Annotated in this window: 43 protein-coding genes (1 of these 43 running past the window's edge); 28 read left to right on the forward strand and 15 right to left on the reverse strand. The window is 71.1% G+C overall.

Features of this window, described 5'->3' with window-relative positions; genetic code table 11:
• Positions 1–62: 62 nt before the first annotated feature.
• Positions 63–1,469, reverse strand: a complete 1,407-nt coding sequence (locus tag IE257_RS11160; RefSeq protein ID WP_229920277.1) for an aminopeptidase P family protein — start codon at positions 1,467–1,469, stop codon at positions 63–65.
• 175 nt (positions 1,470–1,644) lie between these two features.
• Between IE257_RS11160 and IE257_RS11165 the strand changes: the two genes are divergently transcribed.
• The 9 genes from IE257_RS11165 to IE257_RS11205 all read left to right on the forward strand — a co-directional run bounded on the left by IE257_RS11165 (position 1,645) and on the right by IE257_RS11205 (position 11,973).
• Positions 1,645–4,035 carry a collagenase gene (locus tag IE257_RS11165; RefSeq protein ID WP_189967399.1) on the forward strand — a complete coding sequence of 797 codons (2,391 nt, stop codon included), beginning with the start codon at positions 1,645–1,647 and terminating at the stop codon, positions 4,033–4,035.
• A 117-nt stretch (positions 4,036–4,152) separates the two neighbouring features.
• Positions 4,153–5,328 (forward strand): NAD(P)/FAD-dependent oxidoreductase, encoded by a 1,176-nt coding sequence (locus IE257_RS11170; protein ID WP_189967401.1) that lies wholly within the window; start codon positions 4,153–4,155, stop codon positions 5,326–5,328.
• Positions 5,328–5,639, forward strand: coding sequence for a (2Fe-2S)-binding protein (locus IE257_RS11175; RefSeq protein WP_189967403.1), 312 nt, complete (start codon positions 5,328–5,330; stop codon positions 5,637–5,639). The genes IE257_RS11170 and IE257_RS11175 overlap by 1 nt, the downstream gene beginning before the upstream one ends.
• 136 nt (positions 5,640–5,775) lie before the next feature.
• Positions 5,776–7,221, forward strand: a complete 1,446-nt coding sequence (locus IE257_RS11180) for an FAD/NAD(P)-dependent oxidoreductase (RefSeq protein WP_189967405.1) — start codon at positions 5,776–5,778, stop codon at positions 7,219–7,221.
• A gap of 75 nt (positions 7,222–7,296) precedes the next feature.
• Complete coding sequence (locus tag IE257_RS11185; protein WP_189967407.1) at positions 7,297–8,211, forward strand: dihydrodipicolinate synthase family protein; 915 nt, start codon at positions 7,297–7,299, stop codon at positions 8,209–8,211.
• 18 nt (positions 8,212–8,229) lie between these two features.
• Positions 8,230–9,234: a proline racemase family protein gene (locus IE257_RS11190; RefSeq protein WP_189967409.1), complete on the forward strand. Its 1,005-nt coding sequence runs from the start codon at positions 8,230–8,232 to the stop codon at positions 9,232–9,234.
• Entirely contained in the window at positions 9,231–10,250 is a 1,020-nt protein-coding gene (locus IE257_RS11195; RefSeq protein WP_229920278.1) for a proline racemase family protein, read from the forward strand. Before IE257_RS11190 ends, IE257_RS11195 begins: the two co-directional genes overlap by 4 nt.
• Positions 10,251–10,279: 29 nt before the next feature.
• Positions 10,280–11,188, forward strand: coding sequence for an ornithine cyclodeaminase family protein (locus IE257_RS11200; RefSeq protein WP_189968278.1), 909 nt, complete (start codon positions 10,280–10,282; stop codon positions 11,186–11,188).
• A 71-nt stretch (positions 11,189–11,259) separates the two neighbouring features.
• On the forward strand, positions 11,260–11,973 hold the full coding sequence (locus IE257_RS11205; protein ID WP_030386117.1) for a GntR family transcriptional regulator: 714 nt from the start codon (positions 11,260–11,262) through the stop codon (positions 11,971–11,973).
• Positions 11,974–11,982: 9 nt separating this feature from the next.
• Here the strand turns inward: IE257_RS11205 and IE257_RS11210 are convergent, their stop codons facing one another.
• Positions 11,983–13,899, reverse strand: coding sequence for a bifunctional metallophosphatase/5'-nucleotidase (locus IE257_RS11210; RefSeq protein WP_189967411.1), 1,917 nt, complete (start codon positions 13,897–13,899; stop codon positions 11,983–11,985).
• Positions 13,900–14,248: 349 nt separating this feature from the next.
• Here IE257_RS11210 and IE257_RS11215 point away from each other — a divergent pair, with 349 nt between their 5' ends.
• The 6 genes from IE257_RS11215 (at position 14,249) to IE257_RS11240 (ending at position 20,978) form a co-directional block, all read left to right on the forward strand.
• The gene (locus IE257_RS11215) at positions 14,249–15,991 is read left to right on the forward strand and encodes an ABC transporter substrate-binding protein (RefSeq protein ID WP_189967413.1); all 1,743 of its coding nucleotides are present in this window, start codon (positions 14,249–14,251) and stop codon (positions 15,989–15,991) included.
• Between the two features lie 23 nt (positions 15,992–16,014).
• Positions 16,015–17,118 (forward strand): ABC transporter permease, encoded by a 1,104-nt coding sequence (locus tag IE257_RS11220; protein ID WP_189967415.1) that lies wholly within the window; start codon positions 16,015–16,017, stop codon positions 17,116–17,118.
• Entirely contained in the window at positions 17,115–18,101 is a 987-nt protein-coding gene (locus IE257_RS11225) for an ABC transporter permease (RefSeq protein ID WP_189967416.1), read from the forward strand. The genes IE257_RS11220 and IE257_RS11225 overlap by 4 nt, the downstream gene beginning before the upstream one ends.
• On the forward strand, positions 18,101–19,159 hold the full coding sequence (locus IE257_RS11230) for an ABC transporter ATP-binding protein (protein WP_189967418.1): 1,059 nt from the start codon (positions 18,101–18,103) through the stop codon (positions 19,157–19,159). Before IE257_RS11225 ends, IE257_RS11230 begins: the two co-directional genes overlap by 1 nt.
• Positions 19,156–20,187: an ABC transporter ATP-binding protein gene (locus IE257_RS11235; protein ID WP_189967420.1), complete on the forward strand. Its 1,032-nt coding sequence runs from the start codon at positions 19,156–19,158 to the stop codon at positions 20,185–20,187. Before IE257_RS11230 ends, IE257_RS11235 begins: the two co-directional genes overlap by 4 nt.
• Before the next feature lie 143 nt (positions 20,188–20,330).
• Positions 20,331–20,978 (forward strand): HAD family hydrolase, encoded by a 648-nt coding sequence (locus IE257_RS11240; RefSeq protein ID WP_229920279.1) that lies wholly within the window; start codon positions 20,331–20,333, stop codon positions 20,976–20,978.
• Positions 20,979–21,047: 69 nt separating this feature from the next.
• On the opposite strand, the gene IE257_RS11245 is transcribed toward IE257_RS11240, so the two are convergent.
• Positions 21,048–23,117, reverse strand: a complete 2,070-nt coding sequence (locus IE257_RS11245; protein ID WP_189967424.1) for a S9 family peptidase — start codon at positions 23,115–23,117, stop codon at positions 21,048–21,050.
• Between the two features lie 83 nt (positions 23,118–23,200).
• Here IE257_RS11245 and IE257_RS11250 point away from each other — a divergent pair, with 83 nt between their 5' ends.
• A complete protein-coding gene (locus IE257_RS11250) occupies positions 23,201–24,754 on the forward strand; it encodes an MFS transporter (RefSeq protein ID WP_189967426.1) in 1,554 nt (517 codons plus the stop codon).
• A gap of 35 nt (positions 24,755–24,789) precedes the next feature.
• On the opposite strand, the gene IE257_RS11255 is transcribed toward IE257_RS11250, so the two are convergent.
• Positions 24,790–25,293, reverse strand: coding sequence for an FBP domain-containing protein (locus IE257_RS11255; protein ID WP_189967428.1), 504 nt, complete (start codon positions 25,291–25,293; stop codon positions 24,790–24,792).
• 39 nt (positions 25,294–25,332) lie between these two features.
• Entirely contained in the window at positions 25,333–26,769 is a 1,437-nt protein-coding gene (locus IE257_RS11260) for a cytochrome P450 (protein WP_189967430.1), read from the reverse strand.
• Positions 26,770–26,956: 187 nt separating this feature from the next.
• Between IE257_RS11260 and IE257_RS11265 the strand changes: the two genes are divergently transcribed.
• A complete protein-coding gene (locus IE257_RS11265; protein WP_189967432.1) occupies positions 26,957–27,793 on the forward strand; it encodes a class II glutamine amidotransferase in 837 nt (278 codons plus the stop codon).
• A gap of 38 nt (positions 27,794–27,831) precedes the next feature.
• Here the strand turns inward: IE257_RS11265 and IE257_RS11270 are convergent, their stop codons facing one another.
• The 7 genes from IE257_RS11270 to IE257_RS11300 all read right to left on the reverse strand — a co-directional run bounded on the left by IE257_RS11270 (position 27,832) and on the right by IE257_RS11300 (position 37,378).
• Complete coding sequence (locus IE257_RS11270) at positions 27,832–28,638, reverse strand: hypothetical protein (protein ID WP_189967434.1); 807 nt, start codon at positions 28,636–28,638, stop codon at positions 27,832–27,834.
• 66 nt (positions 28,639–28,704) lie between these two features.
• Entirely contained in the window at positions 28,705–29,211 is a 507-nt protein-coding gene (locus IE257_RS11275; protein ID WP_189967436.1) for a SigE family RNA polymerase sigma factor, read from the reverse strand.
• Positions 29,212–29,791: 580 nt separating this feature from the next.
• Positions 29,792–30,049, reverse strand: a complete 258-nt coding sequence (locus tag IE257_RS11280; protein ID WP_189967437.1) for a hypothetical protein — start codon at positions 30,047–30,049, stop codon at positions 29,792–29,794.
• A 365-nt stretch (positions 30,050–30,414) separates the two neighbouring features.
• A complete protein-coding gene (locus IE257_RS11285; RefSeq protein WP_189967439.1) occupies positions 30,415–30,969 on the reverse strand; it encodes a hypothetical protein in 555 nt (184 codons plus the stop codon).
• A 2,332-nt stretch (positions 30,970–33,301) separates the two neighbouring features.
• Positions 33,302–34,831, reverse strand: coding sequence for a helix-turn-helix domain-containing protein (locus IE257_RS11290; RefSeq protein WP_189967441.1), 1,530 nt, complete (start codon positions 34,829–34,831; stop codon positions 33,302–33,304).
• A 9-nt stretch (positions 34,832–34,840) separates the two neighbouring features.
• Entirely contained in the window at positions 34,841–35,290 is a 450-nt protein-coding gene (locus IE257_RS11295; RefSeq protein ID WP_209468464.1) for a MarR family winged helix-turn-helix transcriptional regulator, read from the reverse strand.
• 147 nt (positions 35,291–35,437) lie between these two features.
• Positions 35,438–37,378, reverse strand: coding sequence for an amidohydrolase (locus IE257_RS11300; RefSeq protein ID WP_189967443.1), 1,941 nt, complete (start codon positions 37,376–37,378; stop codon positions 35,438–35,440).
• 92 nt (positions 37,379–37,470) lie between these two features.
• Between IE257_RS11300 and IE257_RS11305 the strand changes: the two genes are divergently transcribed.
• The 5 genes from IE257_RS11305 to IE257_RS11325 all read left to right on the forward strand — a co-directional run bounded on the left by IE257_RS11305 (position 37,471) and on the right by IE257_RS11325 (position 45,103).
• Positions 37,471–38,577: a LacI family DNA-binding transcriptional regulator gene (locus IE257_RS11305; protein WP_268251396.1), complete on the forward strand. Its 1,107-nt coding sequence runs from the start codon at positions 37,471–37,473 to the stop codon at positions 38,575–38,577.
• Positions 38,578–38,732: 155 nt separating this feature from the next.
• Positions 38,733–41,447 (forward strand): aconitate hydratase AcnA, encoded by a 2,715-nt coding sequence (acnA, locus tag IE257_RS11310; protein ID WP_308279509.1) that lies wholly within the window; start codon positions 38,733–38,735, stop codon positions 41,445–41,447.
• Positions 41,448–41,743: 296 nt separating this feature from the next.
• Entirely contained in the window at positions 41,744–43,168 is a 1,425-nt protein-coding gene (ngcE, locus tag IE257_RS11315) for an N-acetylglucosamine/diacetylchitobiose ABC transporter substrate-binding protein (protein ID WP_189967447.1), read from the forward strand.
• 50 nt (positions 43,169–43,218) lie between these two features.
• On the forward strand, positions 43,219–44,163 hold the full coding sequence (locus IE257_RS11320; RefSeq protein ID WP_030386097.1) for a carbohydrate ABC transporter permease: 945 nt from the start codon (positions 43,219–43,221) through the stop codon (positions 44,161–44,163).
• A gap of 13 nt (positions 44,164–44,176) precedes the next feature.
• On the forward strand, positions 44,177–45,103 hold the full coding sequence (locus tag IE257_RS11325; protein ID WP_189967449.1) for a carbohydrate ABC transporter permease: 927 nt from the start codon (positions 44,177–44,179) through the stop codon (positions 45,101–45,103).
• Between the two features lie 16 nt (positions 45,104–45,119).
• Here IE257_RS11325 and IE257_RS11330 read toward each other — a convergent pair whose 3' ends face one another.
• Together IE257_RS11330 and mgtA are read right to left on the reverse strand one after the other, a co-directional pair.
• The gene (locus IE257_RS11330) at positions 45,120–45,545 is read right to left on the reverse strand and encodes a hypothetical protein (protein ID WP_189967451.1); all 426 of its coding nucleotides are present in this window, start codon (positions 45,543–45,545) and stop codon (positions 45,120–45,122) included.
• 28 nt (positions 45,546–45,573) lie between these two features.
• Positions 45,574–48,294 (reverse strand): magnesium-translocating P-type ATPase, encoded by a 2,721-nt coding sequence (gene mgtA, locus IE257_RS11335; RefSeq protein WP_189967453.1) that lies wholly within the window; start codon positions 48,292–48,294, stop codon positions 45,574–45,576.
• Between the two features lie 592 nt (positions 48,295–48,886).
• Here mgtA and IE257_RS11340 point away from each other — a divergent pair.
• From IE257_RS11340 to IE257_RS11365, 6 genes are all read left to right on the forward strand, one after another.
• Positions 48,887–50,101 (forward strand): ROK family transcriptional regulator, encoded by a 1,215-nt coding sequence (locus tag IE257_RS11340; RefSeq protein WP_189967455.1) that lies wholly within the window; start codon positions 48,887–48,889, stop codon positions 50,099–50,101.
• A 117-nt stretch (positions 50,102–50,218) separates the two neighbouring features.
• Positions 50,219–51,334, forward strand: coding sequence for a substrate-binding domain-containing protein (locus tag IE257_RS11345; protein ID WP_189967457.1), 1,116 nt, complete (start codon positions 50,219–50,221; stop codon positions 51,332–51,334).
• A gap of 162 nt (positions 51,335–51,496) precedes the next feature.
• On the forward strand, positions 51,497–52,285 hold the full coding sequence (locus IE257_RS11350; RefSeq protein ID WP_052876943.1) for an ATP-binding cassette domain-containing protein: 789 nt from the start codon (positions 51,497–51,499) through the stop codon (positions 52,283–52,285).
• A gap of 59 nt (positions 52,286–52,344) precedes the next feature.
• On the forward strand, positions 52,345–53,601 hold the full coding sequence (locus IE257_RS11355; protein ID WP_229920332.1) for a sugar ABC transporter permease: 1,257 nt from the start codon (positions 52,345–52,347) through the stop codon (positions 53,599–53,601).
• Positions 53,602–53,864: 263 nt separating this feature from the next.
• Entirely contained in the window at positions 53,865–55,814 is a 1,950-nt protein-coding gene (dxs, locus tag IE257_RS11360; protein WP_189967460.1) for a 1-deoxy-D-xylulose-5-phosphate synthase, read from the forward strand.
• A 124-nt stretch (positions 55,815–55,938) separates the two neighbouring features.
• Positions 55,939–57,438, forward strand: a complete 1,500-nt coding sequence (locus IE257_RS11365) for an amino acid permease (RefSeq protein WP_189967462.1) — start codon at positions 55,939–55,941, stop codon at positions 57,436–57,438.
• Between the two features lie 94 nt (positions 57,439–57,532).
• Here the strand turns inward: IE257_RS11365 and IE257_RS11370 are convergent, their stop codons facing one another.
• On the reverse strand, positions 57,533–57,671 hold the 3' portion of the coding sequence (locus tag IE257_RS11370) for an LCP family protein (RefSeq protein WP_189967464.1). The gene runs 899 nt beyond the window's last position; 139 of the gene's 1,038 nt are visible here — the last part of the coding sequence; its start codon lies beyond the right edge, outside the window; it ends in the stop codon at positions 57,533–57,535.

The raw sequence follows: 57,671 nt of genomic DNA on the forward strand, positions 1-57,671 counted from the left end.
CACACCGCACTCGACGGCCAGCCACCGATCAGCCGTGTCAACAACGCTGCAGGTCAATACACCTAGCCCTCCAGCAGGTGCCCCATCCACTCCTCGATGCCGGTGACCGTGCGCGGCAGCGCGCCCGACATCAGGCGCGCACCGTCCGAGGTGATGACCAGGTCGTCCTCGATGCGCACGCCGATGCCCCGCAGTTCCACCGGGAGCGTCTCGTCGTCGGGCTGGAGGTACAGGCCCGGTTCCACCGTCAGGACCTGGCCCTCCTCCAGGACACCGTCCAGGTAGGTCTCCGCCCGCGCCTTCGCACAGTCGTGCACGTCCAGCCCCAGCATGTGGCCGCTGCTGCACAGCGTGTACCGCCGGTGCAGGTCGCCCTCCGCGTCCTTCAGGACGCCCCACTCGGCCAGGCCCTCCGCGATCACCCGCATGCCGGCCCGGTGGAAGTCCCCGAAGCTCGCCCCCGGGCGGAGCGCCGCGATGCCCGCCTCCTGGGCGGCCAGGACCAGCTCGTACACCTGGCGCTGGACGGGGGAGAAGCGGCCCGACAGCGGCAGGGTGCGGGTGATGTCCGCCGTGTAGAGGGTGTCCGTCTCCACGCCCGCGTCCAGGAGTAGCAGTTCGGCCCCGTTCAGCCGGCCGTCGTTGCGGATCCAGTGCAGGGTGCAGGCGTGGGCGCCGGACGCGGCGATCGTCTCGTACCCGGTGCCGTTGCCCTCGGCCCGGGCGCGCAGGCCGAAGACCCCCTCGATCCACCGCTCCCCCCGCGGATGCGCCAGCGCGCGCGGCAGGGCCCGTACGACGTCCTCGAAGCCCGCCGTCGTGTGGTCGACGGCCAGCTGGAGCTGCTCGACCTCCCACGCGTCCTTCACCAGGCGCAGCTCCGAGAGCGCGGAGGCGAGTTCGGGGTCGGTGGCCGCGTTGCGGCCGGCCGGTGAGCCGAGTCCGTCCAGGTGGGCGCAGCGGATGCCGGTGAGGCGTTCGGCCTCCGCCAGGTCCGGCCGGCGGCCCACCCAGAACTCGCCGTACCGCCGGTCCCGGTAGAACTCCCCGTCCCCGTCCGCCCGCGGCGAGCGCGGCCGCAGGTACAGCACGGCCTCGTGGGCGTGCGGGCCCGAGGGCTCCAGGACGAGGACGTGGCCCGCCTGGTCCTCGCCGGTGAGGCCGGTCAGCCAGGCGTACGCGCTGTGCGGGCGGAACCGGTGGTCGCAGTCGTTCGAGCGGACCTTCAGCTCGCCGGCGGGGACGATCAGCCGCTCGCCCGGGAAGCGGGCCGAGAGCCGGGCCCGGCGGGCCGGGGTGACGGCGTGGCCGGGGACGCGGGCGGAATCGGGCAGCGGGCTCGCAGCCCAGTTACCCGCCATGAAACGGGACAACTCGAAGGATACAGGGCGGTCGTGGCTGCCCGTGTTGAGCCGGGCGGGGGTGCCGGGAACGGGGTCGGAGGAGGCGTCGGCGGGGGCGTCGGTCACGAGGACTCCCTCAAGAAGATGCGAACTGGTGGGCGCACAGGTCTTGTCAGTGCAATTTCACATTACTATGTTACAGCTCACACCGCGGCACGTTAATCCCCGTCAAACGCCGTGTGACGCAGGGCAGTTCACGCACCACCCCCCACCTCACCTCTCTCCACATCAGGAGTCCTCGGTGCTCAAGCACAGAGCTGTGCGCTCTTCCCTTCTTGCCTCCGCCGTTGCCGTGACCCTCCTCGCCACCGCGGGGCAGGCCACCACGCAGGCCGCCGAATCCGCGGCCCCGGCCCCCTTCACCGGCGCACAGGCCGCCCCGGCCGCCCCCGCCCCCGCCCCCGGCCCGACGGGAAACCCCTTCGACGAGGTCGACCGCCTGGCCAACCCGAAGGACAACACCCCGGCGCCCGCCCCGGCCCCGGGCGGGCAGAACATCACCGGGCAGGTCCCCGGCGCGGCGACGGCCGCCGCCCCCGCCGACGACCTGCAGAAGCGCGGCAAGGCGCCCAAGGCCGCCCCCACCGCGAAGAGCGTCGCCGCGGGCGTCCCCTGCACCCTCGACGGGATCACCGGCCTCACCCCGGAGCAGTTCGCCGACTTCCTCGGAGACCAGGCCGTCCTCGCCGACGGCTGTCTGCGCGGGCTGATCTGGACCTGGGACGCCCGCCTGACCCCGGTCATGTCGGACGCGCACGTCCAGGCCGTCTCCCGCCGGATATCCAGCCTGGCCGCCGCCCACGACGGCCGTAACTCCTCGCACCTGGAGGAGATGTTCACGTACCTGCACGCGGTCGCCTACCACGACTACTCGCGCACCGAGATCGACGTCACCGACGCCCCCACCGTCGACGCCATGCGCCGGGCCATCGCCGACTTCGCGGGCGCCGCGCACACCTTCGACGTGACGCCGAGCAACGCCCGCACCCTGCGCGAGGCCCTCTACGCCGGCAGCGCGCCCGGCCTGCGCCAGCACCAGCTGGGCCTCATCAAGAAGGTCCTGGCCACCATGGACCCGGCCCACCCGGCCACCCACCTCGACGCCGGCTGGGGCGGCGCCGCGCTGGCCGCCCTGTCCGTCTCCTACCTGGGTGTCTACCCGGGCAACCAGGACACCGCCTTCCACGCCGCCGTGGCCGCCGACGCCTCCTACCGCGACACCTTCAAGGCCTTCTCCACCTACACGCACCTCAAGGGCACCGGCAACGCCTGGGTGGTGCGCGACGCGCTGAGCGAGTACGCCCGCTTCGGCCAGGTCGAGGGCCTGCGCGACCGGGTCGTCGCCGACCTCGGCGCGATGCTCGGGCCCGTCCGCGCCGCCTTCGGCGACGGCAGCGAGCCGTGGGCCAAGATCGTCTCCTGGCTCAACGTCTACGAGGCCTGCAAGCCGTACGGGGTGTGCAAGGAGGACATCGAGAAGCAGCTGTTCCCCTACACCTACACCTACGACAACGGCGCCATCAAGGTCCGCACCGCCCTGGACCGCGCCACGGTCGACCAGCTGTACTACGCGAGCAAGCAGGTGAAGGCCCAGTACCACCGCGTGCTCGGCACCGACCAGCCGCTCGCGGGCGACCCCAACTCCACGCTGAACATCGTGCTGTACGCCTCCCGCGCCGACTACGTCAACTACCACCCGATCCTGACCGGCTACGACACCAACAACGGCGGCATCTACATCGAGAACGGCGCCACCTTCTACACCTACCAGCGCCGCGTCCCGCAGGACTCCTCCCTCACCCTCGAGGAGCTCTTCCGCCACGAGTACACGCACTACCTCAACGGCCGCTTCGCGGTCCCCGGCTTCTTCGGCGAGGGCGAATGGTACGAGGGCGACCGGACGACCGCCATGGACGAGGGCACGGCCGAGTTCTTCGACGGCGCCACCCGCGACAACGGCATCGCCGTCCGCAAGTCCCTGGTCAAGGGCATCATCAGCGACACGGCCGGCGGCGGCCCGCGCATGAGCGTCGAGCAGCTGCTGAACGCCACCTACGACGGCGACGGCTTCCGCTTCTACAGCTACGCCGGCACCTTCTTCGAGTTCCTGTGGACCGAGAAGCCCGCGCTGCTGCGCGAGATGTACACGCACCTGCGGGCCAACGACGTGGTGGCCTACGACGCCTGGCGCCACCGGATGGGCGCCGACACCTACCTCCAGCGCGACTACGACCGCTTCCTGGACGCGCAGATCGCCAAGGTCGACCAGCTCTTCGTGCCGAACACCGCCTTCACCCCGAACGACCGGCTGCGCGACTCGGCGCTCGCCTCGGTGAAGTCCTCCTTCGCGGCGGCCACCTACAACACCCCGGACTGCGTGGAGAACGGTGACCCCGGCAAGCGCCGCTTCACCTGCACCGGCCGGATCACCGCGAACCTGAAGAACTGGCGGAGCGACGACCAGAACTTCAAGGACATGTCGGAGACGGTCGACTACTTCATCCTCGACCGGGCGGGTGCGGCCTCCAACAACCTGGCCGACATGAACTGCTCCTTCGGCCCGGTGGAGATCTGGACGAACAAGGTGGCGGGCACCTCCGGTTACAGCTGTGAGGGTCCGCTCCGCGGCTGACCGGCACCGGTCCGCCGCCGACCCCGGCCCGGCGCCGGACCGGTCCCGCATCCGAGGGGGGTGCGGGACCGGTCCGGGCGTCTGGGCAGGCCCTAGAGAATGTGACATATTACTGCCGTGCTCAAGAGACACTCCCTGGACGTCGTGATCATCGGCGCCGGCGTCGTCGGGGCGGCCTGCGCGTACTACGCGGCCCGCGCCGGACTCTCCGTGGCCGTGGTCGACCGGGGCCCCGTCGCGGGCGGCACCACCGGCGCCGGCGAAGGCAACCTGCTCGTCTCCGACAAGGAGGCCGGCCCCGAACTCGACCTGGCACTGCTGTCCACCCGCCTGTGGACCGAACTCGCCGCGGTCCTCCCGCGGGAGATCGAGTACGAGCCCAAGGGCGGGCTCGTCGTGGCCCCCGACGAGACCACCGTCAAGGCCCTGCGGACCTTCGCCGAGGGCCAGCGCGCGGCCGGGGTCGACGCGGTCGAGGTCGCGGCGGACGTCCTGCACGAGCTGGAGCCGCACCTGGCACCGGGCATGGCGGGCGGGTTCCACTACCCGCAGGACGCCCAGGTCCAGCCCGCGCAGGCGGCGGCCCGGCTGCTGGCCGCGTCGGCCGCCGAGGTGCACCTCGGCGAGGAGGTGACGCAGATCCTGCTGGACCGGGGCGCCGTACGCGGGGTGCGCACGCCCCGCCGTGAACTCCTGGCCCCGGCCGTGGTGAACGCGGCGGGCACCTGGGGCGGGCACATCGCCTCGCTGGCCGGGGTCACCCTGCCCGTCCTCCCGCGCCGCGGCTTCGTCCTGGTGACCGAACCCCTGCCGAGGGTGGTCCGGCACAAGGTCTACGCCGCCGACTACATCGCGGACGTCGCCAGCGGCTCCGCCGCCCTGCAGTCCTCGGCGGTCGTCGAGGGCACCCCGTCGGGCCCGGTCCTGATCGGCGCCACCAGGGAGCGCGTCGGCTTCGACCGCACCCTCTCCACGGAGGCCCTGCGCCGGCTGGCCTCCCAGGCGGCGGCACTCTTCCCCGTCCTGGCCGACGTCCGGGTCATGCGCACCTACCACGGTTTCCGCCCCTACCTGCCCGACCACCTCCCGGCGATCGGCCCCGACCCGCGGCGCCCCGGGCTGCTGCACGCCTGCGGCCACGAGGGCGCCGGCATCGGACTGGCCCCCGCCACCGGGCTGCTGGTCGCCGCCGCTCTGACGGGGGCCGCACCACCGCTCCCCGTGCACCCGTTCCGCCCGGACCGCTTCGCGGCGGACCCGGCCGCCGCCGACAACCCCGAGGAGCAGCACTGATGCACAGCCCCCGCTCGCTGGTCGGCGGTACGCCGGTGGCCGCGCACGAGATCACCTTCGACGGGCGGGAACTGCCCGCCCTGCCCGGCCAGAGCATCGCCGCCGTGCTCTGGGGCGCGGGCATCCTCGCCTGGCGCACCACCCGCGAGGGCGGAGCCCCGCGCGGGGCGTTCTGCGGGATCGGCAGCTGCTTCGACTGCCTGGTCACCGTCAACGGCCGCCCGAACCAGCGGGCCTGCCTGGTCCCCGCCCGACCGGGGGACACCGTCACCACCCAGGAGGGAACCGGCCGTGCCGACCTCGCCGTCTGAACCCGCCGGTCGCGCGGGCCGCGCGGATCCCGCGGGCCCGTCGGGTCCCGCCACCGCGCCGACACCTGCGCCCACCGCCGCGCCCGCTGCCGTGCCCCGGCCTGCCGCCCATCCCGGGCCCGCTGCCGCGCCCGTCGTGGCGTCCGCTCACCGGGCCGCGCCGGCCCGTGCCGATCTCGCCATCGTCGGAGCCGGCCCGGCCGGACTGGCCGCCGCCGTCACCGCCGCCGGGCTCGGGCTGCGGGTCGTCCTCCTCGACGCGGGCGACCGCCCGGGCGGGCAGTTCTACCGCCACCCCGCCCCGGGCCTGGGCGCGGCCCGCCCCGAGGCGCTCCACCACGGCTGGGCCGAGTTCGCGACCCGCGAAGCCGCCCTGCGCGCCCACGAGTCGGCCGGCCGGATCACGTACCTCCCGCTCCACCACGTCTGGACGGTCGTCCCGGTCGGGGCGGCCGGGGCACGCCGCGGGCACGGCGCGCCCGCCACCGAGTGGATCCTGCACGCCGTCGCCGGTCACGCCCCCGAGGAGCGGGCCGTGGCCGTGACGGCCCGGGCGGTGCTCATCGCCACCGGCGCCTACGAGCGGCAACTGCCCTTCCCCGGCTGGACCCTGCCCGGGGTGATCGGCGCCGGCGGGGCGCAGGCCATGCTCAAGAGCGGGCTGGTGCTGCCGGGCAAGCGGGTGGTCGTCGCCGGGAGCGGGCCGCTGCTGCTCGCCGTGGCCGGCTCGCTGGCCGCCGCCGGAGCCACCGTGCCCGCCGTGGTGGAGGCCGCCTCCTACACCGCGTACGCGGGCCGGGTCCCCGCCCTGCTGCGCAACCCCGGCAAGCTCGTCGAGGCCGCCGGCTACGGCGGGGCGCTGGCCCGCCACCACGTCCGGCTCCTCACCCGGCACGCCGTCACCGAGGCGCACGGCACCGAACGGGTCGAGGCCGTCACCGTGGCCCGGCTCGACCGGAACTGGCGTCCGCTGCCGGGCACCGGCCGCCGGATCCCCTGCGACGCCCTGGCCGTCGGCCACGGGCTGGTGCCCCAGCTGGAACTCGCCACCGGCCTCGGCTGCGCCATCCGGCGAAGCCCCGACGGGACCGTCGCCCTGGAACTCGACGCCGAGCAGCGGACCTCCGTCCCCGGGATCTGGTCGGCGGGTGAGACCGGTGGTATCGGGGGAGCCCAACTGGCCATGATCGAGGGCGAACTGGCCGCGCACTCCGTCGCGGGCGCGCTGCCCGCGGCCCGGCTCACCCGCAGCCGCGCGCGGCTGCGCGCCTTCGCCGACGCGATGGCCGCCGCGCACCGCCCCGGTGAGGGCTGGACCGGCTGGCTCCGGGACGACGCGGTCGTCTGCCGCTGCGAGGAGGTGCCGGCCGGGCGGATCCGGGAAGCCGCAGACGACCTCGGCGCGCGGGACGCCCGTACCGTCAAACTCCTCACCCGGGCCGGCATGGGCTGGTGCCAGGGCCGGATGTGCGGTCCCGCGGTCGCGGCCCTGGCCGGGGAGGAAGGCGCGCCCGACCGGCGTCCGCTGTCCTGCCCGGTGCCGCTGCGCCATCTCGCCGAACTTCCGCCCGCCGGGCACTGATCGGGGTGCGCGGGCCCTTGTGGCCGCGCCGCACCCACTAGTAAAATGTCACACACCACTCTAGGGAGCTCTCACATGACCCACGCGCACACCCCCGCGCCCCGCACCCGTCCCTGGCACGGAATCATGGTCGCCACCGCGCTCCCGCTGCGCGAGGACCTCACCGTCGACCACGACGCGTACGCCGAACACGTGGCCTGGCTGATCGCCAACGGCTGCGACGGCGTGGTTCCCAACGGTTCCCTCGGCGAGTACCAGACCCTCACCGACGAGGAGCGGGCGCGCGTCGTGCGTACCGCCGTCGAGGCGGCGGGCGACGGCGCCCGCGTCATGCCCGGCGTCGCCGCCTACGGCAGCGCCGAGGCCCGACGCTGGGCCGACCAGGCCGCCGAGGCGGGCGCCGGCTCCGTCCTCCTGCTGCCCCCCAACGCCTTCCGGGCCGACGAGGACGCCGTACGCGCCCACTACGCCGAGGTCGCCCGCGCCGGGCTGCCCGTCGTCGCGTACAACAACCCCATCGACACCAAGGTGGACCTGACCCCGGCCCTGCTCGCCCGGTTGCACGCCGACGGTTCCATCGTCGCGGTCAAGGAGTTCAGCGGTGACGTGCGCCGCGCGTACGAGATCGCCGAGCTGGCCCCCGGCCTCGACCTGCTCATCGGCGCCGACGACGTCCTCCTCGAACTGGCCCTCGCGGGCGCCGTCGGGTGGATCGCCGGCTACCCCAACGCGCTCCCGAACTCCTGCGCCACCCTCTACCGTGCCGCCGCCGCCGGGGACCTCGACACCGCCCTGCCGCTCTACAAGTCCCTGCACTCCCTGCTGCGCTGGGACTCCAAGACCGAGTTCGTCCAGGCCATCAAGCTCTCCATGGACCTGGCCGGGCGCCCGGGCGGCGCCACCCGCCCGCCCCGCTTCCCGCTCACGGGCGAGACCGAGGCCGCCGTCCGCGCCGCCACCGAGAAGGCCCTCGCCGAGGGCCTCAACTAGTCACCGGGGGAAACAGGAATGCGTACGCGCCACGTCTACCACGCGGTGGACTCGCACACCGAGGGCATGCCGACCCGCGTCATCACCGGGGGAGTCGGGGTGGTCCCCGGCGCCACCATGGCCGAGAAGCGGCTCCACTTCATCGAGCACATGGACCACGTCCGGACGCTGCTCATGTACGAGCCGCGCGGGCACTCCGCGATGAGCGGCGCGATCCTCCAGCCCCCGACCCGCCCGGACGCCGACTACGGCGTCCTCTACATCGAGGTGTCGGGCCTGCTCCCCATGTGCGGGCACGGCACCATCGGGGTCGCCACCGTCCTCGTCGAGACCGGCATGGTGCCGGTCGTCGAGCCGGTCACCACCGTCCGGCTCGACACCCCGGCCGGGCTGGTGAGCGTCGACGTCCGGGTCGAGGACGGTGCGGCCACCGCCGTCACCCTCACCAACGTCCCCTCCTTCGGCGTCGGCCTCGACCTCAAGACCGAGGTCCCCGGCTTCGGCGCGATCACCTACGACCTGGCCTACGGCGGCAACTTCTACGCCTTCGTCGAACTCGACGCCCTGGGCCTGCCCTTCGACCGAGCCCGGGGGGACGACCTGATCGCCGCCGGGCTCGCGGTGATGGACGCGATCAACGCCGGCCCGGACCGGCCCGTCCACCCCGAGAACCCCTCCATCGCAGGCGTCAAGCACGTCTACCTCGCCGCCCCCGGCTCCGACGCCCACCGCTCCCGGCACGCCATGGCCATCCACCCCGGCTGGTTCGACCGCTCGCCCTGCGGCACGGGGACCAGCGCGCGGATGGCCCAGCTGCACGCCCGCGGCCTGCTGGAGCTCGGCGCGGACTTCGTCAACGAGTCCTTCATCGGCACCGAGTTCACCGGCCGGCTGGTCGGGGAGACCACCGTCGGCGGCCTCCCGGCCGTCGTCCCCACGGTCACCGGACGGGCCTGGATCACCGGCACTGCCCAGTACTTCCTCGACCCGACCGACCCCTTCCCCGGAGGGTTCCTGCTGTGATCACCGTCCGCACGGTGGACTACCACACCGCCGGCGAGCCCTTCCGGATCGTCGACTGCGCCCCGAGCGGCATGCCGCCGGTCCCCGGGGACACCGTCGCCGAGCGCTGCGCCACCGTCATCGGCCCGGGAGGCTCCGGCACCGCGCCGCGCCGGGGCGCACTGGACGACGTACGGCGCCTGCTGGTGCAGGAACCGCGCGGACACGCCGGGATGTACGGGGGGTTCGTGGTCCCGGCCGACGACGACGGGGCCCACTTCGGCGTGCTGTTCTGGCACAAGGACGGCTACTCCACGGCCTGCGGCCACGGGGCCATGGCCCTCGGGGTCTGGGCCGTGGACACCGGCCGGGTCGCCGCCCCGGACGACGGGGACGCCCCCGTGCGCATCGACGTACCGTCGGGGCGGGTCACCGCCACCGTCCACCGCGGCGCGGGCCGCACCACCGGGGTCACCTTCCGCAACGTCCCGGCCCTGGTGGGTGCCCGCAAGGTGCCCGTCGCCACCTCGTTCGGGCTCGCCGAGGTGGACATCGCGCACGCCGGGGCCTGTTACGCCGCCGTCCGCGCGCGGGACCTGGGCCTCGACGTCTCCCGGGCGGCGCTGCCCGCCCTGGTGCGGGCCGGGCAGGAGATCCGGGCGGCCCTGGCCACCCACCCGGCCACCTGGCACCCGGGCGGTCCGCTGCTCTCCGGGGTCTACGGGGTGATCCTCCACGAGGAGCTGCCCGACACCCCCTTCGGGCCGCACCAGCGCAACGTCACCGTCTTCGCCGACGGGCAGATAGACCGCTCGCCCTGCGGTTCGGGCACCTCGGCGCGGCTCGCGCTGCTCGCCGAGGACGGGCGGCTCGGCCCGGGCGAGGACCTGCTCCACGAATCGGTCACCGGCACCGTGTTCACCGGCCGGATGCTGGAGGGCGGGGTCACCGAGGTCACCGGCACCGCCCACCGCACCGGCGAACACGCCTTCGTGGTGGACCCGCACGACGCGCTCGGTACCGGGTTCCTGCTGTGACGGGCATCCCTCAGCTCGACGCCGGGCGGATGGCCGCGCTGCTCACCCCTGCCGCGGCCGCCGATGCAGTGGCCTCCGCCCTGCTCGGCGGCCTCGACCCCGAGGTCTGCCCGCCGCGCTCCGCGATCGGGGTGCCCGGCGGGGGTGAACTGCTGCTGATGCCGGCCGCGTCCGGCGCGTACGCCGGGGTGAAGATCGCCGGGGTCGCGCCCGGGAACCCGGCCCGCGGGCTGCCCCGGATCACCGGCTCCTACCTGCTGCTGGACGGGCCCACCCTGCGCCCGCTGGCCCTGCTCGACGGCGCGGCGCTCACCACCCTGCGCACCCCGGCGGTCTCCGCCCTCGCGCTGCGGTACCTGGCCCCGGCCGGGCGCCCGTTGCGGCTGGTGCTCTTCGGCTCCGGGCCGCAGGCGTACGCGCATCTGGAAGCGGTACTCGCCGTACGGGAGTTGGCCGAGGTCGTGGTGGTGGCCCGGCACCCCGGGCGGGCGGAGGGGCTCGCCGCGTACGCGCGTACCCTGGGCCCGGCCGCCCGGACCGGCACTCCGAAGGAAGTGGCCGATGCCGATCTGGTGATCTGCTGCACCACGGCCCGGGAACCCCTCTTCGACGGGCGCCTCGTCGGGCCGGGCGCCACCGTCGTCGCCGTCGGCTCGCACGAGCCGACGGCCCGTGAAACGGACACCGCCCTTGTGCGACGGGCGGCGGTGTACGTGGAGTCCCGGGCGGCGGCCCTGCGCGAGGCCGGGGACCTCCTGGTCCCGGAGGCCGAGGGGGCCATCGGGCCCGGTCATATCACCGGCACCCTCGCCGACCTGGTGGGCGGCCGGATGCCGGCGGGCGGACCGCTGAGTTGTCCACAGCTCTTCAAGAGTGTGGGCATGGCCTGGGAAGATCTCGCTGTGGCGGTCGCGCTGGTCGAGGCCGCCGGAGTGTGAGCAGCGCAACGTGACATTGTACGCTGTTCCTCTCCTCGTCGGTGGTGTACGGGGGTCTCGGAGGAAATGCAATGGGTGACCTGAAGCAGCACAGTCTCATCAAGGCCCAGGAACGCCTCCGCGACCAGGTCGGCCACGCACTCCGAGCCGCGCTGATAGCGGGTGAGCTGCGCCCCGGGAGCGTCTACTCCGCACCCGGCCTCGCGGCCGAACTCGGCGTCTCGGCCACACCGGTGCGCGAGGCCATGCTCGACCTGGCCCGGGAGGGGCTCGTCGAGCCCGTCCGCAACAAGGGCTTCCGGATCACCGAGGTCAGTGAGCGCGACCTGGACCAGTTCACCGAACTGCGCACGATGATCGAGGTGCCGACCATCGGCCGGATCACGAAGATCGCCACGGCCGAGCAGCTGGAGGCGCTGCGCCCCATCGCCGAGGAGATCGTCAGCAGCGCGCGCGAGCACAACCTCATCGGCTACCTGGAGGCCGACCGCCGCTTCCACCTGTCCCTGCTGGCCCTCGCGGGCAACGACCGGCTGGTGGAGACGGTCGGCGACCTGCGCAAGCGGTCCAGGCTGTACGGCCTGACCGGCCTGGACGAGGCCGGCAAGCTGGTCTCCTCGGCCGAGGAGCACATCGAACTGCTCGACCTGATGATCGGCGGCGACGCCGAAGCGGCGCAGGAGTGCATGCTCCGCCACCTCGGCCACGTCCGCTCCCTGTGGGCCCAGGGCCGCGACGAACCGGTCGGCCGCGTCCCCGGTGGCCTCGGCTCGGGGCTGCAGTAGCAGCCCGCCTCAACACGGTGAACGGCCGCCGCCGGACTGCCGCGGCCGGTCCGCCGAGATGATCGCCGCCTCCGGGCGCGGTACGGGGGTGCCGTCGGGCAGGAGCAGGACCGGCGGGTCCACGACGGCGCCCACGTCGGCCGCCGTGCTGCTCGCGTTCACCGCCGTGACCCGCCCCGTGGGCTGCGGGGTCAGCACCGACGTGTCCCGCACGTACGCCACGAAACTCTCGAAGTCGCGCTGGTGCCGGTAGGGCTCCTGGAACGCGGAGAGGGACGGGTAGCCGTCGCTCGCGAGCAGCGTGTACGAGGGGGCCGCGAGCCGGTAACCGCGGCCGGGATCGAGCGGGTTGCCGTCGATGAACACCTCCTCGGGATGCACCCGGTCCCCGACCGGGCCCCGCGCGTCGAAGCTGTAGCGGACGTTGCGGGAGACGGCGAGGGGAGCGAAGCGCAGTTCGCCGCTCTCCGTCGTCGTCCACTGCTCCTCCAGGGCGTCGTGGATCTGCTGCCCGGTCACCCACACGCTGACGATCGGATCGCCGAACCCGATGGCACGCCAGGCGTCGCCGAAGGTGACGGCGCCGCCCGACTCCCGATCCAGGACGAGGTCCCCGGCGATGATCGCCTGGCCGACCCGGGGCGCCACGGCGACCACGGCGAGCTGGGCCGGGACGTTGGGGTGGATGTTGGCGTCGTTCTCGGGATCGGTGGGCCTGCCGCCCGCCCACAGAGCCCAGTCGGCGGCCAGGTTCCCCATGGTGCTCTCGCCCGCCGTGTTCCGGGCGCGCAGGAACGAGCCGCTCTGCCGCCCGACCGCGGTCCGGTCCCGCTCGGCCGCCTGTCCCGCCCAGTAGGTGACGACCTCCTGCAGCTCCGGATGAGGGGCGACGTCCCGGGTGTTGGGGTGGTTGGTGGACACGGTCAGTTCCCGGATCACCCGCCCGGTGAGCGGGTCGAGCCGCAGATTGATCTCGTTGATGACCTGGCCGTAGCAGCCGGCCTCGACGAACGGCCGCGGGACGCCGTCCGGGTCGGGGACCATCATGGTGAACCGGGTGTGCCAGTGCCCGGTGACGATCGCGTCGATGTCCGGGGAGACCCGCAGCGCGAGGTCGAGGGCGGGCCCCGAGGGGTCGGCGCCGCTGTTGAAGTCGGATCCCGCCACCGCCCCGTCGTGCACGCTGAGCACGATCGCGCCCACGCCCTGGCCCTTGAGCAGTGCCGCGCAGCGGTCGGCGGTGGCAACCTCGTCGATGGTGGCGAGGCCCGGCTGGTAGGAGCCGGGGAAGCGTTCGCTGCCGAGGGCCGTGAGGTGGATGAACCCGATGGGCAGCTCCCGGCCGTCGGTGGTGCGCACCTGCTCGACGTGGTAGGCGGGCAGGACCGTCCGGCCGTCCCGGGCCCAGGTGAGGTTGGCGCTGTAGTAGCGGAAGTCGGCTCCGTGGAAGCGCAGGCCGGAGGAGTCGGTGAAGGACGTGTCGCGGCCCTCGACGGGGAACGCGATGCCCTGCTCCATATGGCGTTGCAGCATGGCCGGCGACTTGTCGAACTCGTGGTTGCCGGCCGTCGCGAAGTCGAGCCCCATGCGGTTGAGGGCCTCGATCGTCGGCTCGTCGGCGAAGGCCGCGGCGTCGAACTCCCAGCCGGAGAAGGCGTCGCCCGGGGTGAAGAAGAAGGAGTTGGGGTGCCCGTCGCGGAGCCGTTCGAGGTGCGCGGCCATGTACGCGACGCCGCCGACGGTGTAGCTCCGGCCGCCGTTGCCGACGATGACGGAGTTGCTGCCGGGAGCCCCCTGCAGAAAGCCGTGCAGGTCGGTGATGTTGAGGAGCTGGACGTCGACGTACTCGGCTGCGGTGGCGGCGTCCCGGCCGGCGGCGCCGGCAAGGGCGGGCACCCCGAGCGCGTAGGTCGCCGCCGCTCCCATGGCGGTGAGGAACTCCCGCCGTCCGGCTTCCCACCGTCCGGCTTCCCACCGTCCGGCTTCCCACCGGCCGCCTCCCCACCGGCCGCCTCCCCACCGGTCGGCTTCCTGCCGGTCGGCTTCCTGCCGTCCCGGTTCACGCCGCCGTGAACTCCTGCTCCGCTGGGTGGCCTTGGCCTGGGTGATCACATCCGGCATGGTCCCGCCCACCGGGTAGGGGTGTCGTGCCGACGCGCCGCCCGCGGGCTTTGGACACGGCTGGATAACGGCGGCACCAACCCCTTGTCAGTGCAATTTCACATTACTATGTTACCGGTCACATCCTAGAGCGCGGCCCTTCACTGGAGTGACCATGACCAAGCGCACCCAACTCGCCCTCGCCACCGCCCTGGTGGCAGCTCTCGCACTCGGCGCCTCGGGCTGCTCCGGCACCACGAAGGGTTCGTCCGCCGCGGGCGGCTCCAACCCCGCCGCCGCCAACGACGGGAAGATCCTCGGCGGTACCCCGGTCAAGGGCGGCACCCTCACCGTCCTGTCCAACCAGGACTTCGCCCACCTCGACCCCGCCCGCAACTGGACCATGCCGACGATGGACTTCGGCACCCGGCTGCTCTACCGCACGCTCGTCACCTTCAAGGCCGAGCCCGGCAAGGCCGGCAGCGAACTGGTCGCCGACCTCGCCACCGACCTCGGCACCCCCTCCAACGGCGGCCGCACCTGGACCTTCACCCTCAAGGAGGGCGTGAAGTACGAGGACGGCAGCCCCATCAAGGCCCAGGACGTCAAGTACAACGTCGAGCGCTCCTTCAGCCCCGACCTGACCGGCGGCCCCGACTACGCCGCCCAGTACCTGGCCGGGACCGAGGGCTACAAGGGCCCGCTCCAGGGGCAGCACCTCGACTCCGTCAAGACCCCCGACGACCGCACGATCGTCTTCGAACTGAAGCGCCCGGTCGCCGAGTTCTCCGCGACCGCCACCCTGCCGACCTTCGCCCCCGTGCCCCAGTCCCAGGAGAAGGGCACCCAGTACGACGCCCGCCCGTTCTCCTCCGGCCCGTACAAGATCGAGTCGTACGACCGCGACAAGAAGCTCGTCCTGGTCCGCAACGAGCACTGGGACCCGGGCACCGACACCGTTCGCAAGGCCTACCCCGACCGGTTCGTGGTCGTCATGGGCCTCAAGGGCGGCCAGATCGACGACCGGATCATCGCCGGCGAGGGCCCGGACGCCTCCACCGTCCAGTACGCCGACATGCGCCCCGAGAGCGCACCCAAGGTGCTGCCCGAGCCGGAGGTCAAGGCCCGACTGCTCGCCGAGTCCCAGGGCTGCACGGAGATGCTCCACCTGAACAACTCCCGCGCCCCCTTCGACGACCCGAAGGTCCGCGAGGCCATGCAGTACGCCGTGGACAAGGAGGCCGTCGTCACCGCGGGCGGCGGCCCGGCCCTCAACGAGGTCGCCACCGCCTACCTGCCCCCGTCCCTCTCCGGCGGCAAGCAGGCCGACGTCCTGAAGATCGCCCCGGCCGGCGACCCGGCCAAGGCCAAGGAGCTCCTGAAGGCCGCCGGCAAGGAGACCCTGAAGGTGTCCCTGTCCGTCTCCACCGGCGACAAGGGCAAGGCCGAGGCCATCCAGCAGGGCCTGGCCCGCGCGGGCATCGAGGTCGTCATCGACACCGTCGACCCGGGCGCCTACTACGACGTCATCGGCGACCTCTCCACCACCCCCGACATGACCCTCGCCGGCTGGTGCCCCGACTACCCCTCCGGCTCCACCTGGATCCCGTTCGTCTTCGACGGACGCACCATCAAGGAGAAGGGCAACCAGGGCAACTACAGCCAGTTCCGCGACGAGGCGACCATGAAGCGGATCGACGAGATCAACGCCATGGCCGACGCCAAGGAGGCCAACCGGGCCTGGATCGAACTCGACGCGGCCCTGATGGCCAAGTCCCCGAACGTCCCGCTCCTCCTGGAGCGCAAGCCGCTCCTGGTCGGCACCAATGTCGCCGGCGCCTTCGGCCACCCCGTGTGGACCGGCACCATCGACTACGGGACCGTCGGCCTCAAGGACCCCTCGAAGAGCCAGGGCTGAGAAAGCCGGAGGCCTGCGACACCATGACCACCACCGCACCGGTCCCGGACGACCGGGCACCCCTCGGACCTGACAGCCCCCCGGCCCCCGGTGCCGCACGGGCCCCCGGCAGCGCACCGGCTCCCGGCAGCGCACCGGCTCCCGGCAGCGCACCGGCTCCCGGCAGCGCACCGGCCCCTGGCGCGGCCCCGGCTCCCGAAGCCGCCACGGTCCGCCCCGCGGCAGCGCCCGGCAGCAGTCCCTGGCAGCTCGCCCGGCGGGAGCTCCGCCGCCGCCCCGCCGTCCGCGTCAGCCTCTGCGTCGTCCTCCTCTTCGTCCTGATGGCTGCGACCGCCCCCTGGCTGGGCGCCCTCGGCGGCTGGTCCCCGAACGAGTTCGACAAGACCGCCATCGACCCCTACCTCGGTGGCCAGCCGCTCGGCGCCCTCGGCGGGATCAGCCCCGAGCACTGGCTCGGAGTCGAGCCCGTCACCGGCCGCGACCTGTTCGCCCGCGTGATCCACGGCGCGCAGGTCTCCCTCCTGATCGCCTTCGCCGCCACCGCCATCGTGGTGGTCGCCGGCACCGCCGCCGGGATCGCCGCCGGCTACTTCGGCGGCCGCACCGACACGGTCCTGTCCCGGCTCATGGACCTGACCATGTCCTTCCCCTCGTTGATCTTCATGATCGCGATGCTGTCCGTGGCCAAGGACGTCAACCGGATCGTCCTCATGACCACCGTCATCGGTGTCTTCGGCTGGCCGGGCGTCGCCCGTGTGGTCCGCGGCCAGACCCTCTCCCTCAAACACCGCGAGTACGTCGACGCCGCCCGCGTGGGCGGCTCCGGCCCCTGGCGGATCCTGACCCGCGACATCCTGCCGGGCGTCTCGGGGCCCGTCATCGCCTACACCACCCTGCTGATCCCCGGAATGATCAGCACCGAGGCCGCCCTCAGCTACCTCGGCGTCGGCGTCCGCCCGCCCACCCCGTCCTGGGGCCAGATGATCGCCGAGTCCGTGGCCTACTACGAGACCGACCCCATGTACTTCGTCATCCCCAGCGTCTTCCTCTTCCTCGCCGTGCTCGCCTTCACCCTCCTCGGCGACGCCCTGCGCGACATCCTCGACCCGAGGGGCGGCCGCAGTTGATCCTCTACCTAGCCCGCCGGCTGCTCGCCCTCGTCGGCGTGCTCCTCGCCATCGCCGCCGTCACCTTCCTCATCTTCTACGTCCTGCCCGCCGACCCGGCCGCGGCCGCCTGCGGCAAGACCTGCAGCGCCGAACGCCTGGCCGACGTAAGGGCGTACCTGGGCCTGGACCAGCCCCTGTGGCGGCAGTTCGGCGACTTCCTGACCGGCATCTTCACCGGCCGCACCCTCGGCACCGGCCAGTACGCCGTCGCGTGCGACTTCCCGTGCCTGGGCTACAGCTACGAGAACTCGCTGCCCGTGTGGGACCTGCTGATGGACCGGCTCCCGGTCTCCGCCTCCCTCGCGGTCGGGGCCGCCGCGCTGTGGCTGGTCCTCGGCCTCGGCGCCGGGGTCACCGCCGCCCTGCGCAAGGACACCGCCACCGACAAGGCCCTGATGGTCGGGGCCGTAGCCGCCGCCTCACTGCCCGTGTACTTCACCTCCGTGATGCTCATCTACGGGGTCATCCGCATCGCCGGACTGCTGCCCTACCCCACCTACCGGGCCTTCACCGACAATCCGCTCGCCTGGGCCTCGAACCTGGCCCTGCCGTGGATCGCGCTCGCCCTGCTCTACGCCGCCATGTACGCGCGCCAGAGCCGCGGCTCGATGATCGAGGCGATGGCCGAGCCCTACATCCGTACCGCCCGCGCCAAGGGGATGCCCGAGCGCACGGTCGTCGTCAAACACGGGCTGCGCTCCGGGATGACCCCGATCCTCACCATCTTCGGCATGGACCTCGGCGGGCTGCTCGCCGGAGCCGTCATCACCGAGTCCATCTTCGGACTCCCCGGTATCGGGCGGCTGTTCTACGGCGCCCTCGTCAGCTCCGACCAGCCCGTGGTTCTCGGGGTCACCCTCCTCGCCGCCTTCTTCATCGTCGTCGCCAACCTCCTCGTCGACCTCCTGTACGCCGTCATCGACCCGAGAGTGAGGTACTGATGACCGCCGCGCCGCTCCTCGAAGTACGCGATCTGCGCGTCACGTTCCCCACCGGGCGGGGGACCGTACGGGCCGTCGACTCGATCGGCTTCACCGTCGAGGCCGGCCGCACCCTCGGCATCGTCGGCGAGTCCGGCTCCGGCAAGTCCGTCACCTCGCTCGCCGTCATGGGCCTGCACCGCGGCCCGGTCGAGGTCACCGGCTCAGTGGCCCTCGCCGGGCGGGAGCTGACCGGGCTCCCGGAACGGGAACTGTCCAAGGTCCGCGGCCGCCGGATGGCCATGATCTTCCAGGACCCGCTCTCCAGCCTGCACCCCTACTACACGATCGGCGAGCAGATCGCCGAGCACTTCCGGGTGCACTTCAGGGCCGGCCGGGCCGCCGCCCGCAGGCGCGCGGTCGACATGCTCGGCGAGGTCGGCATCCCGGAACCGGCCCGCCGCGCGGGGGAGTACCCGCACCAGTTCTCCGGCGGCATGCGCCAGCGCGCGATGATCGCCATGGCGCTGGCCTGCGAGCCCGACCTGCTGATCGCCGACGAGCCCACCACCGCCCTGGACGTCACCGTGCAGGCGCAGATCCTGGAACTGATCGCCCGGCTCCAGCAGGAGCGCGGCCTCGGCGTCGTGATGATCACCCACGACCTGGGTGTCGTCGCCCGCGTCGCCCACGAGGTCCTCGTCATGTACGGCGGCCGGGCCGCCGAACAAGCGACGGCCGACGAACTGTTCGCCGACCCCGCCCACCCCTACACCCGGGGCCTGCTCGACTCGCTGCCCCGCCTCGACACCCCCGACGACGTCCCCCTGCCCTTCATCCCCGGCTCCCCGCCGTCCCTGCTCGCACCCGCCCCCGGCTGCGCCTTCGCCCCACGCTGCCCCGTGGCCGCCGCCGGTCCGGCCGAGCAGAGGGCGCGCTGCTCGGACGAAAGGCCCGCACTGGGCCCGTACGGTGCACCGGGGCGGCTGGCCGCATGTCACTTCGCCGGATCCGCCGGGACCTCACCGGGCGGCCTCGTGCCCGCCTTCCCTTCGACCGCCCCGGGGGTGTCCCGATGACCGTCGGAGCCGAGCCGTCCGCGAACGCCGCAGCCGCAGCCGCAGCCGGGCCGGATACGGCCGTACCGTTGCTGTCCGTACAGGACCTCACCATGACCTTCCCCGGCCGACGATCCGTGACCGGGCGCCGGGGGGCGCCCGTGCGCGCCGTCGACGGGGTCTCCTTCGACCTGGCGGCCGGGCAGACCCTCGGTCTCGTCGGGGAGTCGGGCTGCGGGAAGTCGACCACCGGCCGGATGCTGGTGCGGCTGCTGGAGCCCACCTCGGGCCGGGTCGCCTTCGAGGGCAAGGACATCAGCCGGCTGTCCCAGGGCGCCATGCGCCCGCTGCGCAAGGGCATCCAGATGGTCTTCCAGGACCCGCACTCCTCCCTCAACCCCCGCCAGACCGTGGCCCGGATCATCTCCGACCCACTGTTGGTGCAGGGCTGGAGCGCGGGGGACGCCCGGCGGCGGGCCGCCGAGCTGATGGAGCTCGTCGGTCTGATCCCCGAGCACATCGACCGCTACCCGCACGAGTTCTCCGGCGGTCAGGCCCAGCGCATCGGCATCGCCCGCTCGCTGTCCACGAGCCCCCGGCTGATCGTCGCCGACGAGCCGGTCTCGGCGCTGGACGTCTCCGTGCAGGCCCAGATCGTCAACCTGATGGAGCGGCTGCGCGCGGAGCTCGGCCTCGCGTACGTCTTCATCGCGCACGACCTGTCGGTGGTCAAGCGGGTCAGTGACCGGGTCGCCGTCATGTACCTCGGCAGGATCGTCGAGATCGGGGACAAGAAGTCCCTCTACGAGAACCCGCAGCACCCGTACACCCGGGCGCTGCTGTCCGCCGTACCGCTGCCCGACCCGGCGGCGGAACGGCGGCGGGAGCGGATCGTGCTGCTCGGCGACCCGCCGAGCCCGGCCGCTCCACCCCCCGGCTGCACCTTCCACCCGCGCTGCCCGAAGGCGCAGCCCCTCTGCCGCACGGAGCGTCCCCTCCTGCGCCCCGCCGCCGCCCGCGAGGTGGCCTGTCACTTCCCCGGCGACTGACGGGGCGCCAGGGGAGGAAGGGGAAGGACCCGGCGCCGACACCGTCGACGCCGGGTCCTTCTGCCGTCTCCCGACTCCCGTCCGCCCTCTGCCTCCTGCCCTCCGGTGCCCGCAGGGCGATGCGCCGATGGCATGATCACATCGTGACCAACAGATCGGCCCGGCCGGGCTCTCCGCGGTACGTCCTCTTCGATGTCGACGGGACGCTGATCGACGCGGTGGCCAACCAGCGTCGCGTCTGGGAGACATGGGCGGCGCGTTACGGACTCGACTCCGACGCCGTGTACGAGGTGGCGCTGCGGACGCGCCCCATGGAGACCTTCGCGGCGGTGGCCCCGGGGCACGACCCGCAGGCCTGTCTGACCGCGTTGCACGCACTGGAGGACGAAGACGTCCGGACCGGCGACTACACCGCGTTCGACGGTGCGTCGGAGCTGCTCTCCGGCCTGCCCGCGGGGCGCTGGGCACTGGTGACCTCGAACTACGAGCACCGGGTGCGCGGCCGGTTCGCCCGGACCGGACTCCCCCTGCCGGACCTGGTCGTGGATGCCGCCGCCGTCGACGAGGGCAAGCCCTCGCCCGTCCCCTACCTGCTGGCGGCGCAGCGTCTGGGCGCCGCGCCGCAGGACTGCCTGGTCATCGAGGACGCCCCGTCCGGCGTCGAGTCCGGGCTGCGGGCCGGCATGACGGTGTGGGGGATCAACACGGCGGACCCGGTGCACGGGGTGCACCGCCACTTCGCGAGCCTGCGCGAGGCAGCGCCCCACGTCCTCGCCTTCGCCGCGGTCTGAGTCCGAGCGGGCGGTGGCGGGCGGCCCACCCCGGCCACATGCCCCCCGTCACCGTCCGGCCCTTGTCCGTCAGGCCAGTTCGCGGCGGAAGAACTCCAGCTCCAGGGCCATCAGCTTCTCCCGGGTGCCGCCCGGGGTCATGTGCGTGACGCCGGGCAGGGCCAGCAGCTGGTGCGGGCGGCCCGCGTCCGTCAGGGCCTGCGAGAGGCGCAGGGTGTGGGACGGGTGGACGTTGTCGTCGGCCAGGCCCGTGATCAGCAGCAGCGGGCGGGACAACCCGGGAGCGTCGGGCAGCAGCGAGTCCCGCTCGTAGACGTCCGGGTGGTCCTGCGGGAGCCCCAGGTACCGCTCGGTGTAAGCCGTGTCGTAGTGCCGGAAGTCGGTCGGCGCGGCCCCGGCCGCCGCCGCGTGGAAGACGTCCGGGCGGCGCAGCACGGCCATGGCCGCGAGGTAGCCTCCGTACGACCAGCCGCGTACCCCGACCCGGCCGAGGTCGAGGTCGGTGTGGCGGGCGGCGAGCGCGTGGAGCGCCGCGACCTGGTCGTCGAGGGTGACCTCGGAGAAGCCGCGGTACATGGCGTGCGTGTGGGCGGGGGAGACGTACGCGGTCCCGCGGTTGTCGATGGTCACCACCGCGAAGCCCTGGTCGGCCCACCACTGGCGGTGCTGGCGGCGGCGCTGATCGGCGGTGATGTCCTGCGCGCCGGGGCCACCGTACCCGTCGACCAGGACGGGCAGCCGCCGGCCGGGGACGTGGTCGCGGGGCAGCACGAGGGCGGTGGGGACGCCGTGCTCGGTGACCCGCTCCAGGATCGCGTCCACCCGGTAGGGCAGCGGCTCGGACAGGTCGGCGGGGGTGAACTCCCGCCCCTCGGGGGTGCGTACGGTGCGCCGTACCCCGTCGGCGTCGGCGCAGGTCAGCAGCAGGCTGCCGGCCGACGCGGACACGGTGTGCACGCCGGGCCCGTCGGCGAGCGGGGTCAGTTCTCCGGTGACCGGGTCCAGCAGCAGCACCTGCTGCTCGGACGGGTCGCGCAGGCCCGCCTCGATCAGCAGTCCGTCCTCGTGCACCCCGGCCACGGCGCGGACCTGGATCCCGTCCCCGGTGAGCAGTACGCCGTCCACCGCGAGGGCGCGGGCGGCGCCGCCCGGGGTGTCGGCGGCGGTCAGCATCCGCCCGTCGGAGAGACGGGCCGGGGTGCCGGGGACCAGCGGGTCCACCCACTGCGGGTGGCTGGTGCGGGACAGCTCGCGGGTGCGGCCGGTGGCCGGGTCGGCGGAGAGCAGCAGGACGTTTTGCTGGAGCCGGTCCTGGACGGTGAGCAGGATCTCGCTCTCGGACTCCCAGCCCGCGTCGGAGACGTACGGATAGCTCTCGGCGTCCCAGTCGAGCCGTATCCGGGCCCCGCCGTCGCCGAGCACCCACAGCTGGACGTCGGCATTGGGCCCGCCCGCCTCGGGGTACGCGAAGTCCTCGGCCGGCCGTTCGGGGTGCGCCGGGTCGGTGAACCAGCGCCGCTGGAGGGCGGATTCGTCGACCCGGGCCGCCAGCAGGGTGACTCCGTCCGGGGACCACCAGTGGCCCCGGGTGCGGCCCAGCTCCTCGGCGGCGGCGAACTCGGCGAGGCCCCAGCGGGCCCCGTCGTCGGGGCTGACCCGGCCGCCCGGGGCGACGTACAGCACGTCGTCGGCGACGTAGGCGGTGCGCGAGCCGTCCGCGTTCGGCCTCGGGTCCAGCGCGGGGCCGGCGGCCGGGATCTCCGAGGCCGCCCCGGGCGCGCCCGGGGCGGCCTCGAAGGAGACCTGGAAGAGGCGTCCGTACAGCGCGAAGGCGGCGCGCAGGCCGTCGCCGGAGAGGGCGTAGGAGCCGATCCCGGCGGCGACGAGCCGGGTCCGCTCGCGCAGTCGGCGTTCGGCCACCGGGAGGGGGCCCGGCTCGGGGCACAGCGCGCGGGGGTCGGCGAGCCGGGTCTCGGCGCCGGTGGTGGTGTCGAGCACCCAGAGGCTGTCGAAGGCGTCGGTGGGGCCGGTCGACCGGAGGAACCAGAGCAGGCGGCCTTCGTGCCCGAAGGAGAAGGCGCGCGGGGCACCGTGGGTGAAGCGGGCCGTGCTCGCGGAGAGCCTGAGGAAGTCATCCATGATCGTAGTGTGACATGTGAAATGTCACAACTACTAGGCTGTTCGAGTGGTGACCCCAGGGGTGCGGGCTTAGCGTCGAAAGGGTGCACCCGAACGCATCGCCGAGCAGCAACGGGACCGACGGCAAGGTCCACGGGAGCGGCAACGGACTCGCCCTGTTCGTCATCGCCTCCTGTCAGCTCATGGTGGTTCTCGACATCACGATCGTGAACATCGCGCTGCCGCACATCCAGACCGCGCTCAACTTCTCGACCGAGAGCCTTTCCTGGGTCGTCAACGCCTACACCCTCGCCTTCGGCGGACTGCTGCTCCTCGGCGGCCGCACCGGCGACATCCTCGGCCGCAAACGCGTCTTCATCTTCGGTGTCCTGCTCTTCGGACTGGCCTCGCTCCTCGGCGGACTGGCCCAGAACGAGGGTCAGTTGATGGCCGCGCGCGCCCTCCAGGGCGTCGGTGGCGCGATCGCCTCGCCGACCTCCCTGGCGCTGATCACCACGACCTTCCGCGAAGGCCCGGCCCGCAACCGGGCGTTCGGCGTGTTCGCGGGCGTCTCGGCCGCCGGCGGCGCCATCGGACTCCTCGCGGGCGGCATCCTCGTCGAGTGGCTCGACTGGCGCTGGGTGCTCTTCGTCAACGTCCCCATCGCCATCGTGATCGCGCTGCTGGCGGTCAAGGTGCTGCACGAGTCCGAACGCCATCCAGGGCACTTCGACTTCGCGGGCGCGCTGCTGTCCACCCTGGGCATGGTCTCGCTCGTCTACGGCTTCATCCGGGCCTCCCAGGAAGGCTGGCGCGACCCGGTCACGCTGGGCTCCTTCGGCGCGGCCGTGGTCCTGCTGACCCTGTTCATCCTCAACGAGCGCCGCTCGCCGCAGCCGATCACCCCGCTGCACATGTTCGCCGACCGCAACCGGTCCGGGACCTACGGCATCATGCTCATGCTCGCCTGCGCGATCTTCGGCATGTTCTTCTTCCTGACGCTCTTCGTGCAGATCGTGCTGGGCTTCAGCCCGATCCAGGCCGGTCTCGCCTTCCTGCCCGTCAGCGCGGTGATCGCGGTGGGCGCCGGCCTCACCGCGAAGCTGCTGCCGAGGTTCGGGCCCAAGCCCTTCATGGTCACCGGCGCGCTGTCCTCGGCGGCCGGCCTCGCCTGGCTGACGCAGGTCGACATCCACTCGACGTACCTGGGCAGCATCCTGGGCCCGATGCTGCTCTTCGCCCTCGGCATGGGCCTGCAGTTCGTCTCGCTCACGCTGATGGCCCTGTCCAACGTCACCGACCGGGAGTCGGGCGCCGCGTCCGGTCTGCTGAACACGATGCAGCAGGTGGGCGGCTCGCTCGGCCTGTCGATCCTGGTGACCGTCTACGGCACCGCCAGCCGCAACGAGGCCAAGGAGCAGGTGCCCGCCTTCCTCAGCACCGCAAGCCCGATACAGAAGGCCTTCTTCGCGCGCACCGGGCAGCTCCCGAAGCCGTGGGGGGACCAGGTCCTCACCTCGGGCATCAGCTCGGCCTTCGTCGTGGCCTCGCTGTTCACCCTGGTCGGGGCGCTGATCGCGCTGTTCGTCATCCAGGTCCGGCCCTCGGACCTCGAACGCCTCCAGGGCAACCACAGGCCGGCGGCCGACCGTGCGTAGGCCGGCCGCGGCCGCTCGGGTCCGCGGCCGGTCGTTCAGGTCCCGGTGACGCGGGCCACGAAGGCGTCCAGGTTCTCGGACATCCGGGCGAGCCGCTCGTCGAGCGTCAGGGACTCCTCGTACCGCCCGGCCCGCAGTTTCGGCTGCCGCTTGCCGCGTACGTACAGGGGGCAGGCCAGGTCCGCGCAGATGTAGGTGCCGACCGTATTGCCCTCACGGCCGCGCGCCCCCGCGAGCGGGGCGGCGAGCAGGGTGACCCCGGAGGAGGCGTGACCCGTCAGGCAGATCTGGCACAGGCTGGACTTCACCACGCTGGTGCGGCCCACGGACGGTACGCGCAGCGAGATCCCCAGCGGGCCGTCCTCCCGGGGCAGCACGAGATGCGCACGCAGTGGCGCTCCCGGGTCCACCCACCCGAGGAAGTCCAGTTCCTTCCAGGGCAGTTCGGTGAAGTCGAGCGGCAGCCGCAGCCGCGCCGCCTCGCCCTTGGTGCAGTTCACGAAGGATGCACGGATCTGTTTCTCGGTGAGTGGTTCCACGGGCATCGACCCTATTACCTGCTCCGACCTGCCCGCATCTCAATATCCGGAAGGGATGCCCTGGCCGTCCAGGCGGCGGATCCGGCAGCGCGCCGGGCCGTTCGTCCGCAGGGTGATCCCGGCGCCGACCGGGATCTCGGTGTCCACGGCCTCGAAGGCGTAGGCCCGCAGGATCATCGCCAGCGCGATCACCGACTCCAGCATCGAGAAGTGCTGCCCGATACAGGCCCGCGGACCCCCGCCGAAGGGGAACCACGCGTAGCGCGGCCGCCCCGCCTCCGCCTCGGGCGTGAAGCGATCGGGGTCGAAGCGGTCCGGGTCCGGCCAGTACGCGGGGTGGCGGTGCGTCACCCACGGCGCCAGGATCACGTCCGCGCCCGCGGGGACGGTGTGCTCCCCGATCCGGGTGGCGGCGACGGCCTTGCGCCCGATGACCGGCGCGGCCGGATAGAGCCGCATCGCCTCCTTGAGCACCTGGGTGAGGTACGGGAGCCGGTCCAGGTCGGCGGCCCCGGGCGTACGGTCGCCCAGCACGCGGGAGATCTCCTCACGGGCCCGGTCCTGCTGCTCGGGGTGGCGGGCCAGCAGGTGCAGGGCGAAGCAGAGGGACGTGGCGGTCGTCTCGTGCCCGGCGAGCAGGAAGATCAACACCTGGTCGCGCAGCTCGGAGGCGTCGAACTCCCCGTCGTCCGAACTCCTGGCGGCGGCGAGCAGCGACAGCAGGTCCTCGCCGGCGGACTCGACGCCGGCGTCGGCGCCCGTGCCCGTGCCGGGCGTCCGCCGACGCCGGGCGATGATCCTGTCGCAGACCCCGTACAGCTCGTCCATCGCGGCGGCCGCCCGCCGGTTGCCGGGGGTGGGCCAGTGGCGCGGGATGTTGGCGGGGGAGTAGCCGCGGCGCAGTACGTAGTCGGTGATCACCGGAAAGCACTCGGCCACGACGCCGGCGGTGGCCTCGACGTCCGTGCCGAAGAGGATGCGGGCGACGGCGCGCAGGGCGAGGTGCATCATCTCGTCGGAGACGTCGACGACGCCGCCCGGGGCCTCGCCCCAGGCGGTGATGACCGCGTCGGTCTCGGCGGCCACCGCCTCGGCGTAGCCGTCCACCCGGCGCCGGGTGAACAGCGGCTGCACGAGCCGGCGTTGGCGCAGGTAGTCCTCGTCCTGACTGGTCAGCAGCCCGTTGCCGAAGGAGTTCCGTACCTCCTGGTAGAAGTGGTTGTCCTTGCGGAAGCGGGCCGCGTCGGAGGCGAGCACCTGCTGGGCTCCCGCGGGGGAGAAGACGCAGTACAACTCGGCGCGCATGCCGGGCGGACCGGCCGTGATCCGGACCAGGTCACCGTGCCGGTGCTGGGCCCGCAGATAGGTACCGAGGGAGTCGGACTTCAGGTCGAAGAGCGACCCGAGCAACGGCACCCCGGTCAGCCCGGGCACCTCCGTCCCCGTATCCACGCCGGAGTTCGTTCCCATCGCCATGGCAGCTCCTTCGTCCTACGGGATCCCGATTCTGCCGCGCCCGCCCCGCACCTGGCGAGGACATGGTCCCCATCAGGCCCAACAGTGGCCTGATCCGGATCCCGCCGGCGTGGCGATCACCGGGCGGTGACCCCACAATGGATAGGGCCACCGTGCGTCGCACCGTTGCTCCCCGAGGTGATTGCTCATGTGTCGATGGCTCGCGTATTCGGGAACGCCCCTGCTGCTCGAAACCATCCTCTACAAACCGGCCCACTCCCTGATCGACCAGAGCCTGCACTCCAGGATGGGCGTGGAGACGACGAACGGCGACGGCTTCGGCGTCGGCTGGTACACCGAGGAGAACACGGGCACCCCGGCGATCCTCAGGGAGATCGGCCCCGCCTGGAACAACCGCAACCTGCGCGAGATCGCCGACCACGTCCGCTCCCCGCTGTTCTTCGCCCACATCCGGGCATCGACCGGAACGGCGGTGCAGCAGACGAACTGTCACCCGTTCCGGCACGGCCGCTGGATGTTCATGCACAACGGGGCCATCGCCGAGTTCCACCGCATGCGGCGGCAACTCACCCTGCTGATCGACCCCGCGCTGTACCCCGATGTCGAGGGGACGACGGACTCCGAGGTGATGTTCCACCTGGCGCTCACCTTCGGCCTGGAGGAGGACCCGCCGGCCGCGGTGGCCCGGATGACGGGCGTGGTGGAACGCATCGGCCGCGAGCACGGTGTGGAGTACCCGATCCAGATGACGCTCGCCATCAGCGACGGCGAACGCCTGTGGGCCTTCCGGTACTCCAGCCAGGGTGCGTCGAGGACGCTGTTCTACAGCAGCCGCGTGGACACGCTGCGCAAGCTCCACCCCGACATGGCATTCCTCCAGGAGGTCTCGGACGACACCCGCCTGGTCGTCTCCGAGCCCCTGGGCGACCTCCCGGGCGCCTGGAACGAGGTCCCGGAGAGCACCTACGGCATCGTCGAACCGGGGAGGGACTCCCTCTACCCCTTCACCCCCCAGGCGGCGTAGGCCCCGGGGCACCCGGCCGCTCCCGGCACGGCAGCAGGTCAGCCGACGGCGCCGAGGATCGGTGACCAGACGGCACCGGTGAGTGCAGCCACCACCTGCTGTTCGGAGAGCGGGGGAGCCGCACGGGTCGGTTTCGGCGTGTCGGCTCCGCTGCCGCCGCCGGTGCTGTTCCACTGCACCATCTGAAGCTGGGCGCCGGTCGACTTCAGGGTCACCGTCACCGTCCAGCGGTGGGCGGTGTCGGCGCGTACCGGATGCTCGGCCGCGTTCCGCTCCGACATCACCACGGCCCCGCCGGGAACCGCGGCACTGCTCGGCAACTGGCTCAGCGTGCAGGTGTCGCCTTCGGCCCGGGCGGGCGTGCGTGCGCAGCTCAACCCGTCGCCGTCCCCGAGCGGCAGTTTGAGCCGCACGGCCGAGACACCGACCATGGCGGCTCCGTGCCCGTCGTCGACGATCAGTCCGCCGTTGGCGACGTACCCGCCGGACGGATCCGCGGGGTTGTTGCTCTGTCCGGTCATCCTGCTGAACCGGCCCCCGGGGAGCGTCTCCTTGAGGGCCTCGATCATCTGGGTGCCGGTGATCGCGGAACGGGGCATCGCCAGCGCCACCGTCTCCAGGTCGGATCCCGCGGGACGGGTCCAGGCGAGCGCACCGGGGATCACCAGGGCGGCTACGGCCATCACCCCGCAGGCGCCGACCCCGGCGACGACGGCCGCGCCCCGCCGGCGCCGCCGACGGCTCCGGCCGCGCTCGACGGCTCCGCTCAGGAGGGCGGTGAGATCGGGTTCGAGGGAGTCGGTCGTGCGGTCCAGGGCATGTGCGAGGTCTGCTTCGAACGGCATGCTGGCGTCACCTTTTCTGTCGTTGGGGGGAACTGTGCGGCGGCTTCTGCCCGGGCTCACCGGCACTCAGTGCGGAACCAGATCGGACAGGCTGTCTCCGAGCGACTCACGCAGCCTGCCGAGTGCCCGGGTGCCCTGGGAGCGGACCGCGCTGCTGCTCAGCCTGAGCATCCGGGCGGTCTCCTCGATGCTGCGGTCCTCCCAGTAGCGCAGCAGCAGTACTGCCCGGTCGCGGGGCGGAAGCCGGCCGAGCGCGTCCAGCAGCGCGAGCCGCAGTGCGGTGTCCGGTCCGGATACCGCACTGTCGGGCATCTGCCCGAGGGGGCGCTCGCCGGTGCTCCGCCGACGCCGCAGGCTGAGGAAGGTGCGGACCAGAACCGTCTGCGCGTAGGCCACCGGATTGTCCGCACCGGCCACCCGCTTCCAGTGCACGTACACCCGGCTGAGGGTTTCCTGGACCAGGTCCTCGGCAAGATGCGTATCGCCGGCCGCGAGTACGTACGCCGAGCGGTACAGGGCCTTCGCCCTCGCGGCCACGAACTCCAGGTACTCGTCCTCCTGTGCTGATTTCACTCGGCCCCCGCCTGTTCTCTTGTTCCGTGATCCCCGTGCATACCCTTCACGACTACGCGAGGCGCCGGGATGTCGCGCGCCGCAGGCACCTTCTTTCCACCGCCGTGACACCACGGGCGGCGGCCGACTCCGGGAACGGCAGAAGCCCCCGCCGACCCGGATCTCCGGCTCGGCGGGGGCTTCGTCGCACGCTGACCCAAGGGGGCGATGCTCACTGACGGTTGTCCCGCAATTCGTCTCTCCGGCCCCGGGGCTCACGCTCCTGGGCCCGGTGCGCCACGCGGCCTGCGTCGAGCGGACCGGTTCCGCTTCATCGTGAACGCCGAGGACGGCTACCGGCTCGGTCCCCCGGTGCTCAGCGGCCGGGCGCCGGCGCGACGGGCCGCCGCCGGGTCTTCCGCGGGGGCGGAGACACGGGCCCGGGCCGCACGTCGAACTGCCGGCCCCGCCCACCCGCCTCTTCTCCAACTTCGCCAACGGCCACGCCACCTTGAAGGTCCGCCCCACCGGCGAACGCTCGGGCCTGATGGCCGTCCGGGCGCCGATCGGCGCCTTGTGACGGCAACTGCCGTAACCCCGTTCACCGTTGACACTGCAGCGCGTCGGCCCCCGCGGCGATGACCTCGGCGAGCCGGTTGGCGAAGGCCGCGTTGCAGCCTCCGAGCCGGACGAAGCCGTGGCCGGCCACCGGCCCGTCGTTGCTGAGGGAAGGAAGGGTCAGGTCCGCGAGCGCGAGCGCCGCCTGGAGGTTGGTGACGGCCTCTTCGCCGGCTCGGTAGGCGGAGTCCTGGTGCCGCTTGTACCTCGTGCGTTCGGCGTGGGTCATTTCGTGGGCCATGCTTGTGATCTCTCGTGATAGGCGTGGGAGGTGACGCGCCGGAGCGCGTCGTGGATCTGGTTCGGTTCGGTGTCCGCATCCGGGCATGGGCGGGCCCGGCGGTGGCTGTGTGCCGTTCGGATGGGCCGCAGTGACCGGACGGCCGGCGGCACGATGCGGTCTGACCTGCAGCGCGGGGAGCCGGTCCGGGACCGCGGACCGCGACGGGACAAGGACATAGACCGTCGGGCTGAGTATGTTCTCGGCCCGTGACTATCGGTTTCGATCTTCGTTTCAAAGGTGCAGGCGAGCACTCTTGTGAGGCGTGGGGAAGGAGTGGGGTGTCAAGGAAGCCGGTGGCTGTCACCGCCCCACGCGCACGGCCGTCATGCGCCGTACCCGAACCCACGCCCCCCGGACGGAGAGCGGACGGCCTTCCGCTCCGCCGCGGAGTAGCCGGCCGGGACTCCGTCCTGGCCGCGCCCGGCCGTGGCCGCCTGCCCGAGCACCGAGGCGGGCGGAGTCCGGTGCCGTGGCGCAGCCTGTCGGGGCGGCCGGGTGAGAGTGATCTGGCGGACCAGCTGCTGGAAGCAGGCCAGGGCCGCGACCGCGGGAAGTGCGGACGACGTCCCGGCCGCGATCGTTCTGGGCGCCTGGGCCACGCACAGAAGCGTGGCCAGGGTGGAGAACAGCAGCACGATGGACCAGGAATGCAGCGCGCGGCGCTGGTGCAGCGCGGATCTGAGAATGGACAGGGAAGCGACCATCCAGGGGCCGTAGATCAGCAGGGGCCACCAGCCGACCACTGCGCGGGCCGTGTGCAATCCGGCGCTGTGGCGCAGGGCGTCACAGATGGCCAGCCCACTGAGGATGCTCACCACGGCGGCGATGAGGGCGACCAGAACTGCTGTGAACAGGCTGCCCGTTCGCAGCAGAGTCACGACGGGCGCCTTCGACGGACTTCGACGGTGCCCGCCGGAGGCCTGCTTGGGCGGCCGGGCGGCAGGCGTGTGCTTCAGTCCCGCTACGAGGCCGAGGGTGCTCACCGTGTCACCGGCGTCGTCGTAGCCGACGCGGCCGAAAGGCTCCGACTGTCCTGGGGCAGCGCTCTCCTGGAGAAGGATGGCGAGCTCTTCCGCCGGATCCCACGGCCGGTCCGGCTCCCCGTGCCCTAGCGGTTGCCCTGGGCCATGCTGCTGCGCGTGGTCCTGCCGGCGCCAGAATGCGGTGGTGTCCGGCTGAGGGTGGGTGCCGTGGACGTCTGGGTATCCGTACGGCTCAAACACAGGAACTGCCGCCCGAGTGCTCGTCGACGGGCGCCGAGGACGGTGCGGTGCTCCCCGACCTCCGGTCGAACTCGACCTGGATCACGCTCATCGTATGGAGGAAGTCCTCAAAGATCGAGGACGAGTAGCTGAGATCGATCTCCAGGCTCCCGTGTTCCAGCGTGGCGTTCCTGGCCTCGCCACGTCCTGTTGCGCGTGGGGTGAAAGTCCACTTTCCGACCCGGGTGGCCCCGGCGTGAAAGCCGCCTCCCTGTCCGTCCTCCTCCGCAGATCTGCGGAAGAGGACGGGGAGCTTTGCTGTTGTCATATTCCATAAACGCTGACGGTCTTGGTCAGGGTGTGCGCCATCCGGGTGATGGTGGCGGATGAATAGGTATTGCCTGCCGTTTATCGGTTCTGCAAACACAACAAGAGTTCGGCCGTCAGGTCCTGCCGCGCGGTCGCGTCGCAGCTCAAGGGGGCGATGGGCGCCGGCCGCGGCCGGCCCGGGTCCGCAGGCCCCTGACTCCTGGCATGCGGTCGCCGCCCCCGGCCGTCGACCGATCATCGGTTGAAACCATGGGATGCCAAGGCTGGATCGGTTGCTGCGCATGGCTGCAATCGGCAGGGAGGGCGCAACCCTGCATATGCCCCTGCGTTATGCCCACCGATCGCCGGGGCTTTGGTCGTGCGGGCTCCTTGAACCATCAACCTTCGAAAGGACCACCCGTGGGAGACATCCTCCTGTGGATCGTGCTGATCTCCGCCGCGCTGGGCACAGGTTGCACTGCGCTGGCGTCGTCAGGGACTGGCCGTCTGTGGCACGTGGACGCCCTTGAGCTGCGGCGCCAACAGCGCTTCAGGCATGTCCTGTCCTGCCATGTGGATGCCATCCGGCTGTCCCGCCGGGAAGCCGCGGCGTCGGTGCAACCGGGGTGGAGGCCCGCAGGCGGCTCGTCCCAAGTGGGCGAGGATCCGTTCCGGTTCGTCCCTGAGTCGTGTCGGTCGCCCTTCGCGGGAGACCCCTACGGCGGTGCCCCGCCGCCGGCCGACTCCTCGCTGAATTCCTCAAAAACCCCGGCAATCCGCACGTGGCCGGCCACATAAAAACCCCGGCAATTCGTACATTGCTGACTCGCTTCGATATGAGGCACGCTAAATTTGCCACGGCGTGCCCAATTCTTGATCGATGCACTTCTGTGCTGCCTGTTCGGGGAAATGGCGAGAGCTGTCGAGAATAAAAGAAATATCATCCGTCTATCGCTGAGGGGGTCTCCGGTCGGCAATTCGCAAGGGGCTGCCACCCTTCCCCGGGGCTGCCCTCCGGCAGCAAGGTCTATCCGTCCCGCACTGCGTGCGACCACGAGAAGGGCTGCGTGAGCATGGCTTCCTACGGTGACCGATCCGATCGAGGCCCCTGGGCGGCTGCTCGGCGCCGTGTCCGGCCGGCGGCTGTCCGGGTGGCGAGGGCAGTGCGGGCGGCGGTGATGCGGGTGACACGCCGCCTCGCCGGGGCGGGTGCGGCCCGGACAGTCGGCTCGACCCGGACGGAAATATGCTCGCCCCGGGTGCTCCAGGACGAATACCGGGCGGGTTTCTCCCTGCCTTCGCCTCGTCCGCCGAGGGCAGGGGGCGACCTCCACGAATGTCCGTGGTGCCTGTCCCTCGGGAATCCCGACGCTCCCGGCCCGGCCGGCCCGGCCGAGCCCTGACGGAGAATCCGGGCCGGTGCGGGCCGACGGGTCATCGGCCGCTGCCCACCGGGGAAGCGGCCGCGCAGGCGGGGTCGGCCTTCTCGGGGGTGTCGTGCACGTCGTACGGCAGGTGAAGACGGTCGGGGCACGACACCCCGGGCTTCACCCTGCGGACGTCTCCGCACGCACCTCACGCCCGACCGTCGGGCGGGAGCGCGAAGGGCCGTCGACGGGGTCTTCCGCGGGGGCGGAGACACGGGCGACGGCCCGGAGACCGCCCAGGAGGACGGGAGGGGTCCCGACCTGCGGCGTACTTAGATGTCGCGGAAGATCTCGATCTGGGCGCCCACCGAGTTGAGGCGTTCCGCCAGTTCCTCGTAACCGCGGTTGATGACGTAGACGTTGCGCAGCACCGAGGTGCCCTCCGCCGCCATCATCGCCAGGAGCACGACCACCGCCGGGCGCAGGGCCGGCGGGCACATCATCTCCGACGCGCGCCAGCGGGTGGGGCCCTCCACCAGGACGCGGTGGGGGTCGAGGAGTTGGAGGCGGCCGCCGAGGCGGTTCAGATCCGTCAGGTAGATGGCCCGGTTGTCGTACACCCAGTCGTGGATCAGCGTCTGGCCCTGGGCCACGGCGGCGATGGCCGCGAAGAAGGGGACGTTGTCGATGTTCAGCCCGGGGAACGGCATGGGGTGGATCTTGTCGATCGGGGCTTCGAGCTTCGAGGGGCGGACCGTGAGGTCGACCAGCCGGGTGCGGCCGTTGTCCGCGTTGTACTCCGCCGAGCGGTCGTGGTCCAGGCCCATCTCCTCCAGGACCGCGAGCTCGATCTCCATGAACTCGATCGGCACCCGGCGGATGGTGAGCTCCGACTCCGTGACCACCGCGGCGGCGAGCAGGCTCATCGCCTCGACCGGGTCCTCGGAGGGCGAGTAGTCCACGTCCACGTCGATGCTCGGAACGCCGTGCACGGTGAGCGTGGTGGTGCCGACGCCCTCGACCCGGACGCCCAGGGCCTCCAGGAAGAAGCACAGGTCCTGGACCATGTAGTTGGAGGAGGCATTGCGGATGACGGTGACGCCGTCGTGCCGCGCGGCGGCCAGCAGCGCGTTCTCGGTGACGGTGTCCCCGCGCTCGGTCAGCACGATCGGGCGGTCCGGGGAGATGCCGGGCACCACCTTCGCGTGGTAGATGCCCTCGGTCGCGGTGATGTCCAGGCCGAAGCGGCGCAGGGCGATCATGTGCGGCTCGATGGTGCGGGTGCCCAGGTCGCAGCCGCCCGCGTAGGGGAGTCGGAAGGAATCCATCCGGTGCAGCAGCGGGCCCAGGAACATGATGATGCTCCGGGTCCGGCGGGCCGCGTCCGCGTCCATGGCCTCCATGTCGAGGCGGGCCGGCGGGATCAGCTCCAGGTCCACGCCGTCGTTGATCCAGCGGGTGCGGACGCCGATCGAGTTCAGGACCTCCAGGAGGCGGTAGACCTCCTCGATGCGGGCCACCCGCCTCAGCACCGTACGGCCCTTGTTGAGCAGGGAGGCGCAGAGCAGGGCGACGCACGCGTTCTTGCTCGTCTTGACGTCGATGGCGCCGGACAGGCGGCGGCCGCCCACCACGCGCAGGTGCATCGGGCCGGCGTAGCCCAGGGAGACGATCTCGCTGTCGAGCGCTTCGCCGATTCGGGCGATCATCTCAAGGCTGATGTTCTGGTTGCCGCGCTCGATCCGGTTCACGGCGCTCTGGCTGGTGCCCAGGGCGTCTGCGAGTTGACTCTGTGTCCAGCCCCGGTGCTGCCGGGCGTCACGGATGAGCTTGCCGATGCGTACGAGGTAGTCGTCTGCCATGGGGGCACGCTATCTCAGATATGAGATGACCTTCGCGTCGGGTGTGGCAAATGGGTGTATTGCACCGGTCTTACCGGCCGTCAGGTCCCATGACGGGGTCCCTGTACGCGTGATGCTCGACGATCCGGCCCAGCAGGCGGGTGAGCTGCTCCCGTTCCCGGGCGGACAGGGGGCCAGGAGTTCCGCCTGTGCCGCGTCGAGGATCTGTCCCAGTTTGCGAAGTTGCAGCCGGCCGGGCGGCGCGAGGGTGATGACATTGCGCCTGCGGTCCCCGGGGTCGGGGGTCCGCTCGACCGGTTCGCGCGCGGCGAGTTCGCTGATGACGACGACCAGGTCGCTGCGGTGGATTCCGGTCCGGGCGCTGAGGTCGGCCCGGCCCGCCGGGCCGAAGTCCTCCAGGGCGACCAGGGCCGCGTAGTGCCGGGTGCGGGCATCCGCGCTGCCCGGCGCCTCCGTCACGGCACGGCCTCGCGGCAGGCTGAGCCCCGGGCGAAGGCGCCGGCCGTACCGCCGGTGCCCGCGCCCGTGCCTGCCCGTGTCCCGCCACGGCCCCGTGTCCCGCCGACCCGGGCGCCCCACCCCCGTGCCCCCCGCGCGTCCGCCCGCTCAGTGCTTGCAGGCGTGGTGCCGCCCCCCGGCGTGCACCGCCGCGTACGAGGCCGGCCGCGGGCCGGCCGCGGCCGCGCCGGCCACCCGCGCCGAGGCCGCCCTGCCCGACGCGGAATCCACGTCGTGCACCACGCGGCCGCCGACCAGGGTCATCCGTACCCCCGTCCCGCTGATGTCGGCCACCGGGCACCGCCGCACGTCGCGGTCCAGCACCACCAGGTCGGCCGCCCGGCCCGGCTCCACCGTGCCCGTCAGCCCCTCCTGGCGCAGCTGCCACGCCGTCCCCGAGGTGTGCATCCGCAGCACCGTGTCCCGGCTCAGCCCCTCCAGTTCGCGGTACAGCGGGCCCGCCCCGAAGGAGCCCTGGCGGTCGATCGCCGTCCGCAGCTGGTTCCACACCTGAAGGGCGTCCACCGGCCAGTCGGAGCCCCCCGACAGCCGCGCCCCCGCCTTCTCCAGGCTCCGCGCCGGGTACATCCAGCGGTGCCGTTCGGGTCCGATGTAGGGGAGGAGCGCCTCCATCGTCCAGGTGTCCTTCGCCGCCCACTGGAGCTGCATGCACGCGGCGACGCCCAACTGCGCGAAGCGCCGCAGGTCCGCAGGGTCCACGAGCTGCAGGTGCGCCACGGCGTTGCGGGCGTCCCGCCGGCCCGTCATCCGACCGGCGTACGCATACCCGTCCAGAGCGGTGCGTACCGCACGGTCGCCGAGTCCGTGCGCGTGCATCTGCCAGCCCGCCTGGTTGAAGGCGGCGGTGAGCCGCCCGTAGTCCGCGGCCGAGGTGTACAGCTCGCCCCGGTTGCCGGTCGGCCTGCCGTTCGCGTCGAGGTACGGCTTCAGCAGCGCGGCGGTCTGCGCCGGGTACTCGATGACCCCGTCCAGGAAGACCTTGATCATCCCGAACCGGAGCCCCCGCACCCCCTCGAACTCCCGCCGCAGCCCCCGCGCGTAGGCCAGCGAACCCGCCGGGTCCCTGGTCTGCTCCGCCTCCAGCCGGATGGCCGGCACGATCCGCTGCGGCAGCTTCCCCGCGGCCGAGAGCGCCTGGTACAGCTCCAGCTCGTGCCGCCCCACCAGCGCGTCCATCATCGTCGTGACCCCGGAGGCGGCCGCCAGTCCGAGCACCTTCGCGCACGCCGCGACCAGGTCGGCCCGGGTGGGCTCCGGTACGTGCCGCCGCACCAGGCCCTGGGCGTCGTCCTTGAGGACGCCGGTCGGCTGTCCGTCCGCGCCCTTCACCACCTTGCCGCCGACCGGGTCGGGCGTGGCCGCCGTGATCCCGGCGATGTCCAGGGCCCGCTGATTGGCCCACAGGTTGTGCCCGTCGCCGCCGACGAGGGCGATCGGCCGCCGGGTCGGCAGCGCGTCCAGGATCGAATGGTGCGCAAGGGTGCCCACGGGGAGCAGCCCGACCGGGTTCCAGTCCTCGACCACCAGCCAGCGGTCGGGTTCCGCGCCCGCGCCGCCCGTCTCGGCGAGGAAGCCGGTCAGGATCTCCCGGAGCTCGGCCGGGGTGGTCTCGGCGCCCTCCAGCGAGGGGGACAGCGAGCGTTCGCCCGCGCCGAGCGGGTGCACATGGCCGTCGTGGATGCCGCTCATGACGGTGTTGCCGCGGGCGTCGACGACCTCGGTGTCCCGGCCCACGTGCCGGCGTACCGCTGCGTTCGTGCCGGTGGCCAGGATCCTGCCGTCCCGGCCGACGGCGACGGCCTCGACGGGGGCCCGGCCGCCGGTCCCGGTGAACACGGAGGCGTTGTGGACGACCAGGGCCGCCGAACCGCGCCCGGCGGAGGCCGCGGCCGAGGGTGCCGGGGCGGCCGAGGCCGGGGCGGCCCCCAGCAGGCCGGCCGCTCCGGTGACCCCGGCGACCCCGGCGGCCGCGAGGAGTCCGCGGCGGGAAAGGCGGTGAGAAGCGTGGGAAGGGTGCGAAGAGGTCATGCCCGCTCCAAACGTTGGTGTGGCCAGGACACTGTTTGATTAACGGCTTAACCAGAAGCCGTCCCCACCGACGAAATCCGTACGATGGCGGCGTGCCCGCACCCCCGCCCGCACCCGGGTCCTCCTCCGGGTCCTCCTCCGGGCCTTCCTCCGGGCCCGCATCCGGTCCGACGCTCGCCGACATCGCGCGCGCCGCCGAGGTCTCCACCGCGACCGTCTCGCACGCGCTGAACGGCACCGGCCGCCTCGGCGAGTCCACCCGGCGACGGGTCCGCGAGGTGGCGGGCGCGCTCGGCTACGGAGCGCGCCGCGGCCCGCGCACCCGCAGCCTCGGCGTCGCGGTGACCACGTACGCGGGGGACGCCTGGGACTTCGTCGGGATCGCCTACTTCTCCCGGCTGCTCACCGCGGCGACCTCGGCCGCGCACGCGCACGGCTACGCCCTGACCACCCTGCCCGCCGACCGGGGCGCCGAGCCGCTGTGGCACACCCTCGCCGTGGACGGGATGCTCCTGCTCGACAGTCCGGCCGGCGACCCGGTGCTGCGGGCCCTGCGGGCACGGGGTCTGCCGGTGGTCTTCGACGGACGGCCGCCCGACCCCTGGCCGGGGGACGTGTGGGTGGACAACGACCACACAGCCACCACCCGGGAGGTGCTCGACCACCTCGCCGCGTCCGGGGCCCGGCGGATCGCGCTGCACGCCGGTTACGGCCGGGAGTTCTACACGGGGGCCGTCACGTCGGCCTACGAACAATGGTGCGCGGAGCGCGGCCGGGCGCCCCTCCTGGTCCCCTTCGACCCCGAGGACACGGCGGGGCGCGCCTTCGACTCCGCCTTCGCCGGACCGGACCGGCCGGACGCCGTGTACTGCGTGTACGACCCGGGCGGCCGGCAGGTACTGGCCGCCGCCGCGCGCCATGGCCTGCGCATACCCGGCGCACCCGGCCCACGGACCGGCGCACCCGGCATTCCGGGGCATGACGGGCTGCTGCTCGTCTGCGCCAGCGAGGATCCGGCCTACGCCGAGGCCGAGCCCGCCGTGACCACCGTCACCCTGAATCCGGAGCGGATCGCCGCTTCGGCGGTGTCTGTCCTGGTCAACCTGATCGAATCCGGGCATGCGGAATCCCCTGGCCAACGGACGGTTCCGGCGGGGCTACGGGTGCGCGCCTCGTCCCTCCCCCCGGACATGTACTAGAGTTATCTCGACATCGAGATATCTGCCAAAGGCGTACCGCAGCCGCCCCCGCTGGTAAGGGTTACCTAACTTAGCCCTACCTTAGCGGATTGGCCAAGGGGCGTGGCGGCAGGATTGCGGTAATACGCGCGAATTCATGCATGAAGGAGACTGTCGTGTCGGCGAACAGCTTCGACGCCCGCAGCACGCTGCAGGTGGGCGACGAGTCGTACGAGATCTTCAAGCTGGACAAGGTCGAGGGCTCCGCCCGCCTTCCCTACAGCCTGAAGGTCCTGCTGGAGAACCTGCTTCGCACCGAGGACGGCGCGAACATCACCGCCGACCACATCCGGTCGCTCGGTAACTGGGACTCGCAGGCCCAGCCCAGCGAGGAGATCCAGTTCACGCCGGCCCGCGTGATCATGCAGGACTTCACCGGCGTCCCCTGCGTCGTGGACCTCGCCACCATGCGTGAGGCCGTCAAGGCCCTCGGTGGCGACCCGGCGAAGATCAACCCGCTCTCGCCCGCCGAGATGGTCATCGACCACTCGGTCATCGCCGACAAGTTCGGCACGAAGGACGCCTTCGCGCAGAACGTCGAGCTGGAGTACGGCCGCAACAAGGAGCGCTACCAGTTCCTGCGCTGGGGCCAGACCGCCTTCGACGACTTCAAGGTCGTCCCGCCGGGCACCGGCATCGTGCACCAGGTCAACATCGAGCACCTGGCCCGCACGGTCATGGTCCGGGGTGGCCAGGCGTACCCCGACACCCTCGTCGGCACCGACTCGCACACCACCATGGTCAACGGCCTGGGCGTGCTGGGCTGGGGCGTCGGCGGCATCGAGGCCGAGGCCGCGATGCTCGGCCAGCCGGTCTCCATGCTGATCCCGCGCGTCGTCGGCTTCAAGCTGACCGGCGAGCTGCCGACCGGCACCACCGCCACCGACCTGGTGCTGACCATCACCGAGATGCTGCGCAAGCACGGTGTCGTCGGCAAGTTCGTCGAGTTCTACGGTGAGGGCGTCGCCGCCACCTCCCTCGCGAACCGCGCCACCATCGGCAACATGTCGCCGGAGTTCGGCTCCACCGCCGCGATCTTCCCGATCGACGACGAGACCCTGAAGTACCTGCGCCTGACCGGCCGCGACGCCCAGCAGGTCGCGCTCGTCGAGGCGTACGCCAAGGAGCAGGGCCTGTGGCTGGACCCGGCCGCCGAGCCGGACTTCTCCGAGAAGCTGGAGCTCGACCTCTCCACGGTCGTCCCCTCCATCGCCGGCCCGAAGCGCCCGCAGGACCGCATCGTCCTCGCCAACGCCTCCCAGCAGTTCGCGCAGGACGTGCGCAACTACGTCGAGGACGACGACGAGGCGGGCAAGGAGTCCTTCCCGGCCTCCGACGCCCCGGCCGCCACCGACGGCGTGCCGACCCGCCCGACGCTGGTCACCCTGGCCGACGGCACCTCCTTCGAGATCGACCACGGCGCCGTCACCGTCGCCGCGATCACCTCCTGCACCAACACCTCGAACCCCTACGTCATGGTCGCCGCGGCGCTCGTGGCCAAGAAGGCGGTCGAGAAGGGCCTGACCCGCAAGCCGTGGGTCAAGACCACCCTGGCCCCGGGCTCGAAGGTCGTCACCGACTACTTCGACAAGGCCGGCCTGACCCCGTACCTCGACAAGATGGGCTTCAACCTCGTCGGGTACGGCTGCACCACCTGCATCGGCAACTCCGGTCCGCTGGACGAGGAGATCTCGAAGGCGATCAACGAGCACGACCTCGCGGTCACCTCGGTGCTCTCCGGCAACCGCAACTTCGAGGGCCGCATCAACCCCGACGTCAAGATGAACTACCTGGCCTCCCCGCCGCTGGTCGTCGCGTACGCCATCGCGGGCTCCATGAAGGTGGACATCACCACCGACGCCATCGGCGTCGACACCGAGGGCAACCCGGTCTTCCTCAAGGACATCTGGCCCTCCGAGGCCGAGGTCAACGACGTCGTGGCGAACGCCATCGGCGAGGACATGTTCAGCAAGTCCTACCAGGACGTCTTCGCGGGCGACGCCCAGTGGCAGGCGCTGTCGATCCCGACCGGCAACACCTTCGAGTGGGACCCGCAGTCCACCTACGTCCGTAAGCCCCCCTACTTCGAGGGCATGACGATGGAGACCACCCCGGTCTCCGACATCGCCGGCGCCCGCGTGCTGGCGAAGCTGGGCGACTCGGTCACCACCGACCACATCTCCCCGGCCGGTGCGATCAAGGCCGACACCCCGGCCGGCAAGTACCTCACCGAGCACGGCGTCGAGCGCCGCGACTTCAACTCGTACGGTTCCCGCCGCGGCAACCACGAGGTCATGATCCGCGGTACCTTCGCCAACATCCGCCTGCGCAACCAGATCGCGCCGGGCACCGAGGGCGGCTTCACCCGCGACTTCACCGTCGACGGCGCGCCGGTCGCCTTCATCTACGACGCCTCGCAGAACTACCAGGCCGCTGGCATCCCGCTGGTCATCCTGGCGGGCAAGGAGTACGGCTCCGGCTCGTCCCGCGACTGGGCGGCCAAGGGCACCGCGCTGCTCGGCGTCAAGGCCGTCATCGCCGAGTCCTACGAGCGCATCCACCGCTCCAACCTGATCGGCATGGGCGTCCTGCCCCTGCAGTTCCCCGAGGGCGCCACCGCCGCCTCCCTGGGCCTCACCGGCGAGGAGACCTTCGCCTTCACCGGTGTGGAGGAGCTGAACAACGGCACCACCCCGCGCACCGTCAAGGTGACCACCGACACCGGTGTGGAGTTCGACGCGGTCGTCCGCATCGACACGCCGGGTGAGGCGGACTACTACCGCAACGGCGGCATCATGCAGTACGTCCTGCGGAACCTCATCCGAGGCTGAGGACCGTAGCGGCACCAAAGGGCCGTATCCCCGTTAAGGGGGTACGGCCCTTCCGCCTTTTCCGGCCGGGGCCAGGTTTCGGGGAGGTCTCAACTCGGAAAAGCTGACAGGCAACCGTGTGCATGATCTTGCTCACACGAGCGGAAGTGGACTATACCTGTGCCCGTCCGGATCGCCGCGGTACTGGGCGGCGCCGGACCGGGGGATGGCGGGGACCTGCGGTGATGTCCGTATGCGCGGTGACCGTCGCGATTTCCGGCCTCCTTCACACTTCTGACGAAGGCGAGGACAAGAGCATGGGATCCACTGGTGAGGGCCTCGGCCGCCGTGACCTGATCAAGCGCTCCGCAGCGCTGGGACTGATCTCGGTGCCCACGATGAGCTTCCTGTCCGCCTGCGCCTCCGGCGGTGAGGACACGACGAAGGGGCCGGACAAGGGGGCGGTGACCAAGGAGAACCCCTTCGGCGTCGCCAAGGGCGGCAAACTGGACGTCGTCGTCTTCAAGGGCGGGTTCGGTGACGACTACGCGAAGGCCTGGGAGGCCGCCTTCGACAAGAAGTGGGGCACCACCAGCTCCCACCTGGGCACCCAGGAGATCACCGGAAAGCTCCAGACGCGCTTCAACGGCGGAAACCCGCCGGATGTCGTCGACAACTCCGGCGCGCAGAAGATCAAGCTGGACGTGCTCTTCAAGAGCAACCAGCTCGCCGACCTGACCCCGGTGCTCGACGCGCCGTCCCTCGACGACCCGAGCAAGAAGGTCCGCGACCTGCTCATCGCCGGCACCATCGAACAGGGCACGCAGGGCGGCAAGTTCGTCTCGCTCAACTACGTCTACACGGTCTTCGGCTTCTGGTACTCCGGCAAGCTCTTCAAGGAGAAGGGCTGGACGGCGCCCAAGACCTGGGACGAGTTCCTCGCGGTCTGTGCGAAGGCCAAGGAGGCCGGCATCGGCGGCCTCGCCCACCAGGGCAAGTTCCCGTACTACATCAATGTCGTCATCATGGACCTGATCGCCAAGAAGGGCGGTCTGGACGCCATGAAGGCGATCGACAATCTGGAGCCGAACGCCTTCGAGGGCAGTGCGGCGGCCCTCGCCGCCGTCGAGGCGGTCTACGAGGTGGTCGAGAAGGACCTGCTGCTCCCGGGCACCAACGGCCTGACCCACACGGAGTCCCAGACCGCCTGGAACCAGTACAAGGCAGCCTTCATCCCCTCCGGCTCCTGGCTGGAGAACGAGCAGCTCAAGCAGACTCCGGACGACTTCGACATGCAGTTCCTGCCGGTCCCGCTGCTGGCCGACAGCAAGCTGCCCCTCGAGGCCATCCGGGCCGGCGCCGGCGAGCCCTTCATCGTTCCGGAGAAGGCGGCCAACAAGGCCGGCGGCCTGGAGTTCATCCGTTCGATGCTGTCCCGCGAATGGTCCACCATGTTCGCCCAGCAGGCGAACTCGCTCACCGTGGTCAAGGACGGCGTGGACCCGGGCGTGAAACTGCGGCCCGGCACCCAGTCGGCGGTGACGGCCCTCAAGGCAGCGGGTACGAACACGTTCAACTACCTTTACCCCGACTGGTACAGCGAAATGGACACGGCGATCCAGGACGCGTCCAATGAGCTGATGGCCAAGCGGATTCAGCCGAAGGAGTGGATCAAGCGGGCCCAGGCTGCGGTAAACAAGGCGGCGCAGGACCCGAACGCCAAGAACAACCGTCGCAGCTGACCACGCGCACCACCGGGCACCGGTCACCGGGCACTCCAGGGACGGACACCATGAGCCAAGTAGCCCAGGGCAGGGGACGGGGCGGCTTCATCGCCGGCTTCCTCCTCGCACCCCTCGCGCTGTACCTGACCTTCGTCATCTGGCCGTACGTGCAGACGTTCGGCTATTCCTTCACCAACTGGACGGGCCAGTCGCCGACCTTCGATTTCGTCGGGGTGGACAACTACACGGCCCTGATGAAGGACGAGGTCTTCCGCGGCGCCCTGTGGAACAACCTGCTCCTTCTGGTGTTCGTCCCGGTGGTCACCATCCTGCTCGCCCTCTTCTTCGCCTTCATGGTGAACGCGGGCGGGCGGGGCGGGGCCGGCGGGGTGCAGGGCGTGCGGGGATCGGGCTTCTACAAGATCGTCTACTTCTTCCCGCAGGTCCTCTCCCTCGCCATTCTCGCGGTGCTCTTCGGCGCCGTGTACCGCACCGACGAGGGCGGCCTGCTCAACGGCGTCCTCATCCGCCTCGGCCTGGTCGACCGGCTGCACCCGGTCGAATGGCTGAACGAGCCGCGGCTCGTGCTCTGGTGCCTGCTCCTCGTGGTCGTCTGGCACGGCGTCGGCTTCTACCTCGTGCTGTTCTCGGCGGCCATGCAGTCCGTCCCCAAGGACATCTACGAGGCCGCCCTGCTCGACGGAGCCGGGCGCGCCCAGACCTTCTTCAAGGTCACCCTGCCCCTGCTGTGGGACTCTGTGCAGACCTCCGCGGTCTACCTGGGCATCGCCGCGATGGACATGTTCGTCCTGGTGTCGACCATGACCTCGGGCCAGTTCGGCGGCGGGCCCGACCACCACAGCGAGGTCATGGCGACGGTGCTGATGAGGAACTTCCTCTACTTCGGCAAGAGCGGCTACGCCTGCGCCATGGGCGTGGTCATGCTCGTCCTCACCATGATCCTTTCCGTCATCACGCTGCGCGCCACCCGCCGCGAGCGCATCGAGTTCTGAGCGGGAGACCCTCATGACCACAGTGATCAAGGCTCCGGGCGAAGCGGCCGCGGAGCGGTCCGGGGGAGCCGGCCCGAGCGGGGAACGGGGCGGAAAAGGCTCCGAGGGCACGGTCCTCAACGTCTTCTCCCACGGTTTCCTCGCCGTCTGGGCCATACTGATCGTCCTGCCCCTGATCTGGCTGGCGCTCGGCTCCTTCAAGACCGACGCGCAGATCGGCGGCTCGGCGCTCAGCTGGCCCTCCAACTGGAACCTCGACGCGTTCGGCCGGGCCTGGGACAAGGGCATCGGCGACTACTTCGCCAACACGCTCATCGTGATGGTGTTCTCGGTCCCGCTGACGATGCTGCTCGGGTCCATGGCGGCGTACGTGCTGGCCCGCTACCCCTTTCCGGGGAACCGGTTCGTCTACTACTTCTTCGTCAGCGGGGCGATGTTCCCCGTCTTCCTGGCGCTCGTCCCGCTCTTCTTCATGGTCAAGCGGTTCGACATGCTGAACACGTACCAGGGCCTGATCCTCGTGTACGTCGCCTACTCGATGCCGTTCACCGTCTTCTTCATGCACTCGTTCTTCCGGACGCTGCCGACGGCGGTGCACGAGGCGGCGGTGATCGACGGGGCCTCGGACACCCGGATCTTCTTCCAGGTGATGGTGCCCATGGCCAAGCCCGGCCTGATCAGCGTCGGGATATTCAACATCCTGGGCCAGTGGAACCAGTACATCCTGCCCTCCGTGCTGATGCAGCCCCAGACCGGCTCGGACCCCGAGCGCTACCTGCTCACCCAGGGACTGATCCAGCTCCAGCAGCAACAGGGGTACGAGACCGACCTGCCGGTCCTCTTCGCCGGTGTCACCATCGCGATGATCCCCATGCTGGTGGTCTACCTCTCCTTCCAGCGCCAGATCCAGGCGGGCCTCACCTCGGCGACGCTGAAGTAGAGGCCGGCCTCCGGCATCAGGAGCCGCCGGAGGCTTTCCGCAGCTTGTAGAGCCTTCCGGAACCCGGGTCGCCGACCTTCTGCTGGATCCGGGGCTCCCGGGCGGTGCCGCCGACCCTCCACGCGGGCCAGGTGCACCCGGGGACGGCTATCCGGACCTGCTGCGTCCAGACGTCCCGGCCGGGCTCGTACGACCAGGTCCCGGAGCCCGAGCACCGCTCCGACGGGCCACTGGGGTGGTCGCCGGGGCGGTGCCGGCCGACGCCGGAGGCCGTGACCCGGCCGTCCGAGGTGAAGACCAGCGTGCCGCTGGTGTGGTCGATCCAGGTGCCGGGCATGGTCTTCGGCCCGATCGCCGGGGGCCCGTATGCGGGCAGCAGACCGGCGGTGAGCCCGAGTGCGCCGAGCAGGCCCGTCCCCGTCTGCCATTCGGTGAGCAGCATCGGCCTCTCCCTCCTTCCGCTGCGGTTGCTACAGCCAGGTGTTGAACCGGCGGATGTACCAGGTCTTCACGAGCTGGGTGAGCGTGCAGTACGCGAGCAGTACGCCGATCAGCCACGGGAAGTAGCTCGCCGGCAGGGCCACGAAGCCCAGCGAGGGCGCCAGCGGCGAGAAGGGCAGCCAGAGCCCGGTCAGCACCGCGAGGACGGTCATCGCCATCACCGGCCAGGAGGCGCGGGACTGGATGAAGGGGATCTTCCGGGTGCGGATCATGTGGACGATCAGGGTCTGCGAGAGCAGGCCCTCGATGAACCAGCCGGACTGGAAGAGCGACTGCTCCGCCGCGCTGTTCGCCCCGAAGACGTGCCACATGATCAGGAACATCGAGATGTCGAAGACGGAGCTGACCGGACCGATGGTGACCACGAAGCGGCCGATGCCCTTGGCGTCCCAGTTGCGGGGCCTGCGCAGGTATTCCTCGTCCATCCGGTCCCACGGGGTCGCCAGCTGCGAGATGTCGTAGACCAGGTTCTGGACCAGCAGCATGATCGCGAGCATCGGCTGGAAGGGGATGAAGGCGCTCGCGACCAGGACCGAGAAGACGTTGCCGAAGTTCGACGACGCGGTCATCTTGATGTATTTGATCGTGTTGCCGAAGGTGGTCCGGCCCTGGATGACGCCCTGCTCCAGGACGGTCAGGTCCTTCTCCAGCAGGATGATGTCCGCGGACTCCTTGGCGATGTCCACAGCGGTGTCCACCGAGATGCCGACATCGGCGTCCCGCAGCGCGGCCGCGTCGTTGATGCCGTCGCCGAGGAACCCGACGGTGTGCCCGTCGGCCTGCAGGGCCCGTACGATCCGGGCCTTCTGGACCGGGTTGACCTTGGCGAAGACCGTCGTACGGGCGGCCAGCGCGCGCAGCGCCGCGTCGTCGAGGTCGTCCGTCCCGGAGCCGAGCACCACCTGCCCGACGTCGATGCCGACGTCGGCGCAGACCCGGGCGGCCACGAGCTCGTTGTCGCCGGTGACGACCTTCACCGCGATGCCCTTGTCGGCCAGGCCCGTCAGGGCCCGGGCTGCGTCGGCCTTCGGCGGGTCGAGGAAGGCGAGGAAACCGACCAGGGTCAGCCCGTCCTCGTCGGCGACCGCGTAGGTCTCCCGGGGGGTGTCCATCGTGCTGGTGGCGACGGCGAGGACCCGCAGGCCCTGCCGGTTGTTGTCCTCGGCGATCCGGGTGACGTGCCACCGCAGTTGCTCGGTCAGCTCGACCCTCTCACCGCGGTCCCTCATGTGGGTGCACAGGGCCAGGACCTCCTCCACGGCACCCTTGGTGATCATGATGTGCTCGGCTCGCCCGAAGTCACCCACCACGCAATTGCGCCCCAGGACCACGGACATCCTGCGCCGGGCGAAGTCGAAGGGGATCTCGTCGACCATCGAGAACCGTGCGTCGACGACAACCTCCTCGGCCTCGTCCACGCGGTCGATGACGGCCTGGTCCATCAGGTTCTTCAGACCGGTCTGGAAGTGCGAGTTGAGGTAGCCGTACTCCAGCACCTCGGTGTCCTCGTTGCCGTGCACGTCCAGGTAGCGGTCCAGGACGATCCGGTCCTCGGTGAGCGTGCCGGTCTTGTCCGTGCAGAGCACGTCCATCGCGCCCAGGTTCTGGATCGCGTTGAGCCGCTTGACGACCACCTTGTGCCGGGACATGGCCACCGCCCCGCGCGCCAGGTTGGCGGAGACGACCATCGGCAGCATCTCGGGGGTCAGCCCGACGGCGACGGCGATGCCGAAGAGGAAGGCCTCGTCCCAGTCGCCCTTCGTGAAGCCGTTGATCATGAACACGACCGGGACCATCACCAGCATGAAGCGGATGAGCAGGAAGCTGACCCTGCGCACGCCGGTGTCGAAATTGGTCTGCGGGCGCTCGCCGACCAGCGAGCCGGCCATCGAGCCGAAGTAGGTGTCGGCGCCGGTGGCGACGACCACGCCGGTGGCGGTGCCCGAGGTGACCGAGGTCCCCATCAGGACCAGGTTGTCGGCCTCCACCGGGTCGGTCGCGTCCGGCCTGCCGAGGTCCTGCAGGCGGGTGTCGGCCTTGGCCACCGGCAGGGACTCGCCGGAGAGCGCGGCCTGGCCGACATTGAGGTCCTTGGCGGTGATGAGCCGCAGGTCGGCCGGGATCAGGTCGCCGGCGGCCAGCTTGACCACGTCGCCGGGGACCACCTGGTCCATGGGCACCTCGAACGTGGTGGGCGCGGATCCGCTGCCGGCCCGGCGCTGCACCGCGCAGGTGGTGGAGACGAGCTTCTTCAGCGCGTCGGCGGCGCGGCCCGAGCGGAACTCCTGCCAGAACCGCAGCAGCCCGCTGATCCCCACCATCACGGAGAGGATGACGACGCCCGGGTCCGCGGGGTCCTGCCAGTACATGACCGCCGCGAGGAGGACCAGGACGGCGATGAAGGGGTTCCGGAAGGCCTTCGCCAGCTGGCGGTACCAGCGGGGGGCGCGCTCGTGGGCGACGACGTTGGCGCCGTGGCGCTCCAGGCGCAGGGCGGCCTCGGCGTGGGTGAGGCCGGCGGGCGAGGCGTCCACCTCCTGCAGGACCTGGACGCCGGAACGGGCGCTGATCCCGGCGAGGCGCTCGCCGACGAGCCGGGTATGGGCCTGCAGCTCGGCGGCCCGGCGCTCGCGGCGGGACCGGCCCGGCGGTGCGAGCTTGGTCGGGGTACGGGGGGTGAGCATGGTCATGACGAATACCTCCCTCCACGGTGTCCGGGCAGCGCGAAGCCGAGCGGTCACGTGGAGTGATCATGGGTCGGCGCGCAGCGGTCCGAAGGGACCGCGGGCACGCCGATGGGCATGGATGACGCACGCCCGGCAGAGTTGGCAGGGCATGCGGAAGGAAGGGAATGTGGAAGGAAAGAACGCGCAGCAACGCGAGCGCGCGGGGACAGCGGTCCGCCGCTGCCGTGCGTACGCAGGAAAGGTCAGCCGGTCACAAGGTCAGCCGACGAGAGCGCTGCAAGGACTTCGATCGGGACTCATCCCGAACACCTCCTTGCGCAGCGCGGTCATTACAAAACGCCCGATCCAGCCTGAAAGGCCACAGATGATCGGCGCCTCAGCGACCGTAGCACGATCCAGGGGGCCGTTTCCCTCCCCCTTTAGGTCAGTAGTGGCCGTTTCATGCCGCGTCAGCCTCTTGACGTCTGGATGCGCAAAGGATCGACTTAAGGTTCACAAGTTGGAGAGATGCCGGGGCCTCGGAGCGTGAAGCCGTGACGTGTCCCGGCCGGGGGGCGACGGCTTGCCGTCGCTAATGGGCAGGAGTGGATGAGTCGTGCAGACTCCCGGATCGCAGTCGTCGCTGCATCGCGCGAATCTCGAACGGGTCGTGCGGGCGGTGCGGCTCGCGGGATCGCTGACCCAGGCGGAGATCGCCCGCGCCACCGGACTGTCGGCGGCCACGGTCTCCAACATCGTCCGGGAGCTGAAGGACGGCGGGACCGTCGAGGTCACGGACACCTCGGCCGGCGGCCGCCGGGCCCGCAGCGTCTCGCTCAGCGGTGACGCGGGGATCGTCATCGGTGTCGACTTCGGCCACACCCACCTGCGGGTGGCAGTGGGGAACCTTGCCCACCAGGTGCTGGCCGAGGAGTCCGAGCCGCTCGACGTCGACGCCTCCTGGGCGGACGGCTTCGACCGGGCGGAGGCCCTGGTCGGCCGCCTGATCGCGGGCATCGGGGTGGGGCTGGAGAAGGTCATCGGCGTCGGGCTCGGCGTGCCCGGTCCGATCGACGTGGAGTCCGGGACCCTGGGCTCGACCGCGATCCTGCCGGGCTGGGCGGGCATCAACCCCCGCCAGGAGCTCTCGCAGCGCCTCGGGGTGCCCGTCTACGTGGACAACGACGCGAACCTCGGCGCCCTCGGTGAACTCGTTTGGGGGAGCGGGCGGGGAGTAAAGGACCTGGCCTACATCAAGGTGGCCAGCGGCGTCGGCGCGGGCCTCGTGATCAACGGCCAGATCTACCGCGGACCCGGCGGCACGGCGGGCGAGATCGGGCACATCACCCTGGACGAATCGGGCCCCGTCTGCCGCTGCGGCAACCGCGGCTGCCTGGAGACCTTCGCGGCCGCCCGGTACGTCCTGCCGCTGCTCCAGGGCACGCACGGGCCGGAATTGACGATGGAGCGGGTGGTCGAACTGGCCCGTGAGGGGGATCCCGGCTGCCGCCGCGTGATCACGGACGTGGGCCGGCACATCGGCAGCGGAGTGGCCAGTCTCTGCAACCTCCTGAACCCCAGCCGGGTGGTCCTGGGCGGCTCGCTGGCGGAGGCAGGTGAACTGGTCCTCGCCCCCATCCGTGAATCAGTGGGGAGGTACGCGATCCCCAGCGCGGCCCGGCAGTTGTCGGTGCTGACGGGGAACCTGGGCGGGCGCGCCGAGGTGCTGGGAGCGCTGGCGCTCGTACTCAGCGAGATGGGCGATTCGACACTTTTGTCAGATCATGGAAGTGGAGTGCGCGCTCCAGCGGTCTTGTCTTCAGGTAGATAACGAATGGCACCGTTGTCATCTCGTTAAGAATTCACTCCTTGACGGCAAAACGCGGCCGGGGTTGACTCACATCCACCTCGGCCGCGGCGTAGCGGCCTCGTCAGGGAGGTTCAAGTAATGAACACGCGAATGCGCAGAGCCGCTGTAGCCGTTGCCGCCGGCGCCATGGCCGTTTCCCTCGCCGCTTGTGGCAGTGCCAAGGAGGCCGGCGACAAGACCAAGGAGTCCTCCGGCGCTGCCAAGGGCGACGCGATCAAGGTCGGTCTGCTCCTGCCGGAGAACCAGACCGCGCGTTACGAGAAGTTCGACAAGCCGCTCATCGAGAAGAAGGTCGCCGAGCTCACCGGTGGCAAGGGCGAGGTCGTCTACGCCAACGCCAAGCAGGACGCGACCACGCAGAACTCGCAGGTCGACACGATGATCACCAACAAGGTGGACGTCCTCATCGTCGACGCGGTGGACTCCAAGGCCATCGCCGGTTCGGTCAAGAAGGCGAAGGAGGCCGGTATCCCGGTCGTCGCCTACGACCGCCTGGCCGAGGGCCCGATCGACGCCTACACCTCCTTCGACAACGAAGAGGTCGGCAAGGTCCAGGGCAAGGCGCTGCTGGAGGCGCTGGGCGACAAGGCCAAGGACGGCCAGATCGTCATGATGAACGGTTCGGTCACCGACCCGAACGCCAAGCTCTTCAAGTCCGGTGCGCACTCCGTCCTCGACGGCAAGGTGAACGTCGGCAAGGAGTACGACACCGTCGAGTGGAAGCCGGAGAACGCCAACACCAACATGGCGGCCGCCCTCTCCGCGCTCGGCAAGGACAAGGTCGTCGGCGTCTACTCCGCCAACGACGGCATGGCCGGCGGCATCATCACCGCCCTCAAGGCGGCCGGTGTCTCCCCGCTTCCGCCGGTCACCGGCCAGGACGCCGAACTCGCCGGTGTGCAGCGCATCGTCGCGGGTGAGCAGTTCATGAGCGTCTACAAGCCGTACGCCCCCGAGGCCGAGGCCGCGGCGAAGATGGCCGTCGCCCTCGCCAAGGGCGAGAAGCTCGAGGGAGTCACCACCTCCACGGTCGACAGCCCGACCACCAAGGGTGTCGCGTCCGTGCTGATCCCGGTCGTCTCGCTCACCAAGGGCAACATCAAGGACACCGTCGTCAAGGACGGCGTCTACTCGATCGACGAGATCTGCAGCGACAAGTACGCGGCGGCCTGCGCCGCCGCCGGCCTGAAGTAGCGGCCCCCGTCGTCTCCCCGCGAGACGGCCCCCCGTGCCTGACCGGCGTCCCGCCCCCTCATCCCCGCCACCGGGCGGGGCGCCGGGCAGAAACGTTCCTCCCCCATACGCCCTGCTCCTGCTCTTTTGCACGACATCCCCGCCGGTCAGGCGGCGAAGGAGATGGTTCATGTGTCCGCTGCGCCCGTGCTGGCGTTGCGAGGGGTCTCGAAGCGGTTCGGCGCCGTTCAGGCCCTCACCGACGTAGAACTCGAGATCCACTCCGGTGAAGTGGTCGCCCTCGTCGGCGACAACGGTGCCGGAAAGTCCACGCTGGTCAAGACGATCGCCGGCGTGCATCCCATCGATGAAGGTGTCATCGAGTGGGAGGGCCGCCCGGTCGCCATCGGCAAGCCCCACGACGCCCAGAACCTGGGCATCGCGACGGTCTACCAGGACCTGGCGCTCTGCGACAACATCGATGTTGTCGGCAACCTCTTCCTCGGCCGGGAGCTCAAGAGCTTCGGCATCCTCGACGAGGTGGAGATGGAGCGGCGCGCCCGCGAGCTCCTGACCACCCTGTCCATCCGGATCCCCAGTGTCCGGATCCCCATCGCCTCGCTCTCCGGCGGTCAGCGCCAGACCGTGGCGATCGCGCGTTCCATGCTGGGCGAGCCCCAGCTCGTCATCCTCGACGAGCCCACCGCCGCCCTCGGCGTCGAGCAGACCGCCCAGGTCCTCGACCTGGTGGAGCGGCTGCGCGAGCGCGGCCACGCCGTCATCCTCATCAGCCACAACATGGCCGATGTGAAGGCCGTCGCCGACAAGGTGGCGGTTCTGCGGCTCGGCCGCAACAACGGTGTCTTCAATGTCGCCGACACCTCGCAGGAAGAGATCATCTCCGCCATCACCGGTGCCACGGACAACGCCGTGACCCGCCGGGCGGCCCGCACCTCGGAGGCCGGCAAGTGAGCACCCAGAACCCTGCCACCGGTCCACTGGACAAGGGCCCCGTCGAGCAGCAGGAGCACATCGACCCGGTCAACCCGGCGGCCGCGCACGACGCGATCCCGGCCGTGGACCCCCGCCTGCTCGTCAGGGAGGAGGGCCTCGCCGGATACGTGGGCGAGTTCAAGCGCAAGATGAAGGCCGGCGACCTGGGTTCCCTCCCGGTCGTCATCGGCCTGATCGTCATCTGGTCCATCTTCCAGGGGCTGAACTCGAACTTCCTCTCCCCGGAGAACCTCACCAACATCGCGATCACGATGACCGGCACCGGCATGATCGCCATCGGCATCATCTTCGTGCTGCTGCTCGGTGAGATCGACCTCTCGGTCGGCTCGGTGAGCGGTGTCTCGGGGGCGATCGTCGCCGTCCTCGCCGTCACCCACGGCGTGAACGAATGGCTGGCGATCCTGGCGGCCATCGTCGGTGGGGCCCTGATCGGCTCCATCCACGGCTTCTTCTTCGCCAAGATCGGCGCCCCGGCCTTCGCCGTCACCCTGTCGGGCCTGCTCTTCTGGCTCGGCGCGATGCTGCAGATCCTCGGCAGCAACGGCACGATCAACATCGACTCCGACGGCGTGGTCGGCCAGCTGACCACGTACTTCTTCTCGGACGTGGCCGTCGCCTACGGGCTGGCCGCGCTCGCGGTGGCCGGTTACTTCCTCGCGTCCTTCCTCGACGCGAGGCGCCGCGAGGCCGCCGGGATGCCCTCCCGGCCGCTCGTCGAGGTCCTGCTGCGCACCGGCCTGCTCGCGCTGTGCACCTTCGGCCCCGCCGTGCTGTTCAACCAGTACAAGGGCCTGCCGCTCGCGGTGGTGCTCTTCCTGCTGGCCCTGGTCGTCACGGACTTCCTGCTGCGCCGCACGACCTTCGGGCGAAACGTTTTCGCACTGGGCGGCAGCGTCGAGGCCTCCCGCCGCGCGGGCATCAACGTCACCCGGATCCGGATCACGGTCTTCGCGATCTCCAGCACCTTCGCCGCCATCGGCGGCCTGTTCTGGGCCTCCAAGATCGCGGCGGCCAACCAGAGCGCCGGCGCCGGCGACCTGCTGATGAACGTGATCGCGGCGGCCGTCATCGGCGGCACCAGCCTCTTCGGCGGCCGGGGCCGGACCTGGAACGCCCTCCTCGGCGTCATGGTCATCGTCTCGATCCAGTACGGTCTGGCTCTGGAAGGCATCGCGACGCCGATCCAGTACATGATCACCGGTGCGGTGCTGCTGACCACCGTGGTGATCGACTCGGTCTCGCGCAAGACCCAGAAGACGGCCGGACGCGCCTGACAGCGCGTCCGATCGCCCGCCGGAGCGGCATTCGGCGGTAAGACCGGTCACAGTGCCCGGCGCCACTTCTTGTGGCGCCGGGCATCCGTGCTTACACGTACGGGGTACTCATGTGCGGGTATACGCCCGTATGTGATGTGTGGCCGAGCATTCGTGCGTACATGTATGACAAAGGTGTGACTCCCCCGGGACGGCCCGATGACCGAGCCCGGGAGCGGAACATTAGACTCGACAGACCAGCTAGCAACTGCAAGGAGGCACGGGTGCTGCTGACCCGCATCAAGGGACCGCGCGATCTGGACCGGCTCAGCCAGGAGGAGCTCGACCAGCTCGCGGCCGAGATCAGGTCCTTCCTCGTCGACGCCGTCTCCAAGACCGGCGGGCACCTCGGCCCCAACCTCGGGGTGGTCGAACTGACGATCGCCCTGCACCGGGTCTTCGACTCGCCCAAGGACAAGGTCCTCTTCGACACCGGCCACCAGGCCTACGTCCACAAGCTGCTCACGGGCCGCCAGGACTTCGCCGGCCTGCGCACCAAGAACGGCCTGTCCGGCTATCCCTCGCGCGCCGAGTCCGACCACGACGTGATCGAGAACTCGCACGCCTCCACCGTGCTCGGCTGGGCCGACGGCCTGGCCAAGGCCAACGAGGTGCTGGGCCGCGAGGACCACCACGTCGCCGCCGTCATCGGCGACGGCGCGCTGACCGGTGGCATGGCCTGGGAGGCGCTGAACAACATCGCCGCCGCCAAGGACCGCCCCCTCGTCATCGTCGTCAACGACAACGAGCGCTCCTACGGCCCCACCATCGGCGGCCTCGCCAACCACCTGGCCACCCTGCGCACCACGGACGGCTACGAGCGCTTCCTGGCCCGCGGCAAGGAGATCCTGGAGCGCACCCCGGTCGTCGGGAAGCCGCTCTTCGAGACCCTGCACGGCGCCAAGAAGGGGCTCAAGGACTTCATCGCCCCGCAGGGCATGTTCGAGGACCTCGGGCTCAAGTACATCGGGCCCATCGACGGCCACGACATCGAGGCCCTGGAGTCCGCCCTGCAGCGCGCCAAGCGCTTCAGCGGCCCGGTCATCGTGCACTGCCTCACCCAGAAGGGCCGCGGCTACACCCCGGCCCTGGAGCACGAGGCGGACCGCTTCCACGCGGTCGGCGTGATCCACCCGGACACCGGTCTGCCGGTGAAGACCGCCGCGGCCAGCTGGACCTCCGTCTTCGCCGACGAGATGGTCAAGCTCGGCCACGAGCGCGAGGACATCGTCGGCATCACCGCCGCGATGCTCCACCCGGTCGGCCTCAACAAGTTCGCCGAGGCCTTCCCGAACCGGATCTACGACGTCGGCATCGCCGAGCAGCACGGCGCCACCTCGGCGGCGGGCCTCGCCACCGGCGGGGTCCACCCGGTCTTCGCGGTGTACGCCACGTTCCTCAACCGTGCCTTCGACCAGGTCCTGATGGACGTGGCCCTGCACAAGTGCGGGGTCACCTTCGTCCTGGACCGCGCCGGTGTCACCGGTGACGACGGCGCCTCCCACAACGGCATGTGGGACATGTCCATCCTGCAGGTCGTCCCCGGTCTGCGGCTCGCCGCCCCGCGCGACGCCGAGCAGCTGCGCGCCCAGCTCCGCGAGGCCGTCGCGGTCAAGGACGCCCCGACCGTCGTGCGCTACTCCAAGGGCGTCGTCGGCCCGGCCGTCCCGGCCGTCGGCCGGATCGGCGGCATGGACGTCCTGCGGGCCCCGCGCGCCGAGGTCACCCACCCCCTCGGCCCTTCGGGCCTGGGGGGACCCCTTGGGGACGTACTGCTCGTCTCGGTCGGCGCGCTCGCCCCGATGTGCCTGGAGATCGCCGATCTGCTGGACAAGCAGGGCATCTCCACGACCGTGGTCGACCCCCGCTGGGTCAAGCCCGTGGACGAGGCCCTGGCCCCGCTCGCGGACCGGCACCGCGTGGTCGTCACCGTCGAGGACAACGGCCGCACCGGCGGTGTGGGAGCGGCCGTCTCGCAGGCCCTGCGGGACGCGGGCGTCGACGTACCGCTGCGCGACTTCGGCATTCCGCAGCGCTTCCTCGACCACGCCCTCCGCAAGGAGATCCTGGCCGAGATCGGCCTGACCGCGCCGGACATCGCCCGGCAGGTCACCGGCCTGGTCGCCAAGCTCGACGGCCGCTACGACAGCGAGCCGGCCGCCGCCGTCGACTAGTCCGGAAACCGCCGCGCGCGCCGTTCGTAGATCGAGGCGCGGTTGCACGTCACGGGCCGGGAGATCACTCTTGAGGAGTGGGCCTCCCGGCCCGTTCGTGCGTCGTCACCTCTCGGAGGCGTCGGTGAGCAAGGATCTGAACAGCCCATTCCGTACCAAGACGGTGGAGCAGTCCATCCGCGACACGGAGGAGCCGGAGCACGCGCTCCGGAAGTCGCTTTCCGCCTGGGACCTCACGGTCTTCGGGGTGGGCGTCATCATCGGCACCGGCATCTTCGTCCTGACGGGCATCGCCGCCCGCAACAATGCCGGTCCCGCCACCGCCCTGGCCTTCGTGGCAGCGGGCATCGTCTGCGCCCTCGCGGCGCTCTGCTACGCCGAGTTCGCGTCCACCGTCCCGGTGGCCGGGTCGGCGTACACGTTCTCGTACGCCTCGATCGGTGAGCTGCCCGCCTGGATCATCGGCTGGGACCTGGTGCTGGAGTTCGCACTCGGCACCGCCGTCGTCGCGGTCGGCTGGTCCGGGTACGTACGCCACCTCATGGACACCAACCTCGGCTGGACCCTGCCGACCTCCCTGTCCGGCCCCGATGCCGGCGGCCACTTCGACCTGCTGGCGTTCCTGCTGGTCCTGGCGCTGACGGCGATCCTGGTCGTCGGGACGAAGCTCTCGGCCCGCATCACCGCGGTCGTCGTCGCCATCAAGGTCACGGTCGTGCTGCTGGTCATCATCGCGGGCCTGTTCTTCATCAAGGCCGACAACTACTCGCCGTTCATCCCGCCGGCCCAGCCACAGGCCGAGGGCGTCAGCGGCTGGCACTCGCCCCTGGTCCAGCTGCTCTTCGGCTACGAGCCCACGAACTTCGGCGTCATGGGCATCTTCACGGCGGCCTCGCTCATCTTCTTCGCCTTCATCGGCTTCGACGTGGTGGCGACGGCGGCCGAGGAGACCAAGAACCCACAGCGGGACATGCCGCGCGGCATCCTCGGCTCGCTGCTGGTCTGCACGGTGCTGTACGTCGCCGTGACCCTGGTGGTCACCGGCATGCAGAAGTACTCGGAGATGTCCCCGACCGCGCCGCTCGCCGAAGCCTTCAAATCGGTGAACCAGCCGTTCTTCTCGGGTGCCATCAGCCTCGGCGCGGCCGTCGGTCTGATCACCGTGTGCATGATCCTGCTGCTCGGCCAGACCCGCGTGTTCTTCGCGATGAGCCGTGACGGACTGCTGCCGCGGGTCTTCTCCGTGACGCACCCGAAGTACCGCACCCCCTACCGGGCGACCCTGCTGCTCGGCGGGATCATCGCGATCGTCGCGGGTTTCACCAGCCTGGAGACCCTCGCGGAACTGGTGAACATCGGCACCCTGTTCGCCTTCGTGGTGGTCGCGCTGGGCGTGATCGTCCTGCGCAAGACCCGCCCCGACCTGCACCGGTCCTTCCGGACCCCGTGGGTGCCGTTCATCCCGATCGTGTCGATCGCGGCCTCGTTCTGGCTGATGCTCAACCTGCCGGCCGAGACCTGGCTGCGCTTCGGCATCTGGATGGCCATCGGCATCGTCGTCTACTTCCTCTACGGCTACCGCAACAGCCGCCTGCACAAGGTCGGTCAGGACGCGAAGTTCTGAGCGCCGCTCGCCGGCCGCACACGACGCAGCGGGCCCGTACGGAAGAGATTCCCGTACGGGCCCGCTGCGTCGTGCGTGCGGTGCGGCAGGCGGCTCAGCCCTTGGCGGGGGAGTTCTTCGCCGAGGCCGGGACCTTCTGGTCGGTGCGCAGGGCCTCCCACAGCTGGGTCGCCTGCGGCTCGGCCACGACCACGCGGTTCGGGTCCACCTTGTCGTAGGCGACCGGAAGCATG

It is taken from the genome of Streptomyces avidinii (genome assembly GCF_014650695.1).
GTDB lineage: Bacteria > Actinomycetota > Actinomycetes > Streptomycetales > Streptomycetaceae > Streptomyces > Streptomyces avidinii.

Coding starts and splice junctions, on each gene's coding strand:
- IE257_RS11260 (WP_189967430.1), bottom strand. CDS start 26,769: ATGGCGATGGGAACGAACTCCGGCGTGGATACGGGGACGGAGGTGCCC.
- IE257_RS11230 (WP_189967418.1), top strand. CDS start 18,101: ATGACCGCCGCGCCGCTCCTCGAAGTACGCGATCTGCGCGTCACGTTC.
- IE257_RS11235 (WP_189967420.1), top strand. CDS start 19,156: ATGACCGTCGGAGCCGAGCCGTCCGCGAACGCCGCAGCCGCAGCCGCA.
- IE257_RS11215 (WP_189967413.1), top strand. CDS start 14,249: ATGACCAAGCGCACCCAACTCGCCCTCGCCACCGCCCTGGTGGCAGCT.
- IE257_RS11210 (WP_189967411.1), bottom strand. CDS start 13,899: ATGGGAGCGGCGGCGACCTACGCGCTCGGGGTGCCCGCCCTTGCCGGC.
- IE257_RS11175 (WP_189967403.1), top strand. CDS start 5,328: ATGCACAGCCCCCGCTCGCTGGTCGGCGGTACGCCGGTGGCCGCGCAC.
- IE257_RS11205 (WP_030386117.1), top strand. CDS start 11,260: ATGGGTGACCTGAAGCAGCACAGTCTCATCAAGGCCCAGGAACGCCTC.
- ngcE (WP_189967447.1), top strand. CDS start 41,744: ATGGGATCCACTGGTGAGGGCCTCGGCCGCCGTGACCTGATCAAGCGC.
- IE257_RS11325 (WP_189967449.1), top strand. CDS start 44,177: ATGACCACAGTGATCAAGGCTCCGGGCGAAGCGGCCGCGGAGCGGTCC.
- IE257_RS11200 (WP_189968278.1), top strand. CDS start 10,280: ATGGCCGCGCTGCTCACCCCTGCCGCGGCCGCCGATGCAGTGGCCTCC.
- IE257_RS11345 (WP_189967457.1), top strand. CDS start 50,219: ATGAACACGCGAATGCGCAGAGCCGCTGTAGCCGTTGCCGCCGGCGCC.
- IE257_RS11220 (WP_189967415.1), top strand. CDS start 16,015: ATGACCACCACCGCACCGGTCCCGGACGACCGGGCACCCCTCGGACCT.
- IE257_RS11290 (WP_189967441.1), bottom strand. CDS start 34,831: ATGGCAGACGACTACCTCGTACGCATCGGCAAGCTCATCCGTGACGCC.
- IE257_RS11190 (WP_189967409.1), top strand. CDS start 8,230: ATGCGTACGCGCCACGTCTACCACGCGGTGGACTCGCACACCGAGGGC.
- IE257_RS11270 (WP_189967434.1), bottom strand. CDS start 28,638: ATGCCGTTCGAAGCAGACCTCGCACATGCCCTGGACCGCACGACCGAC.
- IE257_RS11320 (WP_030386097.1), top strand. CDS start 43,219: ATGAGCCAAGTAGCCCAGGGCAGGGGACGGGGCGGCTTCATCGCCGGC.
- IE257_RS11350 (WP_052876943.1), top strand. CDS start 51,497: ATGGTTCATGTGTCCGCTGCGCCCGTGCTGGCGTTGCGAGGGGTCTCG.
- mgtA (WP_189967453.1), bottom strand. CDS start 48,294: ATGACCATGCTCACCCCCCGTACCCCGACCAAGCTCGCACCGCCGGGC.
- IE257_RS11185 (WP_189967407.1), top strand. CDS start 7,297: ATGACCCACGCGCACACCCCCGCGCCCCGCACCCGTCCCTGGCACGGA.
- IE257_RS11330 (WP_189967451.1), bottom strand. CDS start 45,545: ATGCTGCTCACCGAATGGCAGACGGGGACGGGCCTGCTCGGCGCACTC.
- IE257_RS11280 (WP_189967437.1), bottom strand. CDS start 30,049: ATGGCCCACGAAATGACCCACGCCGAACGCACGAGGTACAAGCGGCAC.
- IE257_RS11300 (WP_189967443.1), bottom strand. CDS start 37,378: ATGACCTCTTCGCACCCTTCCCACGCTTCTCACCGCCTTTCCCGCCGC.
- IE257_RS11265 (WP_189967432.1), top strand. CDS start 26,957: ATGTGTCGATGGCTCGCGTATTCGGGAACGCCCCTGCTGCTCGAAACC.
- IE257_RS11245 (WP_189967424.1), bottom strand. CDS start 23,117: ATGGATGACTTCCTCAGGCTCTCCGCGAGCACGGCCCGCTTCACCCAC.